Annotated in this window: 56 protein-coding genes, 1 tRNA gene, 3 rRNA genes and 1 pseudogene (1 of these 61 running past the window's edge); 27 read left to right on the top strand and 34 right to left on the bottom strand. The window is 46.2% G+C overall.

What is annotated here, in order from left to right; genetic code table 11:
- Positions 1-23: 23 nt before the first annotated feature.
- The 3 genes from CKQ84_RS09700 to CKQ84_RS09690 all read right to left on the bottom strand — a co-directional run bounded on the left by CKQ84_RS09700 (position 24) and on the right by CKQ84_RS09690 (position 3480).
- Complete coding sequence (locus tag CKQ84_RS09700; protein ID WP_105251078.1) at positions 24-719, bottom strand: MOSC domain-containing protein; 696 nt, start codon at positions 717-719, stop codon at positions 24-26.
- Positions 720-854: 135 nt separating this feature from the next.
- Positions 855-2315, bottom strand: coding sequence for a diguanylate cyclase (locus CKQ84_RS09695; RefSeq protein ID WP_105251077.1), 1461 nt, complete (start codon positions 2313-2315; stop codon positions 855-857).
- 313 nt (positions 2316-2628) lie between these two features.
- Entirely contained in the window at positions 2629-3480 is an 852-nt protein-coding gene (locus CKQ84_RS09690) for a PfkB family carbohydrate kinase (protein WP_105251076.1), read from the bottom strand.
- Positions 3481-3841: 361 nt separating this feature from the next.
- Here CKQ84_RS09690 and CKQ84_RS09685 point away from each other — a divergent pair, with 361 nt between their 5' ends.
- Positions 3842-4024: a hypothetical protein gene (locus CKQ84_RS09685; RefSeq protein ID WP_105251075.1), complete on the top strand. Its 183-nt coding sequence runs from the start codon at positions 3842-3844 to the stop codon at positions 4022-4024.
- Between the two features lie 39 nt (positions 4025-4063).
- Here CKQ84_RS09685 and CKQ84_RS09680 read toward each other — a convergent pair whose 3' ends face one another.
- A complete protein-coding gene (locus CKQ84_RS09680; RefSeq protein ID WP_105251074.1) occupies positions 4064-4459 on the bottom strand; it encodes a hypothetical protein in 396 nt (131 codons plus the stop codon).
- 365 nt (positions 4460-4824) lie between these two features.
- Here CKQ84_RS09680 and ovoA point away from each other — a divergent pair, with 365 nt between their 5' ends.
- Positions 4825-6939, top strand: coding sequence for a 5-histidylcysteine sulfoxide synthase (gene ovoA, locus CKQ84_RS09675; protein WP_105251073.1), 2115 nt, complete (start codon positions 4825-4827; stop codon positions 6937-6939).
- Between the two features lie 141 nt (positions 6940-7080).
- Here the strand turns inward: ovoA and CKQ84_RS09670 are convergent, their stop codons facing one another.
- A complete protein-coding gene (locus CKQ84_RS09670; protein WP_105251072.1) occupies positions 7081-9036 on the bottom strand; it encodes a methyl-accepting chemotaxis protein in 1956 nt (651 codons plus the stop codon).
- Positions 9037-9394: 358 nt separating this feature from the next.
- Between CKQ84_RS09670 and CKQ84_RS09665 the strand changes: the two genes are divergently transcribed.
- The 8 genes and pseudogenes from CKQ84_RS09665 to glnG all read left to right on the top strand — a co-directional run bounded on the left by CKQ84_RS09665 (position 9395) and on the right by glnG (position 16785).
- Positions 9395-9706, top strand: a complete 312-nt coding sequence (locus CKQ84_RS09665) for a pyrimidine/purine nucleoside phosphorylase (RefSeq protein ID WP_063884943.1) — start codon at positions 9395-9397, stop codon at positions 9704-9706.
- Between the two features lie 279 nt (positions 9707-9985).
- Positions 9986-10582: a TetR/AcrR family transcriptional regulator gene (locus tag CKQ84_RS09660; protein ID WP_105251071.1), complete on the top strand. Its 597-nt coding sequence runs from the start codon at positions 9986-9988 to the stop codon at positions 10580-10582.
- Between the two features lie 172 nt (positions 10583-10754).
- Positions 10755-11912: an iron-containing alcohol dehydrogenase gene (locus CKQ84_RS09655; RefSeq protein ID WP_105251070.1), complete on the top strand. Its 1158-nt coding sequence runs from the start codon at positions 10755-10757 to the stop codon at positions 11910-11912.
- A gap of 59 nt (positions 11913-11971) precedes the next feature.
- A pseudogene (locus CKQ84_RS09650) lies at positions 11972-12663 on the top strand (type 1 glutamine amidotransferase domain-containing protein).
- Positions 12664-12796: 133 nt separating this feature from the next.
- Entirely contained in the window at positions 12797-13423 is a 627-nt protein-coding gene (locus CKQ84_RS09645) for a glutathione S-transferase family protein (RefSeq protein WP_105251069.1), read from the top strand.
- A gap of 204 nt (positions 13424-13627) precedes the next feature.
- Complete coding sequence (locus CKQ84_RS09640) at positions 13628-14134, top strand: DUF4124 domain-containing protein (RefSeq protein WP_105251068.1); 507 nt, start codon at positions 13628-13630, stop codon at positions 14132-14134.
- 153 nt (positions 14135-14287) lie between these two features.
- Entirely contained in the window at positions 14288-15334 is a 1047-nt protein-coding gene (gene glnL, locus CKQ84_RS09635) for a nitrogen regulation protein NR(II) (protein WP_105251067.1), read from the top strand.
- Positions 15335-15372: 38 nt separating this feature from the next.
- Positions 15373-16785, top strand: coding sequence for a nitrogen regulation protein NR(I) (gene glnG / locus CKQ84_RS09630; RefSeq protein WP_105251066.1), 1413 nt, complete (start codon positions 15373-15375; stop codon positions 16783-16785).
- Between the two features lie 138 nt (positions 16786-16923).
- Here glnG and CKQ84_RS09625 read toward each other — a convergent pair whose 3' ends face one another.
- The 4 genes from CKQ84_RS09625 to CKQ84_RS09610 all read right to left on the bottom strand — a co-directional run bounded on the left by CKQ84_RS09625 (position 16924) and on the right by CKQ84_RS09610 (position 19607).
- A complete protein-coding gene (locus CKQ84_RS09625; protein WP_105251065.1) occupies positions 16924-17481 on the bottom strand; it encodes a porin family protein in 558 nt (185 codons plus the stop codon).
- A 207-nt stretch (positions 17482-17688) separates the two neighbouring features.
- A complete protein-coding gene (locus CKQ84_RS09620; RefSeq protein ID WP_105251064.1) occupies positions 17689-18141 on the bottom strand; it encodes a hypothetical protein in 453 nt (150 codons plus the stop codon).
- 14 nt (positions 18142-18155) lie between these two features.
- A complete protein-coding gene (locus CKQ84_RS09615) occupies positions 18156-19046 on the bottom strand; it encodes a cation diffusion facilitator family transporter (protein WP_105251063.1) in 891 nt (296 codons plus the stop codon).
- 51 nt (positions 19047-19097) lie between these two features.
- On the bottom strand, positions 19098-19607 hold the full coding sequence (locus CKQ84_RS09610) for a Spy/CpxP family protein refolding chaperone (RefSeq protein WP_105251062.1): 510 nt from the start codon (positions 19605-19607) through the stop codon (positions 19098-19100).
- Between the two features lie 284 nt (positions 19608-19891).
- On the opposite strand from CKQ84_RS09610, the gene CKQ84_RS09605 reads away from it, so the two are divergent.
- Positions 19892-20578 carry a response regulator gene (locus CKQ84_RS09605; RefSeq protein ID WP_105251061.1) on the top strand — a complete coding sequence of 229 codons (687 nt, stop codon included), beginning with the start codon at positions 19892-19894 and terminating at the stop codon, positions 20576-20578.
- 14 nt (positions 20579-20592) lie between these two features.
- Entirely contained in the window at positions 20593-21942 is a 1350-nt protein-coding gene (locus CKQ84_RS09600) for an ATP-binding protein (protein WP_105253044.1), read from the top strand.
- Positions 21943-22039: 97 nt separating this feature from the next.
- Here the strand turns inward: CKQ84_RS09600 and CKQ84_RS09595 are convergent, their stop codons facing one another.
- From CKQ84_RS09595 to CKQ84_RS09580, 4 genes are all read right to left on the bottom strand, one after another.
- Positions 22040-23020, bottom strand: a complete 981-nt coding sequence (locus CKQ84_RS09595) for an MDR family oxidoreductase (RefSeq protein ID WP_105251060.1) — start codon at positions 23018-23020, stop codon at positions 22040-22042.
- Positions 23021-23193: 173 nt separating this feature from the next.
- A complete protein-coding gene (locus CKQ84_RS09590) occupies positions 23194-23712 on the bottom strand; it encodes an ankyrin repeat domain-containing protein (RefSeq protein ID WP_105251059.1) in 519 nt (172 codons plus the stop codon).
- A gap of 177 nt (positions 23713-23889) precedes the next feature.
- Positions 23890-25410 (bottom strand): catalase, encoded by a 1521-nt coding sequence (locus CKQ84_RS09585; RefSeq protein WP_105251058.1) that lies wholly within the window; start codon positions 25408-25410, stop codon positions 23890-23892.
- Between the two features lie 282 nt (positions 25411-25692).
- Positions 25693-27594 (bottom strand): sigma-54-dependent Fis family transcriptional regulator, encoded by a 1902-nt coding sequence (locus tag CKQ84_RS09580; RefSeq protein ID WP_105253043.1) that lies wholly within the window; start codon positions 27592-27594, stop codon positions 25693-25695.
- Positions 27595-27974: 380 nt separating this feature from the next.
- Between CKQ84_RS09580 and CKQ84_RS09575 the strand changes: the two genes are divergently transcribed.
- Positions 27975-29495: an aldehyde dehydrogenase family protein gene (locus CKQ84_RS09575; protein WP_105251057.1), complete on the top strand. Its 1521-nt coding sequence runs from the start codon at positions 27975-27977 to the stop codon at positions 29493-29495.
- A gap of 166 nt (positions 29496-29661) precedes the next feature.
- Here the strand turns inward: CKQ84_RS09575 and CKQ84_RS09570 are convergent, their stop codons facing one another.
- Both CKQ84_RS09570 and CKQ84_RS09565 read right to left on the bottom strand, forming a co-directional pair.
- A complete protein-coding gene (locus CKQ84_RS09570) occupies positions 29662-30165 on the bottom strand; it encodes a hypothetical protein (protein WP_105251056.1) in 504 nt (167 codons plus the stop codon).
- A gap of 83 nt (positions 30166-30248) precedes the next feature.
- Positions 30249-30713, bottom strand: coding sequence for a DUF2809 domain-containing protein (locus CKQ84_RS09565; protein WP_105251055.1), 465 nt, complete (start codon positions 30711-30713; stop codon positions 30249-30251).
- A 216-nt stretch (positions 30714-30929) separates the two neighbouring features.
- Here CKQ84_RS09565 and CKQ84_RS09560 point away from each other — a divergent pair, with 216 nt between their 5' ends.
- The 7 genes from CKQ84_RS09560 to CKQ84_RS09530 all read left to right on the top strand — a co-directional run bounded on the left by CKQ84_RS09560 (position 30930) and on the right by CKQ84_RS09530 (position 35519).
- The gene (locus CKQ84_RS09560; protein ID WP_105251054.1) at positions 30930-31517 is read left to right on the top strand and encodes a cytochrome b/b6 domain-containing protein; all 588 of its coding nucleotides are present in this window, start codon (positions 30930-30932) and stop codon (positions 31515-31517) included.
- Positions 31518-31570: 53 nt separating this feature from the next.
- Positions 31571-32017: a DUF1924 domain-containing protein gene (locus CKQ84_RS09555; protein WP_105251053.1), complete on the top strand. Its 447-nt coding sequence runs from the start codon at positions 31571-31573 to the stop codon at positions 32015-32017.
- A gap of 90 nt (positions 32018-32107) precedes the next feature.
- Positions 32108-32671, top strand: a complete 564-nt coding sequence (locus CKQ84_RS09550; protein ID WP_105251052.1) for a diheme cytochrome c — start codon at positions 32108-32110, stop codon at positions 32669-32671.
- On the top strand, positions 32664-32930 hold the full coding sequence (locus CKQ84_RS09545) for a PepSY domain-containing protein (protein WP_105251051.1): 267 nt from the start codon (positions 32664-32666) through the stop codon (positions 32928-32930). Before CKQ84_RS09550 ends, CKQ84_RS09545 begins: the two co-directional genes overlap by 8 nt.
- On the top strand, positions 32930-33589 hold the full coding sequence (locus CKQ84_RS09540; protein ID WP_012586486.1) for a winged helix-turn-helix domain-containing protein: 660 nt from the start codon (positions 32930-32932) through the stop codon (positions 33587-33589). Before CKQ84_RS09545 ends, CKQ84_RS09540 begins: the two co-directional genes overlap by 1 nt.
- A gap of 4 nt (positions 33590-33593) precedes the next feature.
- Positions 33594-34910: a sensor histidine kinase gene (locus CKQ84_RS09535; protein ID WP_105251050.1), complete on the top strand. Its 1317-nt coding sequence runs from the start codon at positions 33594-33596 to the stop codon at positions 34908-34910.
- 132 nt (positions 34911-35042) lie between these two features.
- Positions 35043-35519, top strand: a complete 477-nt coding sequence (locus tag CKQ84_RS09530; RefSeq protein WP_105251049.1) for a GNAT family N-acetyltransferase — start codon at positions 35043-35045, stop codon at positions 35517-35519.
- Between the two features lie 97 nt (positions 35520-35616).
- On the opposite strand, the gene CKQ84_RS09525 is transcribed toward CKQ84_RS09530, so the two are convergent.
- The 10 genes from CKQ84_RS09525 to CKQ84_RS09480 form a co-directional block, all read right to left on the bottom strand.
- Complete coding sequence (locus tag CKQ84_RS09525; protein WP_105251048.1) at positions 35617-35826, bottom strand: hypothetical protein; 210 nt, start codon at positions 35824-35826, stop codon at positions 35617-35619.
- Positions 35827-36235: 409 nt separating this feature from the next.
- On the bottom strand, positions 36236-36748 hold the full coding sequence (locus tag CKQ84_RS09520) for a DUF1993 family protein (RefSeq protein ID WP_105251047.1): 513 nt from the start codon (positions 36746-36748) through the stop codon (positions 36236-36238).
- Between the two features lie 380 nt (positions 36749-37128).
- Positions 37129-37205 (bottom strand) — tRNA-Asp (locus CKQ84_RS09515).
- Between the two features lie 36 nt (positions 37206-37241).
- Positions 37242-37357 (bottom strand): 5S ribosomal RNA (rrf, locus tag CKQ84_RS09510).
- A gap of 139 nt (positions 37358-37496) precedes the next feature.
- Positions 37497-40399 (bottom strand): 23S ribosomal RNA (locus CKQ84_RS09505).
- Between the two features lie 362 nt (positions 40400-40761).
- A 16S ribosomal RNA gene (locus tag CKQ84_RS09500) occupies positions 40762-42306 on the bottom strand.
- The 16S, 23S and 5S rRNA genes sit together here with 1 tRNA gene alongside, the layout of an rRNA operon.
- A gap of 570 nt (positions 42307-42876) precedes the next feature.
- Positions 42877-43464 (bottom strand): TlpA disulfide reductase family protein, encoded by a 588-nt coding sequence (locus CKQ84_RS09495; RefSeq protein ID WP_105251046.1) that lies wholly within the window; start codon positions 43462-43464, stop codon positions 42877-42879.
- On the bottom strand, positions 43461-43940 hold the full coding sequence (nrfF, locus tag CKQ84_RS09490) for a heme lyase NrfEFG subunit NrfF (protein ID WP_105251045.1): 480 nt from the start codon (positions 43938-43940) through the stop codon (positions 43461-43463). Before nrfF ends, CKQ84_RS09495 begins: the two co-directional genes overlap by 4 nt.
- Positions 43937-44491: a DsbE family thiol:disulfide interchange protein gene (locus CKQ84_RS09485; RefSeq protein ID WP_105251044.1), complete on the bottom strand. Its 555-nt coding sequence runs from the start codon at positions 44489-44491 to the stop codon at positions 43937-43939. The genes nrfF and CKQ84_RS09485 overlap by 4 nt, the downstream gene beginning before the upstream one ends.
- A gap of 11 nt (positions 44492-44502) precedes the next feature.
- The gene (locus tag CKQ84_RS09480) at positions 44503-46482 is read right to left on the bottom strand and encodes a heme lyase CcmF/NrfE family subunit (protein ID WP_105251043.1); all 1980 of its coding nucleotides are present in this window, start codon (positions 46480-46482) and stop codon (positions 44503-44505) included.
- A gap of 400 nt (positions 46483-46882) precedes the next feature.
- On the opposite strand from CKQ84_RS09480, the gene ccmI reads away from it, so the two are divergent.
- On the top strand, positions 46883-48133 hold the full coding sequence (gene ccmI / locus CKQ84_RS09475; RefSeq protein WP_105251042.1) for a c-type cytochrome biogenesis protein CcmI: 1251 nt from the start codon (positions 46883-46885) through the stop codon (positions 48131-48133).
- Between the two features lie 61 nt (positions 48134-48194).
- Here the strand turns inward: ccmI and CKQ84_RS09470 are convergent, their stop codons facing one another.
- The gene (locus tag CKQ84_RS09470) at positions 48195-48494 is read right to left on the bottom strand and encodes a cytochrome c5 family protein (RefSeq protein ID WP_105251041.1); all 300 of its coding nucleotides are present in this window, start codon (positions 48492-48494) and stop codon (positions 48195-48197) included.
- Positions 48495-48812: 318 nt separating this feature from the next.
- Between CKQ84_RS09470 and ccmA the strand changes: the two genes are divergently transcribed.
- From ccmA to CKQ84_RS09440, 6 genes are all read left to right on the top strand, one after another.
- Positions 48813-49463: a cytochrome c biogenesis heme-transporting ATPase CcmA gene (gene ccmA / locus CKQ84_RS09465; protein WP_105251040.1), complete on the top strand. Its 651-nt coding sequence runs from the start codon at positions 48813-48815 to the stop codon at positions 49461-49463.
- Between the two features lie 11 nt (positions 49464-49474).
- Positions 49475-50161: a heme exporter protein CcmB gene (ccmB, locus tag CKQ84_RS09460; RefSeq protein ID WP_006079706.1), complete on the top strand. Its 687-nt coding sequence runs from the start codon at positions 49475-49477 to the stop codon at positions 50159-50161.
- A 1-nt stretch (position 50162) separates the two neighbouring features.
- Positions 50163-50909 carry a heme ABC transporter permease gene (locus tag CKQ84_RS09455; protein WP_105251039.1) on the top strand — a complete coding sequence of 249 codons (747 nt, stop codon included), beginning with the start codon at positions 50163-50165 and terminating at the stop codon, positions 50907-50909.
- A complete protein-coding gene (gene ccmD / locus CKQ84_RS09450; RefSeq protein ID WP_105253042.1) occupies positions 50909-51109 on the top strand; it encodes a heme exporter protein CcmD in 201 nt (66 codons plus the stop codon). The genes CKQ84_RS09455 and ccmD overlap by 1 nt, the downstream gene beginning before the upstream one ends.
- Positions 51106-51594, top strand: a complete 489-nt coding sequence (ccmE, locus tag CKQ84_RS09445; protein ID WP_105251038.1) for a cytochrome c maturation protein CcmE — start codon at positions 51106-51108, stop codon at positions 51592-51594. The genes ccmD and ccmE overlap by 4 nt, the downstream gene beginning before the upstream one ends.
- A gap of 133 nt (positions 51595-51727) precedes the next feature.
- On the top strand, positions 51728-52741 hold the full coding sequence (locus CKQ84_RS09440) for an ABC transporter substrate-binding protein (RefSeq protein ID WP_105251037.1): 1014 nt from the start codon (positions 51728-51730) through the stop codon (positions 52739-52741).
- Positions 52742-52798: 57 nt separating this feature from the next.
- On the opposite strand, the gene rplQ is transcribed toward CKQ84_RS09440, so the two are convergent.
- From rplQ to rplO, 8 genes are all read right to left on the bottom strand, one after another.
- A complete protein-coding gene (gene rplQ / locus CKQ84_RS09435) occupies positions 52799-53194 on the bottom strand; it encodes a 50S ribosomal protein L17 (protein ID WP_006083573.1) in 396 nt (131 codons plus the stop codon).
- A 40-nt stretch (positions 53195-53234) separates the two neighbouring features.
- Positions 53235-54224 carry a DNA-directed RNA polymerase subunit alpha gene (gene rpoA, locus CKQ84_RS09430; RefSeq protein ID WP_006083574.1) on the bottom strand — a complete coding sequence of 330 codons (990 nt, stop codon included), beginning with the start codon at positions 54222-54224 and terminating at the stop codon, positions 53235-53237.
- A 24-nt stretch (positions 54225-54248) separates the two neighbouring features.
- Positions 54249-54869, bottom strand: coding sequence for a 30S ribosomal protein S4 (rpsD, locus tag CKQ84_RS09425; RefSeq protein WP_006083575.1), 621 nt, complete (start codon positions 54867-54869; stop codon positions 54249-54251).
- Between the two features lie 32 nt (positions 54870-54901).
- The gene (gene rpsK / locus CKQ84_RS09420) at positions 54902-55294 is read right to left on the bottom strand and encodes a 30S ribosomal protein S11 (RefSeq protein WP_006083577.1); all 393 of its coding nucleotides are present in this window, start codon (positions 55292-55294) and stop codon (positions 54902-54904) included.
- A 15-nt stretch (positions 55295-55309) separates the two neighbouring features.
- A complete protein-coding gene (rpsM, locus tag CKQ84_RS09415) occupies positions 55310-55666 on the bottom strand; it encodes a 30S ribosomal protein S13 (protein ID WP_011787581.1) in 357 nt (118 codons plus the stop codon).
- Between the two features lie 117 nt (positions 55667-55783).
- Positions 55784-55897: a 50S ribosomal protein L36 gene (gene rpmJ / locus CKQ84_RS09410; RefSeq protein ID WP_006083579.1), complete on the bottom strand. Its 114-nt coding sequence runs from the start codon at positions 55895-55897 to the stop codon at positions 55784-55786.
- 21 nt (positions 55898-55918) lie between these two features.
- Positions 55919-57259 (bottom strand): preprotein translocase subunit SecY, encoded by a 1341-nt coding sequence (gene secY / locus CKQ84_RS09405; RefSeq protein WP_007644459.1) that lies wholly within the window; start codon positions 57257-57259, stop codon positions 55919-55921.
- 7 nt (positions 57260-57266) lie between these two features.
- On the bottom strand, positions 57267-57671 hold the 3' portion of the coding sequence (gene rplO, locus CKQ84_RS09400) for a 50S ribosomal protein L15 (protein ID WP_006083581.1). 30 nt of this gene lie beyond the right edge of the window; 405 of the gene's 435 nt are visible here — the last part of the coding sequence; its start codon lies off the right edge, out of view; the stop codon is at positions 57267-57269.

Raw genomic sequence — 57671 nt, 5'->3', positions numbered from 1 at the left:
TTTATCATTTTGAATATAAAGCCTTATTTTCCACTCGGCCCATATAAACGCATTTGCCAATCTTCTACTGTCTGTAATGCTAAGCGGCGTTGTAGGCTATTAACCCAACTCAGCGCTAATCCCTCGCAGGAAGCTAAACGATCATAGGCACTGGCATTAAACGTTGGCGAGAAATAGAGTGACATGGCCTCGGCAACACTGATATCAGTACGACGCTCAACTAATTCAATCCTATCGTTTAACTGAATAATCCCTGGGGTTAAGATTCTATAAAACCAACCACATAATTGGCTTTGCTGCATGGCGAGGGCAAATTCTCTGTGACCAAATTGCAGATTCAATTTAAAACAAGGTGAACGCGGCTGAGTCACTTGCACTTTTACTGCACCAATTTGCAAGATATCGCCAATATTGACTTGAGTTTCGTTCAGTCCAACTGTGCTAATGTTCTCTCCCATGCTGGGCACATCTTCGAGCAGGGTGATTAAGTCCCAACGACGATATTGGCCGTAGTGTTCGCGGGGGAAATGATGTAGCACGCGATCAAGGCCGCCATGGTGTTTTGGATCGGCCTGCGCGTCCCCTTCAACATGGTCGATATGCACTAACAGTTGTTGAGCCGCTTGCTTACCATCAATCCCCGTAGCAACACCGAACATTTCTTGAAGATGAGTTCCTAAGTACAATCCAGACAACTTATTAATCAACAACTTTGACATCTGCAACTCCAAATCAATGACCTATCGCGCATTACTGTCAGAGTGTAAACCGCGATACGCCAATAATACAATCAACCCGCGCCATAACCCACAAAGGTAGGCTAAACATTGCTGCCAAGAAGAACCGAGTAGAGTCTATGAATGATTTAACACCACTTGATTTCGGCCCGCTTCTTTTGCCTGATACAAGGCCAGATCGGCACGTTTAATAAGATCCTCCGCGGGCTCTTGCACTTGATGCTCAGCAACACCAATACTGGCAGTAATAGAAATGTGCAATCCATTCACTTTAATTTCCCGCTGGGAAATGAGGTCACGGATCTGTTCTGCCAGTTCTGCCGCTCGGGATAAATCCATCTCAGGGAGTAAAATTAAAAACTCCTCACCGCCCCAGCGACATAAAATATCCTGTTGTTGTAGTAAACCACGCAGCATATTCGTCATGGTTTTTAATACTAAGTCACCAATCCCATGCCCATAACTGTCGTTCACTTTTTTAAAGTGGTCGATATCCAACAAGAGTATTGAAATCGGCGATTGTGTCAGCTTAGCTTTATCTAACGCCTGCCTAAAGTACTCATCAAACACCTGACGGTTAGCGGCGCCAGTGAGCTTATCGGTAGAAGCCATAATTTCTAGTTTGCGCTGATAACGACCTAAGGTCATGTTTGAGATGAATAAAATACCTAGAGTCACCATTAGGCTTAACGCCAAATTACCCCAAAACGTATTTAACAGTTCCCGCTCTTGTGGCGCATCCTCCTGCTCAACAATCAAATACCACTTAAACTCAGGAACTAAGCGACTATTGAGATAAACCGTTTTCCCGTTTTTCTGATAGCTGAAGGCGGCACTTGGGCTGGTTAAAATACGCGTAGCCAAATTATCAAGCCCTACGTTCGTTTGCAGCGAATCCGTACCGTCATATTGATCGCCATGCAAAGTGACATTACCTTGCCGATCGGTAAAGAACACTCGGCGGTTATAACGCTTTTGATATAACTCAATTAAGGCTTTAACCTTTTCAACCGCCAACCCCACACCGGTAACACCAATAAATTTTCCTTCAAAATCAAAAACTTTATAATTCACAAATACGGTTGTTTTACTGCGGTCCGCCGTATCAGCATCAATATTGACCTCATAATGCTCAGATTCGGGTAAAGAGCGCACTCGAAAATACCAAGCATCGTCAGGCTCTACATCTTGGATTTGTTTTAAAATGCCCGTGGAATGGTAATAATTTCGACTTTTCTCAGACACAAAAAAGCTAGTGACTGTACCGTATTTTTCTTGGATTTCCTTAAGGTAACGAATGAGTTTTTCGGGCTCTTGCTCATGACTTAAGGTCCAATCCCTAACAAAGGTATCCTGCGCCATCAAGGATGAAATAAAGATGGGTCGTAACAAATCCTGTTGAATTTCTGAATAAATATTGTCACTTGTGAGCGGTAAGGTATTGCTCTCTATTTGTTGGCTCAGTGAATCATGGGCCACTTTGTAACTGATACCGCTGGTCACTAAAAAGGCGACCAAAAGCAAAACAGACAGAAGCCAAATAAATTTATTTTTATCATTCCAAGCGTTATTGCCCATTCTCAACTCCAAAGACTACAGAACACCTTGAGTGGCTTATTATTTTAATTTAACGATAACTATTTTAGTTGAATAAATGTTAACGCAATTGCGCCATGGCCGCACAAGATTTCTGTCGTATTGGCGTTCTACGATGGAATAACTTTATTTTGAGCAAAAAAATGCCTCGTTGGGGAAACGAGGCAAAAACATACTAACCAATAAATGGGAGAAAAGTACAAGAAAACGTTAAGGGACAAGCTATGCGCCACAAGACATACTCTAGCAAGGACGTATGACAGAAAGATGACTCAAACTGCTCGCCCGCAGATTTTCATGCGATTTGCTTCGCCTCTAAATACTGTTTTAGTGCCTCACCCGGAATAGAACTATCAGTTGCCACCGCAAATGCCGCCCAAATCGCCCCTTCTGCCATGGCCTCAGTAATCGACTGGCCGATGCAGAGACTGTGGATCAACCCTGCCGCATAGGCATCACCCGCGCCAGTGGTATCAACAACTGTGGCAGGGATAGCTGCAACATGCTGCACTTGATCATGCGTGTAAACCTTAGCCCCATTGATACCATCGGTGACAATAAAGTAACGCAGACAATCGCCGCCAATGCTTTTGCCATATTCCCAAGATGCGCCATCACAACGCCCCTGAATATCACTCATGGAGGCCAATAAAATATGACAAGGTCTCTGTCTGTCGTCCTTGGCTAATTGCGCGACCACAAGACAATGTTCTAAAGCTGTTTTTGCCCAGCTGACAGAGCCTTCAGCGGAAGTATTAAAATACAACGCGTCCCATTGCTGCCATTTCGGCGGTACAGATAATTCAAATATGGGTCTTTGTGGCCGAATAATGGTGCGCTCGCCATCTGGCGTCATTACAAGCAGCATTTCGCATGTATTGCCGGCGCGGCGCTGCACTAAACGACAATCTAGCCCTTGAGTACTGGCTTCTGCAATGAGCCAATCCCCCATGTCATCACGGCCCACTTGACTCACCAGCGCGACACTATGCCCTGCCCAGACTAAACCTAATCCGGTATTTGCTCCACCGCCGCCGAGCCTTTGGCCGCCATCTTGATAATGGAAACGTCCACCCGTTTTTAAAGGTTTATCAAGCAGTAAGATCCGATCACAGTTGAGATTGGCAACTAACAGAATATTAGCCATTACACGGCTCCAAAGGGCAAAAAAGCATCAAGGCCAGAAGATAAAAACAAAGAAATATCAATCTAGAGCAAAATGCTCACAGGCACAATCCAATCATCAAGATAGAAACACTATAAGGATATGGCAGCGCCTTGATGTAAGCATTTGTCCCGAAGAAGACGAGGAAAACAGTTATACATCCATACGGTATAACACAGCTGTTAACTCTAACACTTTGTTTAAAATCGATTTATAGAAAAGATAACGTCTCAGGACAAAATGAAGCGTAACCATTTTGAAGCCGACTCGATTAATTATCAGTAGACATAGTTAAAATGCATGCTGGATACATATATTAAATTTATGAATGGAATCAAACGCTATGCTAATGGAAATATGGGATACCGCCGAAGAAAAATCTGAGCAGCTACGCCGTTATCAGCTCTGTATAGAAGAATTTAATGAATTGAATTTTCACGATGTTTATATTGCAGAAATCAAACAAGAATACCAACAACTTGCTGAACAAGTAAAAGTGCAGTCAACCTCGGATCCCGAGCGCTAACTGCACTTTGCCATCTAGTTACTCACGATAAACCTTCAATTACTTTATTGGCGTCAATGGTGATAAAGACGCAAATTGTACTGCTAATGTCCAATCTGTAATGACCATATCTGAAGGCTGCCAACTGTCATCAACCCACTCATAAACCAAGCCAGGGTTTTCCTCTGCGTTGACTAACAAACGCCGTCCATCTTGCAACACAAGCGTATAATCGAGCCCCTGCGCATCGACACTTTCAATGTCCCCCAAGACATTGTGCTTAATGGCCGAAATAGTTCCGGTTGCCTTAACGGCATCGTTTTCCTTTGCACCGCTGTAAAACTTTAACGCCTCGTTTGCGGCAGTCTTGTGAAAAACAAACTCCTCAGTCACACCCACTACGATCGACGGATCAAGCTCATACCAGGCGGGTATCCATAATGCGTTAATTGTCATCCCGTTATATCCTGCATAATAATTTTACGGACGGGATCATTCTGCCTTAACCCCGACAGAGAAAATACTCTTCAGGGATAAAATAATTTTAATCCCTGTAAGGGATAGCATCACTAAATTGAGCGCATCACTTTCTTTGTAAGATAATTCCAAACCAAAGGGTCATACCTGAGATGCTTTAAGCTCCAGCACTGATGTTGGACTCAATTGGTCTTTCTGTTAGTTTGTAAAACACTTTGCCTGAAACCGACACATTAAGCTGACAAAGTGATCCTGAGCTCAGTAATCGCGTATAGAGTCACACACGATAGATTAATCTTCCCATGCTTGCACCGCAGGCCGATAAATACGGAGTTTACTTGTCTATGGATAAGCCCATAACGCAACCCCCTCAACCCCTTAAGCTCATTGGTGAAACTGAGGCCGGAAAGCGTCAAGAGCTTAAGCAATACTTTAATCAGACATGGGCTTTATACGAGTCTCTGTATGATTTGATCCAAGAAGATAGCGCCTATTACCTCAAAGCCGAGCCGCTGCGCCATCCGTTAATCTTTTACTTTGGCCATACGGCCACTTTCTATATCAACAAACTCAAACTTGGTAAATTTCTCGATGAACGAGTAAACGACAACTTCGAATCCATGTTCGCCATTGGTGTCGATGAGATGTCTTGGGATGATTTGAACGAACAACATTATCCGTGGCCGGATGTAGCAGAGGTGCGAAGCTATCGCCAACAAGTTAATGCTGTCATCAATCGTGTTATCGATGAAATGCCTCTAGCGTTACCTATCACTCAAAATAGTCCAGCTTGGATCATTTTGATGGGCATTGAACATGAGCGTATTCATTTAGAAACCTCATCGGTGATCATACGCCAACTGCCGCTGGAGTATGTCGCGCCCAACCACCTCTGGCCTGCGTGCCAAGACACCGCCCCTGCCGAGACCAACAGTTTATTGGCTGTAAAAGGGCAAAAAGTGACCTTAGGCAAAACAGAACAAGACCAAACCTACGGCTGGGACAATGAGTACGGCCATAAAATATTTAACGTTAACGACTTTAAGGCGGCTAAATTCTTAGTCTCGAATCAAGAGTATCTCGCATTCGTCGAAGCTGGCGGCTATCGCTCACCCCAATTTTGGAATGAAGAAGGCCAAGCTTGGCTTGCCTATACCCAAGCACAAATGCCGCGTTTTTGGCGCTTAAGACAAGATAAATGGTGGCAACGTAACTTAGTGGAAGAAATTCCGCTGCCATTAAACTGGCCTGTTGAAGTGAATCAGCTCGAAGCTAAGGCCTTCTGTAATTGGAAAGCCGAACAAAAGCAAAGCAATATACGTCTATTAACTGAAGCTGAGTGGTACATCTTACGCGAGAATGTGCCCGCCGATGCGCCCGATTGGCATGAAGTGCCGGGCAATATTGCTTTGGCTTATTACGCCTCTTCTTGCCCAGTGAATCGCTTCGAACATAATGGCTTTTTCGATATTGTCGGTAATGTTTGGCAATGGACAGAAACCGCAATCGACGGTTTTGACGGCTTCGCCGTACACCCACTTTACGATGATTTCTCCACCCCAACCTTCGATGGCAAACATAATCTCATCAAAGGCGGCTCGTGGATCTCTACGGGTAATGAGGCAATAGCTTCATCACGCTATTCGTTTCGTCGACATTTTTATCAACACGCGGGCTTTCGCTATGTGGAATCCACCCAAAATCCAGCTCAAATGGAAGAGGTCAATGTGTACGAAACGGATGAACTGATTTCCCAATACCTTGAATTTCACTATGGCGCCGAATATTTCGGGGTTGCTAACTTCTGCGTCAATGGTGTGCAGCAAGCGCTGAGTGAAATTCAATTGACTCATACAGCTAAAGCCCTCGATATCGGCTGCTCCGTTGGTCGCGCGAGTTTCGAACTGGCAAAAGTGTTTGATCATGTTGATGGTATCGACTTCTCGGCGCGCTTTATTCAACAGGCCTATGCGTTGACAGAACAAGGTGAAAAACGTTACACCATACGCACCGAAGGCGACTTACAAGAATTTAAGAGTGCGAGTCTCGCAAAACTGGGATATGAGCTTGAGGCGAAAAAGGTCAACTTTATGCAAGGTGATGCCTGTAATTTAAAGCCCATCTACACAGGTTATGATTTGGTTTATGCCTCAAATCTTATCGACAGGTTGAACGAGCCTAAACACTTTTTAACCAGTATTGCCCAGCGAATTAATCAAGGTGGATACCTTGTGATTGCCTCGCCATACACTTGGCTTGAAGATTATACGCCCAAGGATAAATGGTTAGGTGGCGTTAAAGTCAAAGGAGAGAACTTCACCACCTTAGATGGTTTGACCGAAACCTTGATCGGCCAATTTGAGCTGGTCGCAGTGAAGGAAATTCCCTTCGTGATCCGCGAGACTAAACGTAAATTCCAACATTCCATCTCAGAAATGACAATTTGGCGTAAACGTTAATGCTCACTCATGGGATAACCAACTGAAGTCCTGATAAAAATATCCGCCAGAAATCCATTTCTGGCGGATGTGTAACATCCCGCTCAGTCACATTTACAGCACCAACTAAGGTGAGAACACTGTAAATGCAGCGAAAAATATCTACACCTTAAACTGTGCCGTTGTTAAACCAAGCTGATTTGCTAACCCCAACAGACTCCGCGTACTCGCTGCTACTTGGCTGATAGCCGCACTATTTTCCTCCGCCGCCACGCTTAAGCCAGCAATCCCCTGCGCAATCGTCGCCGAAACCGTTGTTTGTTCTTCCGCAGCGGTTGCGGTTTGAATCATTAATGCCTTTAAGGTTTCTAAGCGCAAAGCAATATCATCCACCGCGGTCTGCATTCCATCCGCATCTTCTGCGGTTTTAGAGGCTTCAGTGGAACAAGTCACACTATGCAACGCCAGCACACCTGACTGTTGCTGAATACCTTTTAACACTTGCCCAATATCCTGAGTTGCTAATTGAACCTTCACCGCTAACTGACGCACCTCATCGGCAACCACAGCAAATCCACGACCATGCTCGCCAGCTCTCGCTGCTTCAATCGCCGCATTAAGAGACAAGAGATTAGTTTGTTCCGCAATCGCATTTATCACAGCTAATACTGAGCCGATTTTCTGACTATCCGCCTCAAGACTGCCCACCTGTTGATGAATAGTTGCAAAACTGCTCAAGGTCACTTTTAAGCTTTTACGAGTACTAGCCAAGTTTTGCGAAAGAATTTCACTCGAATGGGTACAGGCGGACACTTCATCGGAGGATCTCATCGTATTCGTGCTGATTTCAGCTGCGGCATAACTCATTTCTTCAACTGCAGTGGCCAACATATCAGTTTCTTTAGCCTGCATCTGAATACTGCAATCGGCTTGTGTCATAGCGGCAGAGTTTTGTTCGGCGGCAGATTCAAGTTCATGCCCAACGCCCACCAGCTGACTGATGATTTCTTTGAGCTTAGTTTGCATCCGCGCCAACCAACTCATCAGGTGATTATCCGTTTGAACATGCGGTAAATTATGAGTTAAATCGCCAGAGGCGATCATACTGGTCAAGTTACACATGTCCTCAGGCTCACCGCCGAGCGGCTTTAATACAAACCCTGTAACTAACTTAGCGGCAGCGAACGCCAACACTAAGGCTGCTGCACAAACAGATAAACCGATAAACATCATACGGTAGGCGGGAGCAGCAATTTCACTCACATCAATTTCAGCCATCAAACCCCAACGTAAACCGAGCTCAACGACAGGAGAATAAGCGGATAAAACGGGATTATTGTTATAGTCATTCACTTGCATCACCCCCGATTTACCAGCCAGCGCCTCCTTTACCGCCAGCGTATCAACACCATTCTGAGCTACCGTTCCCGCAAACGAAGCCGTAACAGTACGATTAATGGGGTCGAGAAAAGAATCAGAACGCATACGATTATTTGGGCCAATGAGATAAGTTTCACCACTTTGCCCCATACCCTCACGAATTTGCATAACTCTGTTGATGCGATCGATTGATACTTGAGCCGCCACCACCAATCTTTGTTGATTAAACTGAATCGACTGGCCAATAAATGCCGCCGGTTGACCGTTTGAAGGCGCGTATGCGGAGAAATCTTGTAGTAATACTGTGCCCGCCGATCCCAATGCCTTATTGAATAACTGTGCTAATCCCGAATCATGGAAGGGTCCAGTACGCAAATTGGTGCCGAAATCAGACTCCTTCGCCACTGTATATAAAACGGTGCCGTCGTCACTAATAATAAATAGGTCATAAAAACCGAGGGATTTATTTAATGACTGCAAGGTTTGATCTATGTCAGTAAGAGTATCGAGGCTTTTTTGGCTGGCAATTACGGCGCTGACGGCCTGCAGGTTATCGGAAAAGTCCTGAAACATGCCAACAATCTGCCGTTGCTTGATCTCACGCACAGCCACTAAACGAGACTGGGCCTCGGCAAACAATTCATCCCGAGCAATGTAAGTCACTATTGCGGTGGCAAATATGAGGGGTAATAGGACAATCAATAAACTGATAAGCTGAATTTTACGAGTAAAACCCATGGTGAGACTCCTTGTCGCGCGTCGAATTCCATTCCTTCAATCTTTGCAGAATCAAACCTGCCTTAAAACTATAGGAGAAGAATCTCAGCTAAACAAAGCGGTGCCGACTATTTTCATCAAAAGTTCACTAAAATTCTGACAACTCATTATTTTTAAGTAGAAAAATGATTAATAACTTTAAATGACAGCCAAGCCATACCGATCATTTCAAACAAAATGATATAGTGGGAAATAAGCGATAAACCGAACGTTAGCATCAACTGATATTGAATGCGCACATCCATGCGACAAATGATGCATTGAAATTTATTAAATATGCATATAAATTCATCTCAAGCCAATTTATAGAGGATTAATAATGAGTTTACTCGAGCAAGTGTCAGTATCTAAAAAAGCCAACATCTACTTTGATGGCAAAGTGGCTAGCCGTAGCGTATTTTTTGCCGATGGCAGCAAGCAAACCTTAGGTGTTGTATTACCAGGGGAATATGAGTTCTCAACCTCCCAAGGCGAAATCATGGAAGTGACTAGCGGCCGTTTTGAGGTGTTACTTCCAGAAACAACGACTTGGCAAGAATTTAGCGAAGGAACTCAGTTTGAGCTGGCTGCAAATGTTAGCTTTAAAATTCGTAACACAGCCATTGCCGAATATTGCTGTAGCTACCTCTAATCATCTCGATTGAGTGGCAGTACGATTAATATTTCACATCAATCGTGAATCGAATGCTCACAGTGACGGTTTATCTCAGCACTGTGAGTATGTTGTCCACCCGACCATTTCACCATCAGAATGCCTTATCCATCTGACATTTATCAATTTGGCAATTTTATTAACCTGACTCAAGGCAGCGTAAAACTTACAATGCAAAGCATACTAAATCGAATGCGTTGATATCGCCGACAAAAACAACACTAGACGACCGGTCTAATTTGATTTATCCTAACCCCCATGAAAATTGAAACTCAATCCACTCGCCAGCATATTCTCGACATCGGCTACAAGCTGATCGTACGCAAAGGCTTCTCCAGCGTCGGCTTATCCCTACTGCTGCAGGCGGCCGAAGTGCCTAAAGGCTCGTTTTATCACTACTTCAAATCCAAAGAACAGTTTGGTGAAGCGCTTATTACTGATTATTTTGAAAAATATCAATTAGATTTAGACGCATTATTCAATGACTCAACACTGACAGGCCATCAACGCTTGATGCAATACTGGCAACAATGGTTGCACGTACAAGCCGATGGCTGCGTAGATCAAAAGTGTCTGGTCGTTAAGCTCAGCGCCGAAGTGGCCGATTTATCCGAAGCCATGCGTGTTGCCTTACTTAAAGGCTCCGCCGGCATCATAGAGAGGTTAACGACTTGTGTTCAAGTGGGCATAACTGATAGATCAATCGCCCAGCAAGATCCGCAATCAACCGCAGAAATGTTGTATCACATGTGGTTAGGCGCCAGCTTAATGAACAAGTTGGGCCACAGCCCTGCGGCACTCGAACGTGCACTCGTAACGACTGAATCCATTTTAACGCCTAAAACGGCCCTTTAACCTAATACCGACTCAAAACTAATATTTGCTGATATCGATCAGCCCAGATTTTTAAAGAATACTTTTTCACGCCCCAAAATTAGACGACTGGTCTACTAATTTGACGGGCGATTAATTAATGCAGCTCAATTAACGCTGCTCATTTAAAGTAATAATAGGAATAACATCATCCATGCTAAATTTTAACTATTACAACCCGACCCGCATCCGTTTTGGTAAAGACACTATCGCCGAAATTGATTCTCTAGTACCGAGCGATGCTAAAGTGATGATCCTCTTTGGCGGCAGCAGTGCTAGAAAAACAGGCACGTTAGACGAAGTTAAACAATCATTGGGTAATCGTTTCGTTATCGAGTTCGATGGCATTGAGCCAAACCCAACCTATGAAACCTTAATGAAAGCCGTCGCCCAAGTACGTGAGCAGAATATCGACTTCCTCCTCGCGGTTGGCGGTGGTTCGGTTATCGATGGCACTAAATTTGTTGCCGCTGCAGCGGTATTCGAAGGTGAACCTTGGGACATTCTCACTAGCTGGGGCGCCAATGTGACTCAAGCTATGCCTTTTGGCTCAGTCTTAACCTTACCTGCGACGGGTTCCGAAATGAACAACGCCAGCGTAGTGACCCGTAAATCACTACAGGCTAAACTGCCATTCCGTAATGATTTGGTTTATCCACAATTCTCAATACTCGATCCGACCAAAACCTTCACCCTGCCAGAGCGCCAAGTGGCCAACGGTGTTGTCGATGCTTTTGTACATATCACAGAGCAATACCTCACTTACCCAGTTAACGCCGCCGTGCAGGACAGATTTGCCGAAGGTCTTTTACAAACCTTGATTGAGCTTGGTCCACAAGTGCTAGTTCAACCCGAAGATTACGACATTCGCGCTAACTTAATGTGGGTTGCCACTATGGCACTCAACGGCACGATTGGCGTCGGCGTTCCGCACGATTGGGCAACCCACATGATAGGCCATGAACTGACTGCGCTTTACGACATCGACCATGCGCGTACATTGGCAATCGTATTGCCTGCTCTGCTGCAATGTACCAAAGAGGCTAAGCGCGAAAAGTTACTCCAGTACGCCGACCGTGTGTGGCACATCAACACAGGTACAGATGACGAGCGTATCGACGCCGCTATCGCAAAAACCAAGGCTTTCTTCGAAGCCATGGGCATACCGACACATTTATCTGCCTATGATCTCGATGCCAGCCACGTTGATCACGTAGTGAAACAGCTTGAACTGCATGGCATGGTGGCACTCGGCGAACATGGCAATATTGACCCAGCCATGAGCCGTAGCATTTTGACCTTAGCCCTATAACGTCAAATGAACTAAACCCAAAGCTCACACATATTGATGTGAGCAACTAAGGTAAAGGTATGAAAATGAATATATTAATGGTACTCACGTCGCACGATAAACTCGGTGATACCGGTTTAAAAACCGGCTTTTGGCTAGAAGAATTCGCCTCACCTTTTTATGTTTTTAAAATAAAGGTTTTGACATTACCTTAGCCTCACCACTGGGCGGTCAACCACCACTCGATCCAAAAAGTGATGAGCCAGACTTTCAGACCGAAGCTACTGCGCGCTTTAGCAAAGATCCTGAGGCGCAAGCACTGCTAGCGAATACCACTCGCTTAAGTGAAATCAATGCAGCCGATTATGATGCGGTTTTCTATCCGGGCGGTCACGGCCCACTGTGGGATCTTGCCGAAGATAAACATTCTATCGTCTTGATTGAACAGTTTTATCAAGCCAATAAACCCCTAGGGCTCGTCTGTCATGCGCCTGCTGCATTGCTGCACCCTAAAACCAGTGATGGCAAGCCATTGGTCGGCGGCAAGCGTGTTACCGGTTTCAGCAACTCTGAAGAAGAAGCCGTGCAACTCACTCATGTCGTGCCATTTTTGGTTGAAGACATGCTGAAGAAAAATGGTGGCAATTATGTCAAAGGTGATGACTGGACAAGCTTTGTCGTCACAGATGGCCATTTGATCACAGGCCAAAATCCGGGATCATCCGAAGCCGTAGCCGAAACCATAGTTGCGCAATTGAACGCGAGAGGCTAAGCGATAAATACGCGACGCTCAGCTTGAAATGAACAAAGACAGGCGCACAAGTGTGCTAAATACGTTAAAAAGAGCTGTCGCACCATAATAGTGCGACAGCCAAAATGTACTCTCACTGTCCAAAGGAAAGCCCATGATCACCTTGCACCATCTCAATAAATCACGCTCTAAACGTATCATCTGGTTGCTAGAGGAGCTCGGTCAACCCTATGAAATTAAGAGTTATCAACGTGATAGCCAGACTTTTCTCGCGCCACCCGAACTTAAGCAAATTCATCCGTTAGGCAAATCACCCGTTATCGAAATGGACGGTCAAGTGATAGCAGAATCGGGGGCGATCACCGAATATCTGATTGAAAAATATGCGGCGGATACCTTTGCCCCCGCCAGAGACAGCGCAGACTATGTCAGTTATCTGCAATGGCTACACTTTGCCGAAAGCTCAGCCATGCTGCCTTTGTTACTGCGTATGTTCGTGCAAAAGGACGGTTGTAAAACCAATTTCCTTGAAGGTTATGCGGCGATAGAAGTCAGTAAGATAAGCCATTACTTCAATGATATGTTGGCCGATAAAACCTATCTTGTTGCAGACAAGCTCACGGGTGCGGATATCATGATGTCCTTCGTCGTAGAGCTACTGGCGAACAGTGGCGATCTCGCGAAATTTGAACACATTGAACGCTATGCCACTCAATTATCCCAACATGCCGCTTGGGTCAAAGCGAGTGAGATCGAGAAACAACTCGATGCAAGCCTGTAATTGATGGATCGAATTCGGGCACATGTTAGTGCCCGATCTTAACCCACTTTAACTAACCCTTGTTTCTGCCGCCCCATTTTCTGTCGACTTTATACCTTCTCTGTGGTGACATCCTTAACCACTTAGCGCAACAAACACCATGATTTTTGATGTAAAAGAGACTAATCTTGATTAACTCTATCTCAAGGCTACAGGGACTTTAGCATGCGTTCACTCACACTCATCGGCTTAGTGCTATTTAGCATGTTAGCGCAAGCGACTGTTTATAAATGGGTCGATAAAGATGGCAAAGTCCATTACTCCGATGAGCCGCAGCCAAATGCCCAAGTCGTTGAGCTAAAAGATAAGACCTTAAATCAAATTGCCCTTCCTCTGCCCAAAACAGACTTAAACAGCTCAAATCAAGCAATTGAATCTATTCAATATCAAGTCAATATTACCTCTCCGACCGAAGAGGAAACCGTCAGAGATAACAATGGCGATTTCGACGTCGTTGCGACTATCACCCCAGAGCTAAAAAGTCAGTATTTGATGACCCTCAAGCTCGATGGCAACCCCGTCGGTCAGCCGCAAATTGGCGGTACCTTCAAACTCAAAAACATCGACAGAGGTGAACATACCTTAGTCGTTGACGCTTTGACTCAAAACGGCAAAGTCTTTGCATCAAGTTCACCAAGAAAGATATTTCTTCATCAAGCAGCTAAGCGTTAATGTCACTATTTGTATAGTAAAAGTTAGTATAAAAACTTTAAATACATGAAGTTAGATTAACTCCTCCTGACTAAACCGTTTGATGAAGACAAGTTGCAGCTTGCACCAGATTGGTGCACCATAGTGGTGCAACCCTATTTCTAGGAACGGTCGATGGATAAAGAGACACTGCTCAATCATTTAGTTACCGCTGTACTTGTCATAGATAAGGATCTCAAGCCTTGTTATGCCAACGCAGCAGCAGAGCAATTATTAGGTGTTGGTAGCCATAGACTCGTAGAACAAACTTTGCCTGAGCACTATCAAATCCTCGGTGTCGACGCCAAGCTATTAATGGATGCAGTAACAGCCGGCCAAGGCTTAACGGTCAATACGGCAGCACTAGTCACGCTCGATGGCCAACATCATACCGTTGATTTAACCCTTATTCCCCTCGATGACGAGGCAGAGCTCAGCCTGCTCGAACTGCGCCAAGTTGACCAACAAAGACGCATTCATCAGCAACTGAGTCAAGATGCACAGCAACAAGCGGCGCAGTTTTTGGTGCGCAACTTAGCCCATGAAATCAAGAATCCTTTAGGCGGCCTTCGCGGTGCGGCGCAGTTGTTATCGCGGGAGCTGGATGATCCGGCGCTGAAGGAATTCACTACGCTCATCATAGAGCAGGCCGATCGGCTGCGTAATTTAGTGGACCGTCTGCTCGGCCCCCAAAGGCCGACACAGCACAGTCTGCACAACATCCATCAAGTGGTGCAAAAGGTCTATAAGTTAGTTGAAATGGCGCTGCCCGCTAACATCCAGCTCAAACGGGATTACGATCCATCCATTCCCGATATCGAGATGGATCCTGACCAAATGCAGCAAGCTGTGCTGAACATTTTACAAAATGCGGTGCAAGCACTTGAGCATACGGGGGGCGAGATTTTGATCCGCACTCGCACTCAACACCAAGTCACTATAGGTTCACAGCGCCACAAGCTAGTGTTAACCCTATCGATTATCGACAACGGCCCCGGTATACCACCTGAGCTAATGGACACATTATTTTATCCAATGGTGACAAGCCGTGAGCAAGGTTCAGGTTTAGGCCTCTCAATTGCCCATAATATTGCCCGTTTACACTCGGGAAGAATCGATTGCCTCTCCAGCGCTGGGCACACAGAATTTATCATTTCATTACCGATTTTAAGCGCTAAATAATTTCGACAGTACCTACCCATACCGTATGAGGAAGCAAGATGCGAATTAGTGAACAAGTGTGGATCCTCGACGATGACAGCTCGATACGCTGGGTACTCGAAAAGGCACTGCAAGGTGCTAAGCTCAGCACCGCCAGCTTTGCCGCCGCCGAATCCCTGTGGCAGGCATTAGAAATATCGCAACCGCACGTGATAGTGTCGGACATCCGTATGCCCGGCACGGACGGTTTAAGCCTGCTCGAACGATTGCAGGTGCATTATCCCCATATTCCCGTGATCATTATGACAGCGCACTCAGACTTAGACAGTGCAGTGAGTGCCTATCAAGCGGGCGCATTTGAGTATCTGCCTAAACCCTTCGACATCGATGAGGCTATCTCTCTGGTTGAGCGCGCACTTACCCATGCCACTGAACAGAGCCCAGCACCCGCGCAGGAAGCCCAAGTCAAAACACCCGAAATCATAGGTGAAGCGCCAGCGATGCAGGAAGTGTTTCGCGCCATAGGCAGGCTTTCACGCTCATCGATCAGCGTGCTGATCAATGGTCAATCGGGAACGGGTAAAGAGTTAGTGGCTGGCGCGTTACACAAGCACAGCCCACGTAAAGAGAAGCCGTTTATCGCGCTGAACATGGCTGCGATCCCTAAGGATTTGATCGAATCAGAGCTATTCGGCCACGAAAAAGGTGCCTTCACCGGCGCAGCCAATGTCCGCCAAGGTCGCTTCGAACAAGCAAACGGTGGCACGCTCTTTTTAGATGAAATCGGCGATATGCCGTTAGACGTACAAACACGGTTACTAAGAGTGCTCGCCGATGGCCAGTTCTACCGCGTCGGTGGTCATAATGCGGTGCAAGTCGATGTGCGTATCATAGCGGCGACCCACCAAGATCTTGAATTATTAGTGCAAAAAGGTGGCTTTAGAGAGGACTTGTTCCATCGCCTCAACGTGATCCGCGTGCACTTGCCGCCACTGTCACAAAGACGGGAAGACATTCCCCAGCTCGCTACCCATTTCCTCGCCTCGGCAGCAAAGGAAATTGGCGTAGAAACTAAAATAATGACCAAGGAAACCGCGGTAAAACTCTCCCAATTGCCTTGGCCCGGTAATGTCAGACAACTCGAAAACACCTGTCGTTGGTTAACCGTAATGGCATCGGGGCAAGAAATTTTACCCCAAGATTTACCGCCAGAATTACTGAAAGACCCTGTGAGTGTCACCCACACGGCGAAAGGCAGCCAAGATTGGCAATCGGCACTTACTGAGTGGATAGACCAAAAACTCTCAGAAGGAAACAGCGATCTGTTAACTGAGGTGCAGCCCGCATTCGAGCGCATACTGCTAGAAACTGCGCTGCGCCATACTCAAGGCCATAAACAGGAAGCGGCGAAACGTTTAGGCTGGGGACGAAATACCTTAACGCGGAAATTAAAAGAACTGTCGATGGATTGAGTAGATAAAATAACGTTACTACTCGTTATATCAATACAAGCTTATTCATATCAAACAATAAAAAGGGATATCTTCACATCCCTTTCTATTTGAAATTAATTTTCATTGGCATGAATTAAATATGCCAAATCTAATAAATTAGAATTGATAATGCATACCTATAGCGAATTGCTTAATATCAGTGTCAATATCTTTTAATCCTAAATAGCTACGGTCGGCATCTAAATCACCTGTAGTGACATCATAGCTTACACGGATATTTAAGTGCTCTGTTACGGCGGCATTAACACCTACACCATAAGTCCAACCAAAACCAGTAAAGTCTTCATCGTAACCATAGCCATCAACATTCGCCGCCATAGATGCGATACCCGCTTTGGCATAGGCAGAAAAAATATCATTAATTTGTGCAGTAAATTTAGGTGTGAAGCTTAATGCACCAGCACTAATATCAACATTCTTATCGCCTAAGTCACCAGTGGCAAACAGGTTAGCTTCTAAACCAAACCATTCATTGAAGTTATAGCCACCGTATACGCCTACACCAGTACCGGTTTCTGAACCATCAAAAGCATCTGCTGTGACTCTATTTAATGCACCACCCACATAAAATCCAGTAGTGTCGGTTGCTGCAGAGACTTGAGTGGCCGCTAATGCTGATAGTAAAGAGATAGCAACAATTGATAATTTATTCATCATAATTCCCTAATGATTTAACGAAAGTATTAGACGGCGCGGATATTACAATAAGCAATTCAGAAGTGTCATGGTTTAAATTATCAAAATACAAATCATACAGCATTGATTCAGCTTGAGTCGGAAAATGGAAGTTATTGTTATTCGTTATGTGGCTAAATAATATTTACTGTAAGTATTATTTTTAAATTGAAACTATTAATAACTTTAACTTAACACCCGCAACAGCCCTATAAAACTCGCATATAGCCAACGGATGAGGGAACGACGCCTTCTCACATCCAAACATTCGGATACGACAACTCTGCCAGACGCCACACAAGTAATACGTGTACGCCAAAGAAATAATGGCCAGACATGGACTCGATAAGCTTGGTTAGCAATGTCGAGATCAATTTTCTGCGGTAAGTAATAAAGATGTTTACGCAGGACTAACTGACTCCAAGCCCCCGCTATCACAGGAGATACGGTACTATCTGCTTGATTTACTATCGAAGGTTTCTGTTCCATTAGGAGCGTGATTTCTGCATTCATAGGAATGCTAACGTCAGAAACCACAGATTCGGCTATCAACTCAAAGCGAGTCGATAGCCTATGATAGCGGCATATCAATCGAGTGGAATGATCCCATCTGTGACTTTGCTTCTGCATCCATGCCATAGCTTGCCCTTCATTTATGTTTCGTTTATATCAGGTTTAACCGGATCTTGGTGAATAATCACCTCAGCATCTTCGAAGGCGGCTTTGACTCTTATCCCTGTTGTATCGGCAATACTGTGGGCTTCATTCAAACTCAAATTGCCATCGAGTTCTAAATGAAATTGAATAAAAACAGTTTTGCCTGCTTGACGAGTGCGCAAATCATGCAATCCTTGCACCCGTGGATCTTCCATCGCGATTTGCGTGATTTGCTGGCGAGTCTCTTCGTCTAGCTCTCTGTCTAACAAGGCTTGAATTGAGCGATAACCTAAGCCAAAGGCTTGATGACCAATATAAAATGCAATCATTACCGCAAATAAACCGTCAGCCCACCACCAACCGTATTGCGCTAATACTAATGCCAACAATACCGCACCATTAAGGAATAAATCTGATTTATAGTGCAGCGAATCAGCTTCAACCACAGTACTTTTTGTCGCCGCTAATGCGCGTTTCTGCAACATGACTAAAGCTAACGTCATCACAATCGCTATGATAGAAACAACTACACCTATGGTGGCATTTTCAACCGGAACAGGTGTTAATAGACGCTCGCCACCATAGAACAGTAATAAAAATGCGGAGCCCATAATAAAGGCGGATTGCGCTAGAGATGCTAACGGCTCAGCCTTACCATGACCATATCTGTGGTCATGATCCGGCGGCACAAGCGCGTAACGAATGGCAATAAAATTGATAATAGAAGCGAGAGCATCGGCAAAGGAATCCGTCAAAGATGCCAACATACTGGCAGAGCCGGAATAAAGCCAAGCGAACATCTTGATAAGAATAAGGATCAAAGCGGTAGCCACGGAAGCGCGGCTAGCCAGTTTGACCCAAAAATCGTATTGGGAAGTTTGAGTCATAAGGGATCTATCTTGGGAAGCTATGACCCTATTGTATATCAGCTAAGACGCTTAACCGCGAGGTTCTTTACCAGCTTGTGCTTCAAATCGCGCTTTAAACTTAGCTTGCTGCTCTGGTGTCAGCAGATTAAATATTTGATTATGCAGCTTCATACGTTCAATGGCTTGAGTTTGACGCTGCTCTTGCTGCGCACTCATCAGTGCCTTTGCTTGTGTTTCATCAAAACTAGGCGCGGTAATTAAGGCCTGCATCTCAGTGCGATGTGCCAAGCGTTCCTCTTTCGTTGGACGATTATCAGCACGCGTGGCTTTCTGATCGGCAAACAACTTTTTGACGTCAGCTTTCTGGGCATCCGTTAAATCGAGCCCTTCAAACATACGATGCATGCCACCGTGGCCCATATGTCGGCCACCATGTTCCATGCGGTCGCCTTTGTGGAATTCAGATTTAGAGAAGTCGCAGCCAGCATCCTTAGGTGCTGCATTAACTGCCGTCGCGAAAACCGCAGAACTCGCTAGAATGGCAAACAGGCTCGCTTTCAAAGGTGATAATGTTTTCATAGTGTTAACCTCGATGGTTCAACTTTAATATGGCAAGTAATAAGACACAGTGACGACCCTTTTAAGCCGAGTCACTTTCGACCCTTCCAGTCTAAACCCCTATATGTAAGTGAGGGCGTTGCCTGAGTAAATCACTGTAAAGTTGCGGCAATAACTCTATTCTTTACTTTGGCTTACATTGCTACACAGCAATTGACATCAAAACAGGTATACTCAGCCAAAGCGCTAAAAGTGCCTATGATAAACAGGCACATGAGGCCACATTACAGAGATTAAGGAATAGTATGAGTCGGATATTATTAATCGATGACGATCTGGGTTTATCTGAGCTACTAGGGCAACTGCTCGAGTTAGAAGGGTTTCAATTAACCTTGGCCTACGACGGTAAACAAGGTTTAGATCTGGCATTGACCGCAGATTACGATCTGATCCTACTCGATGTCATGCTGCCTAAATTAAACGGTTTTGAAGTGCTACGCGCACTGCGCCAACATAAACAAACCCCAGTATTAATGCTGACCGCTCGCGGCGATGAAATCGATCGCGTAGTTGGGCTTGAAATCGGCGCCGATGATTATCTGCCAAAGCCGTTTAATGACAGAGAGTTAATCGCCCGTATCCGCGCCATTATTCGTCGTTCGAACTTAACAACCCAAGAAATCCATGCCGCGCCCGCCCAAGAGTTTGGCGATCTACGCTTAGATCCATCGCGCCAAGAAGCTTACTGTAATGAGCAATTAATCATACTCACAGGCACTGAATTCACTCTGCTGCACACCCTAGCACTGCACGCTGGAGAGTTGATGAACAAGGAAGAGTTAAACGAGAAAGTGCTCGGCAAAAAACTCATGCCCTTCGATCGCAGCTTAGACATGCATTTATCGAATCTACGTAAAAAACTCCCCGAGCGTAGCGATGGTCGGCCAAGGGTGAAAACCATCCGTGGCAAAGGTTATATTTGGCTCCCATAACGGCGGTATCGACTGTGCCTAATCGTTTATTTATCAAATTATTGCTCGGATTTTGGCTGTGCAGCTCGCTAATCATTGCCTTAGTGGGTCTGTTACCATTGCTGCAACAAAATCACGACCGTGCGCCACTGCCACCTCACCTTGAAAAAGTCCTATCGACGATAGCTAAGCGCATTCAAGAAAACCCCGCCTTACTGGAATCCGATTTTCTTCGGCGCTGGGAAAGACACAGAGACATGGAAGGTAAACCTCTACGGGTCTATCTTGTCAACAGCCAAGGCCAAGTTATCAACACCCACAGGGTGAGTCGCGGTGTGCGCAGCTTTATGCTGATGGCAGATGAAGAAAAACAACCGATTAGCCATCAGTTTAAAGATGAGCTGGTGTTTGGTCCCTATCAATTTAATCTGGGCGCTGAAACCTATTCACTTTATGGCCGCCTACCGGATAACCATCCACGGCCTTGGTTCTTCTTCTTCGCCGAAAATAAGTTATTAACCTTAAGCCTAGCGATTTTCCTTTCGGGATTATTATGTGGCTTGCTCGCGTGGCATTTAGGTAAAGCATTAAATTCACTCAAAAAAAGTGCGAATGCCCTCGCCGAAGGTGACTTAAGTCACCGTGTCGATAAGTCCACCACACAGCGTAAAGATGAAATAGGCCAATTAGCCAAGGCCTTCAATAGCATGGCCGACTCCATCGAAGCTATGGTGAATAATCAGCAGCGGCTCATGGGGGATATTTCCCATGAACTACGCACCCCATTGACGCGGCTACAGTTATCCCTTGCCCTCGCTCGTAAAAAAGGTCAGCAGACCACCGAAACGGAACGCATAGGTTATGAAGCTGAGCAACTCGAAAAGCTTATCAGTGAATTGTTAGAGCTCTCGCGGGTCAAGCTCAGTACTAACGAAACCAAAGTACATTTAGGCTTGGCCGAATCCCTGAGCCAAGTTTTAGACGATGCGGAATTTGAAGCAGAACAGCAAGGTAAAAGCATTACTATCGATATCGATGAAGAAATTGAGTTAGCGCATTTTCCTAAATCACTTTCCCGCGCGATTGAAAATCTGCTGCGTAACGCGATCCGTTATGCCGCAAGCGATATTCACCTGCAGGCGAGTGCGACGGCTGATCAAGTACAAATTACCATAAAAGACGATGGTCCAGGCATAGATGCCGCCGAACTCGATGCCATTTTTAAACCTTTCTACCGCCCAGACTCGGCAAGACAAAGAGAAAGTGGAGGCTGGGGACTTGGGCTGGCAATCACTGAAGCGGCGATCACCGCCCACAAAGGTAAGATTAAAGCCGAGAACCGTATACCAACAGGCCTTAAAGTGACGATTACACTGCCGAAATAGCCGATATGAAGAACAAGTACAGGAGGCTCAACTAATGGTTTAGTCGTAATTGGCAACACCTCAGTGTTGCCATCGTGTTAAAACGTAGGAAACGGGATTACAGCTTAACTAATACACGTCCTGTGACTTGACCTTGGATAATTTTATTTGCGAAATCAGGCACCTCAGCCAATGATATCTGCTGACAAGCTTGCTGATAAAAATGTTCGGGTAGTGCTTTAATCACAGCTTCCCACGCCGCTTTTCGTTTCTCAAATGGACAAGAAACAGAGTCGATTCCCAGTAAACTCACACCCCGTAAAATAAACGGCATAACGGTTGTTGGTAATGCAAAACCGCCCGCTAAACCACAGATAGCGGCTGCACCACCGTATTGCATTTGCGCTAATGCTTTGGCGAGGATCTTGTTGCCAACGGTATCGACCACACCCGCCCAGCGCTGCGCCTCAAGCGGCTTAGCATCTTGTTCAAGCTCACTGCGATCAATCACTTCTGCAGCACCAAGCTCCTTCAATAAAGGCGCATTCTGTTCAACCCGACCACTGCAGGCAACCACACGATAGCCAGCATTGGCGAGCAAAGTCACCGCCACAGAACCCACACCACCACTGGCACCTGTGACAAGAATATCCCCACTTTGCGGTGTTACCCCAGCCTGCTGCAGCGCTTGCACGCACAACATCGCCGTAAGCCCAGCAGTGCCTATCATCATGGATTTAGCGGCATCACAACCTTGCGGCATGGGCACCAGCCAGTCGGCTTTAACTCGCGCTTTTTGCGCCATACCACCCCAGTGGTTTTCGCCTACGCCCCAGCCCGTCAAAATCACCTGATCGCCAACTTGGTATCTCGCATCAGTCGATTCGCGCACCACGCCCGCAAAATCGATGCCTGGTACCATAGGAAACTGGCGAATGATTTTGCCCGCACCGGTCACAGCTAAACCATCTTTATAATTCAGCGAGGAATAGGCGACATCAACCAAGACTTCCCCTTCTGGTAAATCAGCTTCTGTGATCTGTGAAACCTGAGCAAACGTACGTTTATCTTCTTGCGTCAGTAGTAAGGCATCAAACATAAATCGCTCTCCGAAGGCCAAACCGTATTAAACGATATTCAAAAAGTTACCATAAAAGGCATAGACATCATTAACAAGCAGACTTATTGCTAATAGTAAATGCTGAGATCTAAACAGATTAAAGATAATGACCCAGAGTGATCGAGCGCAAGAGATGGCAAGATCTAGCGTCTTTATTGCTTTAAACTCGCCTGCTGTAAAGCGCCGCTTTGACCCCAGTAGCGGGCAAACTCAGTCAAGGTCATTCCGGCATTATTCGTTAGGTTCGCATCGCATTCTTTCGCGTATAGCCGCTTTACGATAGTGAATTCGGCCTTAATCACTGCGCCCATCATTGCCGTATTACCACGCTTATCTTGCAAACAAGCATTAGCACCATGCTCAAGCAATAAATCCGTTGCAGCCTCTTGGCCGTTATAGGCCGCCACCATTAGCGCGGTATAGGTTTGACTATTTCTCTGGTCAATAGGGAAGCCCGCATCGAGAAAATGCTCAAGCACTGTGATATCGCCGGTACGCGCTGCAGCAAAAAAGTAGTCCACCAGCAATTGTACTTGTGCGGTATCGGGCTCGTCCGTTTGACTGACAGTTGCGGGTGTAACCAATGGCGCTTGAAGCGAACCCGCCCCCATTGCCACCGACATACTCAGGGCCACAATAATCAATAATAAGATAGCAATAGTGTGTTTCATCAATGGCTCCCAGCACAGCTAAAATAGAGATTTAAACAATGAGACGTGACGAAATGCCCGCAAGACGCTCTCTTAAACTGGGCAGAAAAGAGCTTGTTTACGTCTTGCGGGACTTACTGGATTCGGACAGTTAACGCGCAAATCTCTGCGACCAAAACAGTCCTAAAAATAACGACATCAGATTGAACGCTGTTTAACCTCGGCCAGATCACCCTTTACGGCCTTGGTTAAACGCTCACCAAACTCAGGGTCTGCACGATAAAAGTGACTGAGCATCTGATGTTTCACATTGGTATCGTTCACTTTGCCTAAGTCACCGGCCAAGTTAGTGATCAGATCTGCTCTATCTTGCTTGCTCAAGCTGCGATAAAAGACGCCCGCTTGGCTAAAGTTATCCTGCTTGCTAATAGCCGTTTGTTGCACAGTCCCCGTCAGCGCAGTTGTTACCGCACGATAACGATTATCTTCGGCCAAGGCTAAATGTACGCTCGGTTGATAGTTCACATCGGACTGGGTATGCCCCATATTGCCCGCACCTTCTTGGTTGTGGTTTGCCACCGCCACTAAGGGTTTATTAATCGGCAATTGCGACAAATTCGCGCCGAGTCGATACAGCTGAGTATCGGCGTAGGAGAACATGCGGCCTTGCAGTAATCTGTCTTCCGAAGGCTCAATCCCAGGGATCAAATTCGATGGCGCAAATGCCGCTTGCTCAGTCTCTTGGAAGAAGTTTGCAGGCATGCGGTTCAGCGTCATAGTGCCCACTTTTTGTTCTGGCACATCTAGCCACACCTTAGTGGCGTCTAACGGGTTGTAATCAAACTTATTAAGCTCAGTCGGGTCGAGTAATTGAACGTACAGATCCCACTTAGGATAGTTACCCTTGTTGATCTCACTATAAAGATCATCGGTTAAATGGTTAAAGTTTTGTCCTTGGACTTTAACCACTTCATCGGGACGTAAGCCTTTAACACCTTGCAGACTCTTCCAGTTAAATTTCACGTATTTAACTTGGTTATCTCGATTCACAAATTTGTACGCATGCACACCGAAACCGTCCATTTCACGATAACTGGCAGGTACACCTAAGTTACTGTAAACCTGAGTCAACATATGAGTTGAACCCGCTTCGTGACTGAAAAAATCGAAGAAACGATTCGGATCTTGCATATTGGTCACTGGCGATGGTTTGAGTGAATGCACCATGTCAGGAAACTTGATCGCATCGCGAATGAAGAATACGGGTAAGTTATTACCTACTAAGTCCCAGTTACCTTGGTCCGTATAAAATTTGGTCGCAAACCCTCGGGGATCACGCAGCGTTTCTGGCGAACCTTTCGAGTGGATCACGGTAGAAAAGCGCACAAATACGGGCGTCACTTTACCTTTTTGTGCAAAGGGTGCCGCTTGGGTTAGGTTACTAAAATCGCCACTCGATACAAATTCACCATGCACACCTGTGCCTCTGGCGTGGACGACACGCTCAGGAATACGTTCACGGGCAAAGCGTTGTAGCTTCTGGATAAGCTGCACATCTTGCAATAACACGCTGCCATTACTGCCCGCTGTGGTCGAGTTTTGGTTATCACCCACAGGTGCACCATTGTCACGTGTCAGGGTATTTGTTGGTAAAGTTTGAGCCTGTACATTCAATGTCAGACCCATAGAAATAATTAAAAGGCTTTTAGTAAGATGCATAACAGTTCCTCTTCTATGCATAACGCCAAGCTCTTTTCTGCCTGCCCGCAGTATAGTTCTGAATTTGTAATTAGAAGAAACGATCTTTATCGATTATACGAATCAATAAAACCTATTAGACATAAATTGGCAACAACAAAAAGTCACATTGTCAGATACTGAAGCTAGAGATTGTGGACTAAAACCTCTCGGTTTTAGTCTATTGCGAAGTGGATAAACGTGGGGTGATTAAGAGATATTTAGCGATTGATTGAGCTTCACAACAAGAGCCGTAAGCTAGCATTAATCCTTAAGCCCCATCTGTTTTAATCGCCGGTACAAGGCATTACGGCTGATCCCTAAACGCTTAGCGCATTGGCTCACATTGCCATTACAGGCCTGAAATGCCTGCAGCACATTGCTATAAATCGCCTCATTTAGGGAATCCGATTGAACCTTTGTGACATTCGGCTCCACAGCGAACTTACCACTTTGCAGCTGTGATGCTGAATGTTGACGGCTTACCTCCTTAAATTCTTCAAATAAGGGGGCTGCTTGTAACAGGCCTACTTTTAACGGCTCGCATGTGAGTTTGGCCGCCAGATAATCAGGTAAATGCTGCCAAGTTAAAGTGTCATCGCCTTCAGCCATCAAGCAAGCGACTTGCATGAGGTTATCCAGCTCACGCAAATTCCCCGGCCAGTCGTATTGCATCATTTGCCCTAACAGTTCTGGGCAGATATCCTGCGCGGCGATACGATGTTTACGATGCAATTTATGGATAATACGCTCGATATCCTGCCGCTCACGCAGCGCAGGTAAACGTACTTGCAGACCATTCAATCGATAGAATAAATCCTGCCGAAACAGCCCTTGAGTCACCTGTTGTTCTAAATCCATATGGGTTGCGGCAATGATTTGGATATCGACTTTAAAGCTTTGATTACTGCCAACGGGTACCACTTCGCGCTCTTGCAATACTCTGAGTAAACGACTCTGGGCCGCCAGCGGCATTTCACCAATCTCATCTAAAAACAAAAAGCCGCCGTGGGCTTGGCGAATTTTACCGATAAATCCAGTGCGGTTTGCCCCAGTAAAAGCGCCAGCCTGATAACCAAAAAGTTCAGATTCGACTAATTCAGCGGGCAATGCGGCGCAGTTCACTGTCACTAAGGGCCCGGTGCGACGCGCACTTTGGGCGTGGAGTTTTTTAACAAACTGCTCTTTACCGACGCCAGTTTCACCAAGCACTAACAGCGGAATTTGCTTGGTGATCACCTTATTGGCATGTTGCCATGCGCGCTCAAGTTGAGGATCGCGAAACCGCACCCCCAATTGATTGAGCGATTTATTGCTAATCGCAACTCGACCCTTAGCGCTGGGAATATTTAAGGATTGAGTCTGTAGATGCAAGGCTAAATGCTGATTAAAACCACCCGCACGGCTCCAATTATCGCCTAAGTACTGCTCGACGGTATCGCCCACCTTAGCATGATTAAGCAATTGTTTCGCCATGGGATTGCACCCCACAATGCGACCATCGCTATCGGCAATCACTATACCCTGCCAACCCGAATTCAACAGGTTTGGCTGCGCAGCTAAATCGATTCGATAATGACTATCGGGCAGATGGCACAAAAGCGCGGTCTCGACCTGTTGCGCCAAACTGGACACTAACATCAGCGTCTGCTGGGTGTGCCTTTGCTGCTCGCTGGTGATATCAATCACCCCGAGCATCTCACCTTGGGGGGAAAATATCGGGCAAGCAGTGCAACTCATAAAACGGTTCTGGCGAATAAAATGCTGCTCACCCACCACGGATACCGCTTGTTTGGCCGTAAGCGCCGTCCCTATCGCATTAGTGCCCTTATGCTGCTCAAGCCAATTCACCCCAATATCCAGAGCCACATCCGCCAGTTTTGTGGAGTAATGGCTCACGCCCCAATGCCTAAGTACATAACCCTCGGCATCGGAGAGCAAGAGTCGGCTATTAGAATGCGCCATCAACTGATTGAACAAAGGCAAGGCATGGGATTGCACTAATGCGATGAGCATTTGATATTGCTCATGTTTCTGCTTTAGTTCACTAGCATCGAGCCTGAGTTCCTGGGGTAACTGAAATTCTGACAAGCCAGCGCCAATGCTGCGCTGCCACGAATCGGCCAACCACGCCTGTGTCAATGGTAAATGCGGTTTAACTGTCATAGCCGTGCCCCCCGAGCTGTGTTCCGTTTCGGCACAATTGCTGTGTGCCACTCAATGACAAAGTAACCACAGGACACACTTCTCTCCCTGAGTGCCCATACTTATTCAAATCTGCAAAATTAGCTTTTCATCATACTGTTAGCACAACAAGTGTACAACTCCTGCCAGTTTGGCACTCTCCTTGCGATGCTCACTTGGTATGCAAGCCTAAGGTGTTGCATAAGAGAACACTAAGCCAATCAATAGGATTGGCTTAAAGCAAAACGAAAAATATTTAAAAAGGCATCCAGCAGAGATGCATCAACAAGACTCCCTTGCTGAAGCCAAGAGCGTAAAAATCGCCAACGCCCAGCATGCCATCCACAAGAAGGAATGATTCTATGATTTATGCTCAACCCGGAACCGCAGGCGCAATCGTTAACTTCAAAGAAAAATACGCCAACTTTATCGGCGGAAAATGGGTCGCCCCAGTCAATGGCAAATACTTCGACAATCGCTCACCCGTGAATGGCCAAAATTTTTGCCAAATCCCACGCTCCGACGCTCAAGATATTGAATTAGCATTAGATGCTGCCCACGCAGCCAAAGACGCTTGGGGTAAAACCTCAATCACCGAGCGCTCAAACCTGTTACTGCGCATTGCCGATCGCGTCGAGCAAAATCTCGAATACTTAGCCGTTGCCGAAACCTGGGAAAACGGTAAAGCGGTGCGTGAAACCTTAAATGCCGACTTGCCCTTATTCGTCGACCACTTCCGCTACTTTGCAGGTTGTATCCGCGCACAGGAAGGCAGCGCCGCCGATATCGATGGCAACACAGTCAGTTATCACTTCCCAGAGCCTTTAGGCGTGGTCGGCCAGATCATTCCTTGGAACTTTCCGCTCTTAATGGCGGCATGGAAAATCGCCCCTGCGCTGGCGGCGGGTAACTGTGTGGTACTCAAACCTGCGGAGCAGACGCCGGTATCGATTCTGGTCTTGCTCGAACTGATTGAAGACCTATTACCCGCGGGTATTCTTAACGTAGTCAACGGCTTTGGCGCCGAAGCAGGACAAGCTTTGGCCACCAGCAAACGCATCGCTAAATTGGCCTTTACGGGCTCCACCGAAATTGGCTATCACATTTTAAAATGCGCCGCCGAATCCTTAATTCCATCGACCGTTGAGCTTGGCGGTAAGTCGCCTAACGTGTTTTTTGCCGATGTGATGGACCATGAGGACGAATATTTAAATAAAGCCGTCGAAGGTATGTTGTTGGCCTTCTTTAACCAAGGTGAAGTCTGTACCTGCCCATCTCGGGTGCTAGTCCAAGAATCGATTTTCGATCGCTTTATCGAGAAAGTGCTCGCCCGTGCGCAAACCATTAAGCAAGGCGATCCCTTAGATACCGACACTCAAGTTGGCGCTCAAGCCTCTAAAGAACAGTTCGATAAAATCTTAAGCTACTTAGCCATAGGTAAGGCTGAAGGTGCAGAAGTGCTACTGGGCGGCACACTTTGCCAACTCGATGGCGGACAAAGCGAAGGCTATTACATCAGCCCGACGATTATGAAAGGCCACAATAAGATGCGTATCTTCCAAGAGGAGATCTTCGGCCCCGTCATTTCGGTCACCACTTTTAAAGATGAAGCCGAAGCCTTAGCGATCGCGAACGATACTGAGTACGGCCTAGGTGCTGGTGTGTGGACGCGTGATATGAACACGGCTCAACGTATGGGACGTGGCATTCAAGCGGGCCGCGTTTGGATTAACTGTTACCATGCCTATCCTGCCCATGCCGCCTTTGGTGGTTACAAAAAATCCGGCATCGGCCGCGAAACCCATAAGATGATGCTCAACCACTATCAAAATACCAAGAATCTCTTGGTGAGTTACGATGTTAATCCTTTAGGTTTCTTCTAAGTTTTTTGGGGCTCAAACAAGCTGATGTGAGGAAGCTTTTATTAGGTTTTTAAACGTCTTTGCAAGCAAGCTTATAAAACTTTCCGCATGAGTAATAGATACAAATGATAAACATGAAAGGGCGAATAGCCCTTTCTTTTTTAACTGAATTTAATTCAAACCTCACTCAGTTTATATTATCAATCCGCGCTAAACGCTGAGCTAATTCAGCAAGAGAGGAGGCTGTTTGTGGATCGCTTTGGGGATCGACAACTTCAACCAGTTTAAGTTTTGGCTGAAAAGGTAACCAAGAACTGCCCGTTGTCATCACTAAATCCAGCACAAACTGACCGTAATAGTGCAACCTCAGTCGGTTATCCGCCATGGGCCAATGGGCATAAAGCAGAAAAGAATCGTACATTTGCGCCAAAGAGGTTGTCGCAATGATCTTAAACCCTTCATCAAGCAGACTAAACTCGGTCGATTCTTCGAAGGGACAATCGAAAGAAGTGATGACCAAATACCCCAAGGTTTTATTGGATAAAACGCAGCGATATTGGCCTTCAATCACTAAGCCAGCAATAAAGGTATGAGTAGGTTGGCCATTGAAATACAGAGGCATTTTCAGTGGGTTAGGCTCAAACCCATCGGCATGCTCTGTTAGCAGTGAAAACCCCGTTATCGGCTGCATCCCTTACCCCACTTATCTCGCCTACCTATCTCGCCTACTTATCCGCGAAAACACACGTCACGCGGCTCTTGCGGATTAAAACACTAGGACTGACGGCTTTTCCAATAACAGCCCAGTAAGATCAAATAGCCAACAAAATACGCCACGAGATCGAGTGGATCAAAATGGCTACCTATCACTATCCGCGCCAATCGATTTCCGCCCAAGCCCAGCTTATCGACTAAGCCCCAATATTGGCCAAACTCGATGGCAAAGGCAAACAGCAATACCGCCAACGCCAGCCAAGGAGTTTGAAATAAGCGTTTAATACCCTCGCCTGTGTTTTGTGCTAGGGGCTGTTCTACTGGGCTAGCAACCGGAACGACAGCCCGCACCATGCAAAACAGTAAGATCACCACCAATACATCGCCCATAAAACCACGGATAAAACCCGCAGGTGCATACAAAGCAATTAAGACTTCAGTCAAAAATAATAAAACGGCATAAATACAAAAGGATTTACGACTCGGATTACGGCTGATAAAAGCGCGAATAACGGCGGTAGACATAAATAAGTTAATCCCTTCACTCGGTTGAGATGGCAGAATTTACCTTAATACCAATAGGTTAACAAGGACACTTGAGTTGACATTTAACACTCGCCACCCGAGCAAGCGCACCACTCACCCCCATCAATTAGATAAATGTTCGCGACTCAAAATTTAAGCGAGGTTTAAGTTTGGGTTAAGTAGCCTACACCTAAACCCACTTAGGAGCGTCACACCATGTCATCAAACACACTGCAAACCATCAAAGTCTGGGACCTGTTGATCCGCATATTCCATTGGTCACTCGTCGGCTTTTTTGCCTTAGCCTACCTCACTGAAGGCGAAGACGAGTGGATGACCATCCACAGTTACGCAGGTTATAGCATCTTAATTTTACTGGTGTTTCGCCTGCTGTGGGGCGTGATGGGTACCCACAATGCGCGCTTTAGCAACTTTATCACTCGCCCTAAAGAAGTGCTGGTGTACCTCAAAGGGCTCATCACGGGCAAAGCCAAAGACTACATAGGCCATAACCCCGCTGGGGCAATGATGATAGTGGCCTTGATTGCCAGCATAGCCATCACGGGATTCTCGGGTATGGCGCTGTACGCTTCCGACGGGCACGGCCCATTAGCCACGAGCTTTTTCGCCACTTGGCCTGAAGGCGCCATAAAAGAAGTCCATGAATTCTTTGCCAACTTCACCGTGTTCCTTGTGGTCATCCATGTTGGCGGCGTCATCGTCAGCAGCCTGTTACACAAAGAAAACTTAGTCAGAGCCATGGTCACGGGCAAGAAACAACGCCCTGTGGAACAAAAAGATTAATCCATTAGCCATTTTGCTTAACAATAAGATATCCAGCCCAAAAGGAATGCCCTATGAACAGATTAACCAGACACACGAATAAAAGTCGCCTTGCTATCGTCGCAATTTCCACCTTGCTGCTGACTAGCCTTGGCGTTAGCGCCGTCAACAGTAAAGTGCAAAGCCTGCCACTTAGCGCCGAGCGCATCGGCACTCAACTGCAACGCTATCAAGCCCAAGGCGCAGGACCCTTTAGCGCCGCCGCAGGACAAAAGCTTTGGCTACAGGACATGGACGGTCGCAGCTGCGCCAGTTGCCATACCGCCAAAGTCACCGACATGGGCATGCACCAAAATACCCGTAAACCCATTGACCCTATGGCGCCGTCGATTACCGCAGATCGGTTAACCGACTCAGCCAAGATTGAGAAATGGTTTAGCCGTAACTGTAACTGGACTTTTAAACGCGACTGCACGCCGCAGGAAAAAGGCGATGCCTTACTCTGGTTAAGCCTGCAATAACCGCCAAATGTCGACCTTATAACTCATTTAATTAGATCAATTAATTTCAATACCTTCCACAGAAGGTAACGGCACAAAAAGGAAGATGTCATGACTCAACAAGCACACCCTATTAGCTGGCTCCTCGGCTCATCACTCACAGCCGCGGCATTAGCCATTGGCGTTATCGGCATCAGCCTAACCTTAACTGGCACAGGCTATGCGGACGATGGCCGCGAGCTCAGCCGCGCCATTCCACAGAATGCGGAATACACGGCGGAATGTGGTAGCTGCCACATGGCTTATCCCGCAAACTTACTCCCCGCCGACAAGTGGCGCGCCATTACCGAAAATCTTGAGAATCACTTTGGTGACAACGCCAGCGTAGAGCCTCAAGCCACTGCCAGAATTGAGGAATATCTGGTTCAACATGCAGCGCAAAATGGTAAGGTGATGAAAAACAGCACGCCGCTGCTCGTAGGTTCTGGGCCGCAGAAGATCACAGAACAGGCATTTTTTATTCGCAAACACGATGAGATCCCAAGACGTATGGTGCAAGATAACCCCAAAGTCGGCTCATTCAGTCAATGCAGCAATTGTCACAACCTCGCAGAAAAGGGCATATTCGATGAAGATACCGTTAATATTCCTGGCTTTGGCCGTTGGGATGATTAGCAGCCCCAGCTGCAATGCCCACGACGATGACCTTTCCAGCAAGGTGGTCGAGTGGGTTAAGGAGGGCAAAGTTTTGCCCTTCGACACCATAATGCAACGCTATGAATCACGGCTAAAGGGACGGTTGCTCGATCTCGAAGTCGAGCAAAAACATGGAAGGATCATCTACGAGCTCGAAATCCTTCGTGACGATGGCATAGTGTATGAAATCAAGATTGACGCCAAAACCGGCGAGTGGCTAAAGGAAAAGGTCGACTGATGCGCTTGCTATTGATTGAAGATGATACCGATCTGGTCGCGCGCCTCATTCCCGCCCTTAACAAGGCGGGTTATACTGTCGAGCACGCCGATAACGGTATTGATGGCGCCTTTTTAGGCGAAGAAGAAAACTTCGAAGCCGTGATCCTCGATCTCGGTTTACCCGGCAAACCCGGTTTACACGTCCTCGGCCAATGGCGACAAAAAGGCTTAGCCATGCCAGTGCTGATCCTCACCGCCCGCGATGCTTGGCACGAGCGAGTCGATGGCCTCAAGGCGGGTGCCGATGATTACCTCGGCAAGCCTTTTCACATCGAAGAACTACTCGCAAGGCTCGAAGTGTTGATCCGCCGCCACTTTGGCCGCGCCGACAATGTGTTGCAGCATGCAGGCGTCTCCCTCGATGTCGACAAACAAGCCGTCACCAATGTCGACGGTGAAGTAATAGAGCTGACTAAGATTGAATATCGCCTACTGCATTATTTAATGGTCAATCCCAGCAAGATCGTCTCTAAGTCAGAGCTCAGTGAACGCATTTACGAAGAAGATCAAATCAAAGACAGCAATGTCATCGAAGTGTACGTCAACCGCCTGCGCCAGCGCTTAGGCAAGGATTATATCGAAACCCGCCGCGGCCAAGGTTATCGACTCAAGGAGTAAAGGCGTGTATTCTCTCAAGGGTTATCTGACGCGCAATCTGCTGATCACGCTCACCTTTGCCATGGTGCTGTTATTATATTTTCTATACCAAGGCATCCAAATATTAACCCAAGACTTTGTCGCTTCGCGTCTACAACACGATGCCGACAGCCTGATCTCAGCCCTGAATCATAATCCCGATGGCACATGGGCGCTCACCACCGACCGTTTACCCAATGTGTACCACAGGGTTAATTCTGGGCATTATTTTGCGATTCAAATCGGCGAGCAAACTCTGCGCTCACGCTCCCTATTCGACCATAACGTGAACATGCCAAAACTGACCGCTGGTGAGCAACACCAAGCCACTGAGTTTATCGGCAAAGAACATTGGCTGATGTTCAGTCAGGCCGTTATCAAAGATGACCAATTAGTTACTTTGTGGGTGACAGAAGACATCAGCGGGCTCGAACAAACCCAAGTGCAATTTTTAGCCTTTGCCAGCGCAGCCGTGTTGCTCACGATTGTTATTCTATTAATGGCGCAGTATCAGCTACTGAAACGCGGCTTTAAACCCTTAGAGCAGATGCCAGAAGCTATACGGCAAATGCGCACCCAAGGGCAAGAAATCAATCCTGACCAAGTGCCAAGCGAGATAGTCCCACTGATCGAAGAGATAGATCGTTTAGTCAATCAATTGGGCCAGCGAGTACAACGCTCCCGTAATGCCTTGGGTAACTTAGCCCACGAAATGAAACGTCCGTTACAAGGGCTACAGTCCTACCTAGAAAGCCTTCCACCAGAACAGCGGAGTGAGGGCAGCAAGGTGCTCGCAAACCTGCACCACATCATCGAGAGAGAGCTTAAGCGCACTAAGATTGTCGGCCTGTCCACTCCAGGGCGTTATACCGTGCTCGATGACGATCTTGCGCCGCTAATCAAAGTAATGCAGCGTATTTACCCAGACCGCATTATTCATAGCCATTACGCGAGCGGCTTAGTGATGCCGTTTGATCGGGATGACTTACTCGAACTCTTAGGCAACTTGCTGGATAATGCCTGCAAGCATAGCCGCAAGAACATTGAGATCCGTATAGTGCATCAAACGGCTCCCACCGCAGGTTATGGGATCATAGTCAGCGATGATGGCGAAGGCGTCTCCGATGCCGCGCTGTCCGTTATCATTGAGCGCGGCATTCGGCTAGATGAAAGCATCCAGGGCCATGGTTTAGGATTATCTATCTGCAAAGATATCGTCGACAGTTATCAAGGCGAACTCGGTTTTAGCCATGCGAAACAAGGCGGACTTAAAGCCAGCATATTTCTGCCGCTCCCGAGTTAAGCGGTATACTCAGCCAAACCGTGCTTAATTAATCCTGCCGCCAAATCATTCAGACCAGCGAACGGACTTAATTATTCGTGCCACTATGTCGCACCATTAAGCCCTTTGCATAACACAAGTCCAGAGATTTATATGAAAGTTATCGACCTAAAATCTGCCCCGCAACACATTCCACAATTGGCGGAGTGGCATCATCAAGCATGGGCACATTTGAGTTCTGCGGATACATCAGTCACCACGCTGATTGAGGAAATGCACGATTATTTAACTGACGCAGCTATTCCTAAGATGTTTATCTGCGAACAGGCAAATCAAGTAATGGGATCATCGTCATTAATCGCCGCCGATATGGACAGCCGAACCGACTTAAGTCCTTGGCTCGCCAATGTGTATGTGAATGTAAACCATCGAAATAAAGGATTAGGTAAGTTGCTAGTCAATGCCGTCATTGAGCATGCTAGAGCGATTCGTTTACAGAAAATCTATTTATTTACTGCAGATAAAGCCGATTTTTATCGAGCGCTGGGTTGGTCAATGATTTCACATGAAGATTATAAAGGCGAGATGGTCACGATTATGGAGTATGAATTGAGTCAGCAAAGTTGCTAAGTTAAGAGAGCAAGCTCCACGACGGACGTCGTGAAGCTGTACATGCGGGCTAAATATCTAAATGTGATATCCAATACTTAGCGACAAGCCAATGGCTTTAGTCAATTTCAATATCCACACCGAAACGATTGGATAGTTGGCGTTGCTCGTGCAGAATTTCAATTCGGCGGCGAGTATCTTGGGTCAACTTGTCTTTGAGGCGCAAACCACTGGTAATGGCGGCTTTTTTGGCTTTCTTGCTCTTCATCGGTAAATCAGTTGTCGTTGCATCCGTAGGACTCTCGACGGCTTGAGATTCGATAGACATAGCTAACTCCTTTAATTAGAACCTTAAATAGGCTCTTCCAGTAAATCCCTGCTCTAGACGAAAAAACAGGTCATCTATAATGAGTCAATTCGCCATTCACTATTTAAGTAACAGATAATTTGGCGACTCATAAACTTACGGTCCATATCATTCACCTAAGCCAACAAGATTAAATACATGCTGATAGGATGAAGACGATCGAGACATAAGGTCGAAATGAAAAACTGAGTATTGATTGACTTCATCGACGCAACAGAACCCTAACGAGTCCTAAATTTTCCGGCGACAAAGCGGCATAACATAGGTAGAGAAAGAACAGGTAGTAATGCAGAAAGGTTGGTAAGCTCGAGCGGCAAAGCGCTGCTGCGCAACAATTAGGCTACGCAACAGTACTACATCTAGCCTAGATTTACGACTTATATGGCATAGCGCCGAGGTAATCTTTCTTGCCAATTTCAACACCGTTGTGGCGCAAAATCGCGTATGCTGTTGTTACATGGAAGTAAATGTTCGGAATAGCATGCTCAATGGCAAACTCATAACCTGTAAGATATTTTCCTTCCCATCGTGGTTGTGAGACATGGATCGTGGCCGCATTAGCAAAATCATCCGCTTTAAACGTCGCTAAATAATCCAAAACCGAGCTAATACGCGCTTGCAACTCAGCCAGCGTCGTCTCGCTATCATCATGCTTTGGTACTGTATCTAAGTTATCAGTCAAACGTGCTACGCCAATTTTGGCAGTATCGCAGGCAATTTGAACTTGGCGAATAAGATTGAATTGATCCGGCGCTAAACGTGAGTTTAATAGAACCGACATATCAACTTTCTTGAGGTTTGCGAAGCATTCGCCTTTTTCAAGAATAACGCTTAAATTTTTCAGCATCTTGCTAAATTGTACAACCGTTAAATCATAAAGCATGGCATGGACCTCATTGATGGACGCTACAAAACTGCAGCACTTAAGACGATCTTGGGGCAAATTACTCAATTTCAATCATTCTTGGAATTTAAGTATCTGCTTAATAATAAATACTTCAATATAAACGATATTAAGTCAATTAGGACAAGAAAAAGATAGACGTTACCTGTAGGGATAGAGCGTCAGCTACAAGCTAAGAGATTAAAATTATCTCGGACTGATCCGAATAACAATAACGTACACTCGTAGGAATTGGGATGGCCGGCTATGACGATAACCACATGCTTCGAGCCCGAAGCATTAGCGTCACTGACACGAAAATATCAGCAACGTCATAACGAAAAAAGCCTCATCTTTCGATGAGGCTTATCTCTTAATGTTGGCGGAGCGGACGGGACTCGAACCCGCGACCCCCGGCGTGACAGGCCGGTATTCTAACCAACTGAACTACCGCTCCTTTAGCTTAACGTCTACACGTTAACCTAAATTAGGCGCTTGGCGATGACCTACTCTCACATGGGGAGACCCCACACTACCATCGGCGCGTTTGCGTTTCACTTCTGAGTTCGGGATGGGATCAGGTGGTTCCACAAGGCTATTGTCACCAAGCAAATTCTGTTTATTACCGTGTCCATCTCTGGCTCACGTTAATAATAATTCGGAAAGCTGATTTTCTTTGTTTGAGTTCAAACTTTATCAAGTATCTGTATTCTGTCTAAGGCTTCTTTGTAAAACCCATCTGGGTTGTATGGTTAAGCCTCTCGAGTCATTAGTACATGTTAGCTCAACGCCTCACAACGCTTACACACCATGCCTATCAACGTCCTAGTCTCGAACGGCTCTTTAGAGGAATTAAATTCCTAGGGATGACTCATCTTAGGGCTCGCTTCCCGCTTAGATGCTTTCAGCGGTTATCGATTCCGAACGTAGCTACCGGGCAATGCCATTGGCATGACAACCCGAACACCAGCGGTTCGTCCACTCCGGTCCTCTCGTACTAGGAGCAGCTCCCTTCAATCATCCAACGCCCACGGCAGATAGGGACCGAACTGTCTCACGACGTTCTGAACCCAGCTCGCGTACCACTTTAAATGGCGAACAGCCATACCCTTGGGACCGACTTCAGCCCCAGGATGTGATGAGCCGACATCGAGGTGCCAAACACCGCCGTCGATATGAACTCTTGGGCGGTATCAGCCTGTTATCCCCGGAGTACCTTTTATCCGTTGAGCGATGGCCCTTCCATTCAGAACCACCGGATCACTATGACCTACTTTCGTACCTGCTCGACGTGTATGTCTCGCAGTTAAGCTGGCTTATGCCATTGCACTAACCGTACGATGTCCGACCGTACTTAGCCAACCTTCGTGCTCCTCCGTTACTCTTTGGGAGGAGACCGCCCCAGTCAAACTACCCACCAGGCACTGTCCCTAATCCCGATAAGGGACCTAGGTTAGAACATCAAAACTACAAGGGTGGTATTTCAAGGACGACTCCATCATGACTAGCGTCACAACTTCAAAGTCTCCCACCTATCCTACACATGTAGGTTCAATGTTCAGTGCCAAGCTATAGTAAAGGTTCACGGGGTCTTTCCGTCTAGCCGCGGGTATACGGCATCTTCACCGCAATTTCAACTTCACTGAGTCTCGGCTGGAGACAGCGTGGCCATCATTACGCCATTCGTGCAGGTCGGAACTTACCCGACAAGGAATTTCGCTACCTTAGGACCGTTATAGTTACGGCCGCCGTTTACCGGGGCTTCGATCATGAGCTTCTCTTGCGATAACCCAATCAATTAACCTTCCGGCACCGGGCAGGCGTCACACCGTATACTTCCTCTTGCGAGTTTGCACAGTGCTGTGTTTTTGATAAACAGTTGCAGCCACCTGGTATCTGCGACTCCCGTCAGCTTAGAGAGCAAGTCTCATCACCAACAGGAGCGTACCTTCTCCCGAAGTTACGGTACCATTTTGCCTAGTTCCTTCAGCCGAGTTCTCTCAAGCGCCTTGGTATTCTCTACCCGACCACCTGTGTCGGTTTGGGGTACGATTCCCACTAACCTGAAGCTTAGAAGATTTTCCTGGAAGCATGGCATCAACTACTTCAGTCCCTTAGGACCTCGTCATCAGCTCTCAGTGTGTACATTAAAGTACGTGTCCCCGGATTTGCCTAAGAACACCACCTACCACCTTAAACGCGGACTACCAACGCCGCGCTAGCCTAGCCTTCTCCGTCTCTCCATCGCAGTTAGCGGAAGTACAGAAATATTAATCTGTTTCCCATCGATTACGCCTTTCGGCCTCACCTTAGGGGTCGACTCACCCTGCCCCGATTAACGTTGGACAGGAACCCTTGGTCTTTCGGCGAGGGGGTTTTTCACCCCCTTTATCGTTACTCATGTCAGCATTCGCACTTCTGATACCTCCAGCGTGGGTTACCCCTTCACCTTCAACGGCTTACAGAACGCTCCTCTACCGCGCACAGTAAACTGTGCACCCGTAGCTTCGGTGACTAGCTTAGCCCCGTTACATCTTCCGCGCAGGCCGACTCGACTAGTGAGCTATTACGCTTTCTTTAAATGATGGCTGCTTCTAAGCCAACATCCTAGCTGTCTAAGCCTTCCCACATCGTTTCCCACTTAGCTAGTACTTTGGGACCTTAGCTGACGGTCTGGGTTGTTTCCCTTTTGACGACGGACGTTAGCACCCGCCGTCTGTCTCCCGAGTAGTACTCATTGGTATTCGGAGTTTGCAAAGGGTTGGTAAGTCGGGATGACCCCCTAGCCTTAACAGTGCTCTACCCCCAATGGTATTCGCTCGAGGCGCTACCTAAATAGCTTTCGAGGAGAACCAGATATCTCCCGGTTTGATTGGCCTTTCACCCCCAGCCACAAGTCATCCGCTAATTTTTCAACATTAGTCGGTTCGGTCCTCCAGTTGATGTTACTCAACCTTCAACCTGCCCATGGCTAGATCACCGGGTTTCGGGTCTACACCTTGCAACTAAACGCGCAGTTAACACTCGGTTTCCCTACGGCTCCGCTATTCGCTTAACCTCGCTACAAAATGTAAGTCGCTGACCCATTATACAAAAGGTACGCAGTCACGGTCTCAAGAACCGCTCCCACTGCTTGTACGTATACGGTTTCAGGTTCTATTTCACTCCCCTCACAGGGGTTCTTTTCGCCTTTCCCTCACGGTACTGGTTCACTATCGGTCAGTCAGGAGTATTTAGCCTTGGAGGATGGTCCCCCCATATTCAAACAGGATGTCACGTGTCCCGCCTTACTCGTTTTCATCAATGGTTAGTTTTCATGTACGGGGCTATCACCCTGTGCCGCTGCGCTTTCCAACGCATTCCACTAACACCCCACTGACTTAAGGGCTAATCCCCGTTCGCTCGCCGCTACTAGGGGAATCTCGGTTGATTTCTTTTCCTAAGGGTACTTAGATGTTTCAGTTCCCCTCGTTCGCCTCGCAACACTATGTATTCATGTTGCGATAACAGCTTATGCTGCTGGGTTCCCCCATTCGGACATCGTTAGCTCAAATGCTTGTTACTAGCTCGCCAACGCTTTTCGCAAGTTACTACGTCCTTCATCGCCTCTGACTGCCAAGGCATCCACCGTATACGCTTAGTCGCTTAACCATACAACCCAAATGAGTTTCACTCACCTGAGTCGCATTGCGACCAGCTTGGTTTTACTTGTCTCACTTCTGACCAAAGAAGTGGACGCGCCTTAGACGTAAACTATTCAGCAAAGAATAATTTACTATTGAATATTCAAGACACTTAATAAAGTGTTTGAGAACTCATGTTCAATGCTTTCGCATTAAACGTTTTGTAATTAATCACATGACAGACTCATGTAATTAAATACTATCAGCTTTCCAAATTGTTAAAGAACAACATCTACCTGCAAGAGGGATGTTTCGCTCTGACTTCTCCTGAGAGAAGCTAAACAAGCAATCTGTGTGAACACTCAACAAACATTAAGTTAGTCGTATAGGTAAGGAGGTGATCCAGCCCCAGGTTCCCCTAGGGCTACCTTGTTACGACTTCACCCCAGTCATGAACCACAAAGTGGTGAGCGCCCCCCCGAAGGTTAAGCTACCCACTTCTTTTGCAGCCCACTCCCATGGTGTGACGGGCGGTGTGTACAAGGCCCGGGAACGTATTCACCGTGGCATTCTGATCCACGATTACTAGCGATTCCGACTTCATGGAGTCGAGTTGCAGACTCCAATCCGGACTACGACGAGCTTTGTGAGATTAGCTCCACCTCGCGGCTTTGCAACCCTCTGTACTCGCCATTGTAGCACGTGTGTAGCCCTACTCGTAAGGGCCATGATGACTTGACGTCGTCCCCACCTTCCTCCGGTTTATCACCGGCAGTCTCCCTAGAGTTCCCACCATTACGTGCTGGCAAATAAGGATAGGGGTTGCGCTCGTTGCGGGACTTAACCCAACATTTCACAACACGAGCTGACGACAGCCATGCAGCACCTGTCTCACGGTTCCCGAAGGCACTAAGCTATCTCTAGCGAATTCCGTGGATGTCAAGAGTAGGTAAGGTTCTTCGCGTTGCATCGAATTAAACCACATGCTCCACCGCTTGTGCGGGCCCCCGTCAATTCATTTGAGTTTTAACCTTGCGGCCGTACTCCCCAGGCGGTCTACTTAATGCGTTAGCTTGAGAGCCCAGTGTTCAAGACACCAAACTCCGAGTAGACATCGTTTACGGCGTGGACTACCAGGGTATCTAATCCTGTTTGCTCCCCACGCTTTCGTGCATGAGCGTCAGTCTTTGTCCAGGGGGCCGCCTTCGCCACCGGTATTCCTCCAGATCTCTACGCATTTCACCGCTACACCTGGAATTCTACCCCCCTCTACAAGACTCTAGTTCGCCAGTTCGAAATGCTATTCCTAGGTTGAGCCCAGGGCTTTCACATCTCGCTTAACAAACCGCCTGCGCACGCTTTACGCCCAGTAATTCCGATTAACGCTCGGACCCTCCGTATTACCGCGGCTGCTGGCACGGAGTTAGCCGGTCCTTCTTCTGTAGGTAACGTCACAGATATAACGTATTAAGTTACACCCTTTCCTCCCTACTGAAAGTGCTTTACAACCCGAAGGCCTTCTTCACACACGCGGCATGGCTGCATCAGGGTTTCCCCCATTGTGCAATATTCCCCACTGCTGCCTCCCGTAGGAGTCTGGGCCGTGTCTCAGTCCCAGTGTGGCTGATCATCCTCTCAGAACAGCTAGGGATCGTCGCCTTGGTGAGCCATTACCTCACCAACTAGCTAATCCCACCTAGGTTCATCCAATCGCGGAAGGCCCGAAGGTCCCCTCCTTTCCCCCGTAGGGCGTATGCGGTATTAGCAGTCGTTTCCAACTGTTATCCCCCTCGACTGGGCAGATCCCTAGGCATTACTCACCCGTCCGCCGCTCGCCGGCAAAGATAGCAAGCTATCTTCCCGCTGCCGCTCGACTTGCATGTGTTAGGCCTGCCGCCAGCGTTCAATCTGAGCCATGATCAAACTCTTCAATTAAAGTTTTTTGTTTGACTGACGTCAAACGGCTCAATGAATTCTACTGTTTTGATTCGCTTTGCTCACTAAGAAGCATTGCGTTTCAATTCATACATTACTGTATGTATGTACATATTACTATGAACACTCAATCACGCTTCTCGTTGAGGAGAATGACTTGAAAACATTGATTTAAATTTTTGACTGCCAACCCGAAGGCTAAGCAGTTTCGATTAACTCAACACCTGTGAGTGTCCACACAGATTTCTTGTTTTATCTTGTTAAAGAGCAACTCAATATTCGTAAGAGAACTTGAGTACCACACTGAGCGTCTAACGCTTCCAGTTGGCTAGGGCTGCGTATTCCACGCATTTCCCGTTTCGCGTCAAGGAGTTTTGCAAACTTTCTCAACACTCATCAATCAGTAAACTCATCAATGAACTGTTACACCAGGCGGCTTAACGCTGTCTGCCGTGTCAGTGGATGGACATTATAGGCAGTGAAACTTTTTGTGCAAGGGCTTTTTAAATGAAAAAAGATCGCATGGCGATCTTTTAAACAACGGCGATTATTTTACATGCAAAGTGCCCATTAATTGGGCTTTTTGCTGCCTTTATCGATAAAACCTTGGATTAGCGAGACGGCTTTTACGTCATCCCAATCAACATAGGATCGAACAAAGGCAATTAATTGGCCCTGTTGATCAAGAATAAAGGTCGCAGGAATCGTGTCGAGCGGAAAAACGTTCCCAAGACTTTGTGGTTGATCGTAGTAAGAGTTGAAATTCTCCATACCCAATGAACTTAAGAACGGCTGAACCTGCTGCTTACCTTCTGCATCAATAGATATAGGCAGCACGACAAAATCTTCAGTCTTGAACTTAGTTGCTAACCTTTCGATTGCAGGCAACTCTCTGACACATGGCGGACACCAAGTCGCCCACATGTTAACCATAATGATCTTGCCTTTAAATTGGCTAAAGTCGATAGCTTTACCATCGACATCATTAAAGGCAACAGGCTCAATAGGAAAAGTCTTTGGCAGTACATTGATCAAATCAACCGTTGATTCCATCGGTTTAGCCGTTTGCTGCATACCAGGGTACGCATGCGCGACCCCAGCAACAAATACCGAAAGAATGGATGACAACATGAATGCCGTTATGACTTTATGCTTCATTTTGTATTGCGCTTTAGCAAGGTATCTAACTCGCGCTGATCTTCTGCGCTAATTTCGTTCGGCACATTACCGCCAATACGTTGCTTACGAATGAAGATGAATCCAATCACTAGACCCAGAAGTAATAAACCAATAGGACCTAACCAGAGAATGTAGGTCTTGGTTTCCATCTTAGGTTTATAGAGAACAAACTCACCGTAACGACTAGTCATAAACTCGATGATCTCATCATCCCCTTTTCCTTCGTCAACCATCTTGAATACCTCAAGACGCAGATCTCGAGCAACGGGTGAATTGGAGTCGATCAAATTTTGGTTTTGACACTGTGGACAACGTAGTTCATGGGCCAAAGACAAACCACGCTTTTGATTTTCAGGTGACTTGAATTCGTAAGTATCAACTGGTGTTGCCATGACGGCGGTCGTCATGCTGAACATCAGCACTAGACCACCTATGATTTTTATCAGCGTTCTCATGCTGCGCCATCCTTCGCTGCTTCAGCTTGTAATTGTTGGATCATAGGGTAAAGGGTTTCACTCCATACGCGTTGGTCTATTGGACCTGCATAACGGAAACGGATAATACCGTTATGATCAACAATAAAACTCTCTGGTGCACCATAAACGCCAAGATCTAATCCTAAACGCCCATCTTTATCATAGATATTAACGTTGTAGGGATCGCCCTGACGTTTTAACTCTTCTAACGCAGGAACACGCTCATCACGATAGTTGATCCCGTAAATTGGCAGAAGATTTTTACGTTTTAGCATCACTAAGAAAGGATGCTCATATTTACAAGATGGACACCACGTCGCCCATACGTTAAGTAATGATACCTTACCTTTTAATTGCTCATTCGTTATGATCTCAGCCGGTGTTTCTAGGCGTTCCAGTTGGAAAGCCGGAATAGGCTTCCCTTCCAGTGCTGAATCCAATTGCTGCGGATTCAGAAATAACCCTTTATATAGAAACACCCCCATGGCGAGAAATATGACCAATGGGATAAACAGAACCAACTTCTTCATACATTCCCCAATTATTGAGCCGTTGCCAATTTTGCCTTTTCGGCCAAAGGCGCGACGGCTGCAGTGACTTTCGCACGGTAACGTTTATCCGATGCTGCGAAGAATCCACCTATCATCATGAAAATTGCCCCAAACCATAACCAACGCACGAACGGCTTATAGTTTAAACGAACCGCAAATTCAGTGCTGGTAATAGGGTCACCCATAGTTACGTACAAGTCACGGAATAGACCCCAGTCAATACCTGCTTCTGTCATATCCATAGTTCGCACATTATATTGACGACGATCGGGTTTTAGTAATGTCAGTAGCTCATCGCCCTTGTAGATCTCTATCTGTCCCTGCTGTGCAGTGTAGTTAGGACCCACTACGTTTTTGGTCTCGAGATACTTAAAAGTATAACCGGCGAGCTCTTGGCTTACACCAGGTCCCATACGAACGCTTTTCTCAATCGAGTAATTTGACACCATAGTGGCACCAATCACAGAAACGGCAATACCGAGATGCGCGAAGATCATACCAAGCTGACTACGGCCCATGCGGCTGATGCTGATATCACCTTCTTTCGACTTGACCATGTTATAGGCCGCTCTTGCGGTAGCCAGAATAATCCAAGCTGCGGCAGCAATACCAAAGGTAACCCAAATATTGAATACACCATCGACGATAAATGGCGTCACAATACCGATAGCAGCAGCAATCATTGCTGGGATCAATAGCTGACGCTTAAGCTCGCCCGCTTTCGATTTTTTCCAGCGAATAATTGGACCAATACCCATAAAGCCAAATAGCACTAATACGATAGGCACGAACACCGCATTAAAGTATGGGGGTCCAACAGAGATTTTACCCATACCAAGCGCGTCGATGAGCAATGGATATAATGTACCCAATAGTACCGTACCTGCGGCAACCGTCAGTAGCACGTTACATACTAAGAGCATTGTTTCTTTAGACTTGAGCTCGAAACGGGCAGGACTACTCATTTCACTGGCACGTAAAGCAAACAGTGTTAATGAACCGCCAACCGCTAAACCAAGTAACAACAGGATGAACATACCGCGGCTTGGATCGGCTGCGAATGAATGCACTGAGGTTAATACACCTGAGCGAACAATAAAGGTACCAAGCAAACTTAAAGAGAAAGCAAAAATAGACAGTAATACAGTCCAGTTACGGAAGGCGCCGCGTTTCTCAGTCACAATCAAAGAGTGAACAAGCGCAGTACCCACTAACCAAGGCATAAAAGAGGCGTTCTCAACAGGATCCCAGAACCACCAACCGCCCCAGCCTAATTCATAATAAGCCCACCAAGATCCTAGTGCGATACCGCCCGTAAGGAAGGTCCAAGCAGCTAATGTCCATGGACGAGTCCAACGAGCCCATGCAGAATCGAGACGACCGCTCATCAGCGCAGCAATCGCAAATGCAAAGCTTACAGAGAAGCCCACATAACCCAAGTACAACATAGGAGGATGGAAGATTAATCCCACGTCCTGAAGCATTGGATTTAAGTCACGACCTTCGGCAGGGATCGGGAATAAACGTTCAAATGGGCTAGATGTGAGTAGCATAAACAAACTAAAGCCAATCACAATAAGAGCCAATACTGCCAGCACACGGGCAGTAAACACTTCTTCTAAACCTTTGCTAAACAAGGCAACCGCAGCCGCCCAAGTTGATAAAGCAAACACCCAAAATAACAGTGACCCTTCATGACCGCCCCATACGGCCGAGATCTTAAAGAAGATAGGTAACTGAGAATTTGAATGATGTGCCACATAGGCGACCGAGAAATCATCGACGGCAAAACTATAAGCCAGCACGACAACAGATAAGGTAATAAAAAAGAACATTCCGTACGTTAATGGCCAAGCGTACCTAACAAGGTATTGGTCTTTTCTGGCAACACCTATTAGGGGGACGCTGATTAATAAGAAGGCAAAAGCCACCCCTATTATCAACGCAAAGTGTCCAAGTTCTGGGATCATGGGTTTTCCTCAGTCTTCAATAATATGTTGATTTAGAAAGACTCTATCTCAACGCACAACATGCTATTCACGCAAATGCACGAAATTTTGCTCATTTTAGTATTTGCTATTGTTCCTGTCTGCCTCTTTCGTACAAAACTGGGTTACTTGTCTCATTCTCAATTTTAGAGGTCGATGAAAGTCACGGAAGAGGCTCAGTTCTGCATGTGACCGACAAATGACACTTAAGTTTCATACAAAATTTACAAGAAGAATCAATTTGTGAACCAGTGCCCAACTATAAGCTTTCAGCACTGGGATTACCTTATATTACTGTTCAATGAACAATCTTTACGTATAATCTTGCTTCCAAGCCTAGCGGTTACTCCGCTTTCTGCAAACTAAAGTGAATATAGAAACAATGACGACATTTTGGATTTTTATTGCGCTTGTTATGTTAGTCGGCCTGATGCTGATTTGGATCCCGCACTTCAGACAGCAAAAATTGCTGAAAACGGAAGAAGCTGGAGTTCGTAAACAAACGAACCTTGAATTGTTCAATGAGCGCTTAGGCGTTCTTGAAAAAGAATTAAGTGAAGAGCTACTCGATCAAGCCGAATTTGATGCATTGAAGAAAGAACTGGAAATCAGTCTACTCCAAGACATCAAACAAGCGAACGACGATTCACTGGTCAACCAAATAAAGCCAAAGACGATTCTGTGGCCGTCGATCATGTCAGTTTGTTTGATTGTCATCTCAGGCTATCTCTATCAACACTTAGGTGCCTTCGAGAATATTGATAGTGCTCAACAACCTGCAAATCCACATGCGGGAATGGATACGGCTCAAATCATGATGCAACGCGTGCAGATGATGGAAGCTCAAGTTAAAGCCGAGCCAGAAAACAGCCAACTGTGGTTCAGCTTAGGTCATGCTTATGTATCGGCAAACCAATACGATAAAGCGATTGCGGCTTTCGATAAAGTAATCGAATTAGTCGGAAAGCATGCAGAATTGCTCGGTCCAAAAGCAACGGCGATGTATTACAAAGCGGGTCAACAAATGACACCGCAAATCCAAGCTCTTATCAATGAGTCTTTAGCAATGGATGCACAAGATCCTTCAACGCTACTGCTCGTGGGTATGGATGCTTTCTTTACTGCTGACTACAAGAAAGCCATCACCTCTTGGCAAACGATTTTAGATAGCGGTCGTGCCGACGTTGATCGTGCTGCTCTTATGAATGCAATCGAAACCGCCAACTTACGCATGCAGTCGGAAACCGCTGGCATGCCAAATGATGATGCACATAAGCAAGTCAAAGCGAGTGCTAAATCGGTCAATGTCACTATATCTATCTCTGCAGAACTTGCGGTTAAAGCCAGTCCAGAAGACACCATTTTCATCTTTGCCCGTGCAACTGAAGGACCTAAAGTCCCATTAGCTGCAACCAAAGTCAGCGCTAAGTCTTTCCCGATTACAGTGACATTAGATGACAGCAGCGGTATGGGTGGTGATGTGAAGTTAAGCGATGCAGCCAATGTGGAAGTGATTGCTGTGCTGTCTAAACAAGGTAATATCAAACCGCAAACGGGTGATATTCAAGGCAAGATCAGTAAAGTCGCCGTAGGCGATACAGCGAACCTAGTACTTGATACTCAAGTGCAATAAATCGCAGTTAATTGCAGATATAAAAAAACCGGCTTTCGCCGGTTTTTTTATATCTGAAAAATTACTTAGCTGTAGACATAAATTTGATAGCAGCTTTGTAATCATCATCAGTACAATCAGTACACATACCGCCTGGTGGCATAGCATTCAGACCAGTTTTCACACTCTTCACTAGAGCGTCAACACCCTTAGCTAAGCGTGGTTCCCATTCTGCAGCGTTGTGCACTTTTGGAGCACCAGCAACACCCATGCTGTGGCATACGGTACATGCCTTATTATAAATAGCCTCAGCATCTTGAGCTGAAGCGTTAACTGACATAGTCAAAGCAGCGACAGCAGTCATTGCTAACAGTTTTTTCATGTTCAATGTTCCTAATGCAAATACGTACAAAGCTCGGCGCCGCCCTTACTTAGGCAGACTCATTATAGCCGACTAAGATTACTACAAACTTCAAGAAATCTCATCTTTTTGTGATTAGAATCTCAACACAAAATGAATCAGGCGACAAGGATGACAAATTCGTTAATATATTAGCAAGTCGTAAAAAAGTTCGATAAATATTGCGGTTATTGGAACCACATCATATTGCTGACATCTAGTGCAAACCAAGAGTAAACCCCCAATAACGTTTGTGTTAGAATGACTTGTGTTTCCTTCCGGCTTGAGATAGAGGGTTCAGTGACAAATATAACTAAAGAAACCACATTAGTGTCAGCCAGCAAGCTGACCTGTATCCGCGAAGAACGTATCCTTTTTGATGAGTTAAGTTTTGATATAAATGCCGGTGACATTGTTCAGATTGAAGGCCCTAACGGCGCAGGCAAGACCAGTTTATTACGCATATTGGCGGGCCTTTCTCGCCCCTATGCCGGACAAACTTTTTACATTAATGAAGACATAAACCGTTGCCGCGATGAATACAATGAAGACCTCTTGTATTTAGGCCATTTAGCTGGCGTGAAATGCGAGCTGACTGCCGAAGAAAACCTTAATTTCAATTTAAGAATCAGTGGTTATGATGACTTTGATACGTCAGCCATTTTAGCCAAAGTCAATTTAACGGGCTTTGAAGAAGCTCTCGCGGGGCATTTATCCGCAGGCCAGCATCGCAGAACAGCGCTATCAAGATTGTGGCATAGCAACTGTAAAATTTGGATCCTTGACGAACCTTTTACTGCAATCGATAAAAAAGGTGTCGAAGAACTGGAGCAGTTATTTATTCAGCATGCGGATAATGGTGGCTGTGTGATCCTCACAACTCACCAAGATATGGGCATTATCACAGATGATAGGCTTCGTAAAATTCGTCTCGATTATCGCTTCATATAAGGTCAGGCTCAATGAAAAGAGGCATCAGTTTTACCCAAGCATTTTTCACCTTGCTGCAGCGAGATCTTAAAATTGCTATTCGCCACCGCGGCGACATTTTTAACCCACTACTATTTTTTATTATGGTTGTTACCTTGTTTCCGCTGGGGATTGGACCAGAACCGCAAATGTTAGCACGTGTGGCACCAGGGATAATTTGGGTCGCCGCATTATTAGCATCAATGTTGTCACTTGAAAGGCTTTTCAAAGCCGACTTTAGTGATGGTAGCTTAGAACAAATGCTGTTAAGTCCGCAGCCATTAGCCATTCTCGTATTAGCTAAAGTGTTAGCCCACTGGATTTTAACTGGTGTGCCACTGATTATTATCGCACCACTGTTAGCGGTATTACTCAATCTAGATGGCAACAGCTACGGTGCGTTAATTTCGACGCTTGCGCTAGGCACGCCAGTATTGTCGCTGTTAGGTGCTATTGGTGTGGCATTAACCGTCGGTCTAAGGAAAGGCGGCGTGTTACTCAGCTTACTTATTTTGCCCCTATATATCCCAGTACTCATTTTTGCAACGAGTGCCATAGACGCGGCAGGAATGAATTTACCCTATGATGGTCAGCTCGCTATAATAGGCGCTATGCTGGTCGGATCGTTAACCTTAGCACCTTTTGCAATTGGTGCATCTCTGCGAGTGAGTACTAACTAAAATGTGGAAATGGTTACACCCTTACGCGGATCCTGAACGCGCATATAAATTATCAGGAACGTTATTTCCATGGTTTGCGATCTTAGCCGGTCTATTGATTGCTGTTGGCACTACATGGGGACTCGTCTTCGCGCCGACGGATTACCAGCAGGGTGATAGCTACCGTATTATCTTTATCCATGTTCCTGCCGCGTCTATGTCAATGGCGGCTTATATGGGTATGGCAACCGCGGCCTTTATCGGTCTAGTTTGGCAGATAAAACTTGCCGACTGGGCTGCAGCATCTATTGCTCCCATTGGTGCAGTAATCACCTTTATCGCACTCTTTACCGGAGCAGCATGGGGCAAACCTATGTGGGGTGCTTGGTGGGTATGGGATGCACGCTTAACTTCTGAGCTGGTATTACTATTCCTATATCTAGGTGTGATCTCGCTCTATGCCTCATTTGAGGATAAAGTGCTCGCAGCTCGTGCAGCAGGGATCTTAGCGATCGTCGGTGTGATCAATATTCCTATCATCAAATACTCAGTTGAATGGTGGAGCTCATTACATCAACCGTCGACAATACGCATTACCGAGAAATCGACAATGTCGACGGAAATGCTCTATCCACTGTTAATTAACATACTGGGCTTCGGTCTTATGATTGGCGCCATCACTATTGTTCGTTTTAGAGCAGAAATTTTAGCAAGAAATGGCATGCGCCCTTGGGTCCGTGAACTAGCTAAAGCGGAGGAGGTCAAATGATGCAATTCGATTCAATCAGTGATTTTTTTAATATGGGCGGCTATGCATTCTATGTATGGCTATCCTACGGAGTGACCTTCTTCTGCCTCTCTACGCTCATCATTACCAGCGCACGCCAAAAGCGTAAGGTGTTAATTGATATAGCGAAAAAGATGGATAGAGAAGAACGCCTAAAAGAAACCAGGAGTACTAAATCGTGAACCCAAGACGCAAAAAAAGACTGACATTAGCTGTAGCATTAATCGGTGGCGTTGCCGCGATTACTTCGCTTTTGCTCTATGCGCTGAACTCCAACTTGAACTTATTCTATACTCCGTCTGAAATTGTCCACGGCAAGACAGACACTGGCGTAAAACCTGAAATTGGCCAACGTATTCGTGTCGGCGGAATGGTGACGGTAGGTTCTATGGTGCGAGATCCCAAAAGCTTGCATGTCGAATTTGCAGTGCATGACTCCCTCGGCGGCGAAGTACTGGTCACTTATGACGACCTATTGCCCGATCTTTTCCGTGAAGGACAAGGCATTGTTGCTCAGGGTGTACTGGGTGCTGATGGCAAACTAGAAGCAACTGAAGTACTCGCTAAGCATGATGAAAACTACATGCCACCAGAAGTCGCTGAAGCCATGGGCCAAAAGCACGAAAAGTTAGATTATAGCCAGCAAAAGGCACCTGATACTAAGTAGGTTATTGATGGATCAGCAATAGCGTACAAACTAAGCCTCCTAGCTTAATAACTAGTGAGGCTTTTTTATTATCTCAATATGCACAATTAAAGGTGGACTATACTCTAGGCAGCGCCAATACCTAAGACTGTATATGATTCAAATAAGACAACTAAACTCTAGTTTGCAACACATTCTAAGCTTCCTAATTATCTGCTTGGTAGGCCTCTCTCAGGAAGCCAATGCTGCTAAAGTTGTTGTTATCGAAAGCTACCATCATAGCTATCAATGGGACCAAGAATACTATCAAGCGATTTATGACACGCTCAGCCCTCACCACGATGTTAGTTATTTCGAGATGGATACCAAACGCTTACCCCAAGAGCAATTTACTGAACGAGCTGACTTAGCATGGAAATACATTCAACAACAAGCACCTCAATTGGTTATTCTCGCCGATGATAATGCGGTTAATCTCTTACACCAGCGCCTAAATGACAGCCTAATCCCAGTAGTCTATTTAGGGGTGAACATGAATCCTAGAGAATATCATCTCAATGAACACAAACGCTTCACAGGCGTCATTGAGAGACCACTATTACGACGTTCACTACTGCTCATTCAACGTTTACTACCGCAAACTGTGCACAGAAAAATCTTAGTTCTATTCGACCAAGGAGTCACCTCTGACTCAGCGGCTGAATACATCAGTAAACAACACTCAAGCATGTTAGGCGATATCGAAGTTAATTTAGTGCAATTGTCACAGCTAACGGATTGGCAGCGGAATGTATTGACCGCGAAGGAACAGGGTTATAACGCTATAGTCGTGGCGCTATACCACACAGTTAGAGATGCAGATAATCGCTCAGTAGATGCAGATCAGCTCCTAAAATGGATATCTGAACATACTCCGGTACCGAATTTTGGGTTTTGGGGATTTAGTGTCTCTGCTGAAGGCAATATTGGTGGCTATGTTCTCGATGGCTATCATCATGGCAAGATTGCAGCGAATATGGCGACAAAAATACTCGGCGGCGAGAAACCCGAAAATATTTTCCCAGTAACAGATGATCTTGGAAAATACATGTTTAGCCAGAAAGGCTTAGCTAAATGGAATATCGTCCTCCCAAAAGAAATTGAGAAAACCACACTTTGGGTAAAATAGTAAAAAAGGCATAAAAAAGCCGGGCTAATGCCCGGCTTTTTAAAAGTGTAACCTTAATTACTCAGCAGCTTCAACATCAACAGCTTGAGCAGCTTCTGGGCGACCGACTAGCTCGATGTAAGCCATAGGGGCTTTATCACCAGCACGTAAACCGCACTTAAGGATACGGGTATAGCCACCAGGACGTTCCTGGTAACGTGGACCCAACTCAGTAAATAACTTACCAACGACTTCAGCGTCGCGAGTACGTGCAAACGCTAAACGACGGTTTGCAACGCTGTCACTCTTAGCAAGTGTTATCAGAGGCTCAACTACGCGACGCAGTTCTTTCGCTTTAGCCACAGTTGTCTTGATGATCTCATGACGAACTAGTGAACCGGCCATGTTGCGAAACATGGCTTGGCGATGACTGCTGTTACGGTTTAGTTGACGACCACTCTTACGATGGCGCATGACCTAATCCTTATAACCTAAATCTGTACAAACCTGAGACTTATAGGTCGTCTGCTAAACTAGCTGGAGGCCAGTTTTCCAAACGCATACCTAACGACAGTCCGCGAGAAGCTAAAACATCCTTAATTTCAGTAAGAGATTTCTTACCTAAGTTCGGGGTTTTCAGCAACTCAACTTCAGTGCGCTGTACCAGATCTCCGATGTAATGAATCGCTTCGGCTTTCAAGCAGTTAGCCGAACGTACAGTTAGCTCTAAATCGTCGACAGGACGCAGCAGAATCGGATCGAATTCCGGTTTCTCTTCTTTCAGCTCTGGCTCAGTCACGTCACGTAACTCTACAAACGCATCTAGCTGTTCAGCCAGAATAGTTGCAGAACGACGGATAGCTTCCTCAGGATCGATAGTACCGTTTGTGGTCATATCGATAACGAGTTTATCTAAGTCAGTACGCTGTTCTACACGTGCTGCTTCTACATTGTAGGCAATACGTGCAACTGGCGAGAAAGAAGCATCAACCAGCAAGCGGCCGATTGGGCGATCATCGTCTTCGGTCTGTGCACGAGCAGATGCTGGTACATAACCACGACCACGCTCAACGCGAATACGCATGCTGATATCATTGTTACCTGTCAGATGACAGATAATATGATCAGGATTCACGATAGTGACATCACCATCATGCGTGATATCTGCTGCGATGACAGGGCCTGCGCCGGACTTGCTCAACGTAAGCATAGCCTCGTCTTTACCCTCGATGGTCACTGCTAACCCTTTCAGGTTTAACAAGATCTCAAGGATATCTTCTTGAACGCCTTCCTTACTGCTGTATTCGTGCAGTACACCGTCAATCTCGACTTCGGTAACCGCGCAGCCGGGCATAGACGACAATAGGATGCGACGCAACGCGTTACCTAAAGTGTGGCCGAAACCACGCTCAAGTGGTTCCAATGTAACCTTGGCACGTGTTGAGTTAACCTGCTCGATATCAACGAGACGCGGTTTAAGAAATTCTGTAACAGAACCCTGCATTGTGTCCTCTCTTGTTTGTTAGCCTTACTTAGAGTAAAGCTCGACGATCAGCTGTTCGTTAATTTCCGCAGACAAATCGCTACGTTCTGGAACGCGCTTGAAAGCACCTTCCATTTTCGCGTTGTCGACTTCAACCCATGTAGGCTTCTCGCGTTGAGCTGCCACTTCTAAAGCCGCTTTAATACGAGCTTGAGTACGTGACTTCTCGCGGATGCTCACAACATCATTCGCAGACACTTTGAATGATGGAATGTTAACAACACGACCGTTAACCATAATAGATTTATGGCTTACTAGCTGACGTGATTCTGCACGAGTTGCACCGAAGCCCATACGATAAACAACGTTATCAAGACGGGTTTCTAAAAGCTGAAGCAGGTTTTCACCTGTGTTGCCTTTAGTACGTGCAGCATCTTTGTAATAGTTACGGAATTGTTTTTCTAACACACCGTAAATACGACGAACTTTTTGTTTTTCGCGTAACTGAGTACCATACTCTGACAAACGTGGCTTACGAGCGCCATGTTGTCCAGGTGCAGTTTCCAGTTTACACTTTGAATCGATTGCTCTCACACCGCTTTTTAAGAAAAGGTCTGTACCTTCTCGGCGGCTGAGCTTGAGCTTGGGACCCAAGTATCTTGCCATGATCTTTCTCCAACTATCCTAATGAAACGGCGTTATACACGACGCTTTTTAGGAGGACGACAACCATTATGAGGGATCGGCGTCACATCGGTAATGTTGGTAATTTTATAACCAACAGCGTTCAGCGCACGAATGGCTGACTCACGACCTGGACCTGGACCCTTCACAAACACTTCAAGGTTTTTTAAACCGTAGTCTTGAGCAGCAGCACCTGCACGCTCAGCAGCCACCTGTGCAGCAAATGGAGTAGATTTACGTGAACCACGGAAACCTGAACCACCTGAAGTAGCCCATGACAACGCATTACCTTGACGATCTGTAATGGTGACAATAGTGTTGTTGAAAGAAGCATGGATATGAGCCATGCCATCTGCAACCTGTTTACGTACGCGCTTACGCGGAGAACGTGACGGAACTTTAGCCATTGCTTTACCTTCCCGTTACTTTCTAATAGGTTTACGTGGACCTTTACGCGTACGCGCATTGGTCTTAGTACGTTGCCCACGGAGAGGCAGGCTACGGCGATGGCGGAGACCACGATAACAACCAAGATCCATAAGACGCTTGATGTTCATTGAAATCTCACGACGTAAGTCACCTTCTACTAGGTATTTGGCGACTTCTTCGCGTAGTGTGTCTATTTGAGCTTCGCTCAATTCCTTGATCTTAGCAGTTTCAGCGATTGCTGTAGCCGCGCAGATTGCTCTAGCGCGAGTACGGCCGATGCCGAAAATTGCAGTCAATGCGATGACTGTATGCTTTTGATCAGGAATGTTAATGCCAGCGATACGGGCCACTATGCACTCCTTAAAGTTAAAGGCCAACTGCGAAAAGCCCGAAAGGATACTCGACAGTCGACAGATTTGCAAACAAAATTTTGTTCAGCCCAATTCATGGGCTGAACAAATTACTTTTTAGCCTTGACGCTGTTTGTGTTTTGGTTCAACACAGATAACGCGTACAACGCCACTACGCTTGACGATCTTGCAGTTACGGCAGATCTTCTTCACGGAAGCTCGAACTTTCATTTCATCACTCCGTAAAGCTACTTAGCGACCAAAGCGATCTAAATTCGCTTTGTTAACTAGGTTAGCTTTCTTCATCACAGACTCATACTGATGAGACATCATATGCGTCTGAACCTGAGCCATGAAGTCCATGATTACGACTACCATAATTAGTAGTGAAGTACCGCCGAAATAGAACTGTACTTTCCACGCAATTAACATGAACTCCGGAATTAAGCAGATAAAGGTTATGTATAACGCGCCTGCCAATGTCAAACGGGTCATAACTTTATCAATGTAACGCGAAGTCTGTTCTCCAGGACGGATCCCAGGGATGAATGCACCACTCTTCTTCAAGTTATCTGCTGTTTCACGTGGGTTAAACACCAACGCAGTATAGAAGAAACAGAAAAAGATAATCGCTGTTGCATATAATAATGAGTAAAGCGGTTGTCCAGGTGACACAGCCAGTGAAAAATCACTTAACCATGACATGGACTCATTCTGACCGAACCACTGAGCCAGTGTTCCAGGAAACAAAATGATGCTTGACGCAAAAATTGGCGGAATAACACCTGCCATGTTTATTTTCAGCGGTAGATGGGTACTTTGCGCAGCGAACACCTTACGGCCTTGCTGACGCTTAGCATAGTTAACGACTATACGACGCTGACCACGTTCCACAAACACTACAAAATAAGTCACTGCAAACACAATTACCGCGAGCAACAACAATACTAACACATTCAAGTCACCTTGACGCGCCTGCTCAGCCGTTTGGCCGATAGCGGAAGGTAATCCAGCAACAATACCTGCGAAAATCAAAATCGAGATACCATTACCTATACCACGTTCGGTAATTTGCTCACCTAGCCACATAAGGAACATAGTTCCTGTCACTAAGCTCACAACCGCAACAAAGTAGAATCCAAATCCAATGTTGACCACAAGGCCTGGCACTAAGTTTGGTAACCCGGTTGCAATACCGACCGACTGGAATGTACCCAGCACTAAGGTACCCCATCTGGTATATTGACTGATTTTCTTACGTCCTGATTCGCCTTCTTTTTTCAATTCAGCGAGTGCAGGATGTACGACAGTCAACAGTTGCATGATAATCGATGCCGAAATGTACGGCATAATACCTAATGCAAAGATAGAGGCACGCTCAAGGGCACCACCCGAGAACATGTTAAACATGCCAAGGATGGTTCCACTTTGCTGAGCAAACAGCTCTGCTAATACAGCTGCGTCAATACCAGGAATTGGCACAAACGAACCGGCTCTAAAGACGATAATCGCACCAATCACGAACAGGAGGCGAGCTTTCAATTCTGAAAGTCCACCTTTCGCGCTTTTTAAATCAAGTCCTGGTTTTGCCATCGACGTATTATTCCTCGATCTTACCGCCGGCAGCTTCAATAGCTGCACGTGCACCTTTGGTTACCTTCAGACCTTTAACAGTCACAGGGCGCTCAATGGTACCTGAAAGAACAATTTTCGCAAACTGGATGTTGCGAGTTATTACGTTCGCATCTTTCAGAGCGTTTAAGTCGATAACATCACCGTTAACTTTTGCCAGTTCGAGTACACGAACTTCAGCTGTTACCATAGCGCGACGCGAGGTAAAACCAAATTTAGGTAAACGGATTTTAAGTGGCATTTGACCACCTTCGAATCCTGGGCGTACACCGCCACCAGAGCGAGACTTTTGGCCTTTATGACCACGACCCGCTGTTTTACCTAGACCTGAGCCCATACCACGGCCTACACGCTTTGGTGCATGCTTAGAGCC

The organism is Shewanella sp. WE21, from assembly GCF_002966515.1.
GTDB classification, from domain to species: domain Bacteria; phylum Pseudomonadota; class Gammaproteobacteria; order Enterobacterales; family Shewanellaceae; genus Shewanella; species Shewanella oncorhynchi.
Note: the sequence above shows the minus strand (reverse complement) of the source record. Positions and strands in the feature narration are given on the sequence as shown.

Bases quoted from the DNA above. Each gene is read 5' to 3' on its own strand.
- CKQ84_RS09700 (WP_105251078.1), bottom strand. From the start codon at position 719: ATGTCAAAGTTGTTGATTAATAAGTTGTCTGGATTGTACTTAGGAACT.
- CKQ84_RS09695 (WP_105251077.1), bottom strand. From the start codon at position 2,315: ATGGGCAATAACGCTTGGAATGATAAAAATAAATTTATTTGGCTTCTG.
- CKQ84_RS09690 (WP_105251076.1), bottom strand. From the start codon at position 3,480: ATGGCTAATATTCTGTTAGTTGCCAATCTCAACTGTGATCGGATCTTA.
- CKQ84_RS09685 (WP_105251075.1), top strand. From the start codon at position 3,842: ATGCTAATGGAAATATGGGATACCGCCGAAGAAAAATCTGAGCAGCTA.
- CKQ84_RS09680 (WP_105251074.1), bottom strand. From the start codon at position 4,459: ATGACAATTAACGCATTATGGATACCCGCCTGGTATGAGCTTGATCCG.
- ovoA (WP_105251073.1), top strand. From the start codon at position 4,825: ATGGATAAGCCCATAACGCAACCCCCTCAACCCCTTAAGCTCATTGGT.
- CKQ84_RS09670 (WP_105251072.1), bottom strand. From the start codon at position 9,036: ATGGGTTTTACTCGTAAAATTCAGCTTATCAGTTTATTGATTGTCCTA.
- CKQ84_RS09665 (WP_063884943.1), top strand. From the start codon at position 9,395: ATGAGTTTACTCGAGCAAGTGTCAGTATCTAAAAAAGCCAACATCTAC.
- CKQ84_RS09660 (WP_105251071.1), top strand. From the start codon at position 9,986: ATGAAAATTGAAACTCAATCCACTCGCCAGCATATTCTCGACATCGGC.
- CKQ84_RS09655 (WP_105251070.1), top strand. From the start codon at position 10,755: ATGCTAAATTTTAACTATTACAACCCGACCCGCATCCGTTTTGGTAAA.
- CKQ84_RS09645 (WP_105251069.1), top strand. From the start codon at position 12,797: ATGATCACCTTGCACCATCTCAATAAATCACGCTCTAAACGTATCATC.
- CKQ84_RS09640 (WP_105251068.1), top strand. From the start codon at position 13,628: ATGCGTTCACTCACACTCATCGGCTTAGTGCTATTTAGCATGTTAGCG.
- glnL (WP_105251067.1), top strand. From the start codon at position 14,288: ATGGATAAAGAGACACTGCTCAATCATTTAGTTACCGCTGTACTTGTC.
- glnG (WP_105251066.1), top strand. From the start codon at position 15,373: ATGCGAATTAGTGAACAAGTGTGGATCCTCGACGATGACAGCTCGATA.
- CKQ84_RS09625 (WP_105251065.1), bottom strand. From the start codon at position 17,481: ATGAATAAATTATCAATTGTTGCTATCTCTTTACTATCAGCATTAGCG.
- CKQ84_RS09620 (WP_105251064.1), bottom strand. From the start codon at position 18,141: ATGGCATGGATGCAGAAGCAAAGTCACAGATGGGATCATTCCACTCGA.
- CKQ84_RS09615 (WP_105251063.1), bottom strand. From the start codon at position 19,046: ATGACTCAAACTTCCCAATACGATTTTTGGGTCAAACTGGCTAGCCGC.
- CKQ84_RS09610 (WP_105251062.1), bottom strand. From the start codon at position 19,607: ATGAAAACATTATCACCTTTGAAAGCGAGCCTGTTTGCCATTCTAGCG.
- CKQ84_RS09605 (WP_105251061.1), top strand. From the start codon at position 19,892: ATGAGTCGGATATTATTAATCGATGACGATCTGGGTTTATCTGAGCTA.
- CKQ84_RS09595 (WP_105251060.1), bottom strand. From the start codon at position 23,020: ATGTTTGATGCCTTACTACTGACGCAAGAAGATAAACGTACGTTTGCT.
- CKQ84_RS09590 (WP_105251059.1), bottom strand. From the start codon at position 23,712: ATGAAACACACTATTGCTATCTTATTATTGATTATTGTGGCCCTGAGT.
- CKQ84_RS09585 (WP_105251058.1), bottom strand. From the start codon at position 25,410: ATGCATCTTACTAAAAGCCTTTTAATTATTTCTATGGGTCTGACATTG.
- CKQ84_RS09580 (WP_105253043.1), bottom strand. From the start codon at position 27,594: ATGACAGTTAAACCGCATTTACCATTGACACAGGCGTGGTTGGCCGAT.
- CKQ84_RS09575 (WP_105251057.1), top strand. From the start codon at position 27,975: ATGATTTATGCTCAACCCGGAACCGCAGGCGCAATCGTTAACTTCAAA.
- CKQ84_RS09570 (WP_105251056.1), bottom strand. From the start codon at position 30,165: ATGCAGCCGATAACGGGGTTTTCACTGCTAACAGAGCATGCCGATGGG.
- CKQ84_RS09565 (WP_105251055.1), bottom strand. From the start codon at position 30,713: ATGTCTACCGCCGTTATTCGCGCTTTTATCAGCCGTAATCCGAGTCGT.
- CKQ84_RS09560 (WP_105251054.1), top strand. From the start codon at position 30,930: ATGTCATCAAACACACTGCAAACCATCAAAGTCTGGGACCTGTTGATC.
- CKQ84_RS09555 (WP_105251053.1), top strand. From the start codon at position 31,571: ATGAACAGATTAACCAGACACACGAATAAAAGTCGCCTTGCTATCGTC.
- CKQ84_RS09550 (WP_105251052.1), top strand. From the start codon at position 32,108: ATGACTCAACAAGCACACCCTATTAGCTGGCTCCTCGGCTCATCACTC.
- CKQ84_RS09545 (WP_105251051.1), top strand. From the start codon at position 32,664: ATGATTAGCAGCCCCAGCTGCAATGCCCACGACGATGACCTTTCCAGC.
- CKQ84_RS09540 (WP_012586486.1), top strand. From the start codon at position 32,930: ATGCGCTTGCTATTGATTGAAGATGATACCGATCTGGTCGCGCGCCTC.
- CKQ84_RS09530 (WP_105251049.1), top strand. From the start codon at position 35,043: ATGAAAGTTATCGACCTAAAATCTGCCCCGCAACACATTCCACAATTG.
- CKQ84_RS09525 (WP_105251048.1), bottom strand. From the start codon at position 35,826: ATGTCTATCGAATCTCAAGCCGTCGAGAGTCCTACGGATGCAACGACA.
- CKQ84_RS09520 (WP_105251047.1), bottom strand. From the start codon at position 36,748: ATGCTTTATGATTTAACGGTTGTACAATTTAGCAAGATGCTGAAAAAT.
- CKQ84_RS09495 (WP_105251046.1), bottom strand. From the start codon at position 43,464: ATGAAGCATAAAGTCATAACGGCATTCATGTTGTCATCCATTCTTTCG.
- nrfF (WP_105251045.1), bottom strand. From the start codon at position 43,940: ATGAGAACGCTGATAAAAATCATAGGTGGTCTAGTGCTGATGTTCAGC.
- CKQ84_RS09485 (WP_105251044.1), bottom strand. From the start codon at position 44,491: ATGAAGAAGTTGGTTCTGTTTATCCCATTGGTCATATTTCTCGCCATG.
- CKQ84_RS09480 (WP_105251043.1), bottom strand. From the start codon at position 46,482: ATGATCCCAGAACTTGGACACTTTGCGTTGATAATAGGGGTGGCTTTT.
- ccmI (WP_105251042.1), top strand. From the start codon at position 46,883: ATGACGACATTTTGGATTTTTATTGCGCTTGTTATGTTAGTCGGCCTG.
- CKQ84_RS09470 (WP_105251041.1), bottom strand. From the start codon at position 48,494: ATGAAAAAACTGTTAGCAATGACTGCTGTCGCTGCTTTGACTATGTCA.
- ccmB (WP_006079706.1), top strand. From the start codon at position 49,475: ATGAAAAGAGGCATCAGTTTTACCCAAGCATTTTTCACCTTGCTGCAG.
- CKQ84_RS09455 (WP_105251039.1), top strand. From the start codon at position 50,163: ATGTGGAAATGGTTACACCCTTACGCGGATCCTGAACGCGCATATAAA.
- ccmD (WP_105253042.1), top strand. From the start codon at position 50,909: ATGCAATTCGATTCAATCAGTGATTTTTTTAATATGGGCGGCTATGCA.
- CKQ84_RS09440 (WP_105251037.1), top strand. From the start codon at position 51,728: ATGATTCAAATAAGACAACTAAACTCTAGTTTGCAACACATTCTAAGC.
- rplQ (WP_006083573.1), bottom strand. From the start codon at position 53,194: ATGCGCCATCGTAAGAGTGGTCGTCAACTAAACCGTAACAGCAGTCAT.
- rpoA (WP_006083574.1), bottom strand. From the start codon at position 54,224: ATGCAGGGTTCTGTTACAGAATTTCTTAAACCGCGTCTCGTTGATATC.
- rpsD (WP_006083575.1), bottom strand. From the start codon at position 54,869: ATGGCAAGATACTTGGGTCCCAAGCTCAAGCTCAGCCGCCGAGAAGGT.
- rpsK (WP_006083577.1), bottom strand. From the start codon at position 55,294: ATGGCTAAAGTTCCGTCACGTTCTCCGCGTAAGCGCGTACGTAAACAG.
- rpmJ (WP_006083579.1), bottom strand. From the start codon at position 55,897: ATGAAAGTTCGAGCTTCCGTGAAGAAGATCTGCCGTAACTGCAAGATC.
- secY (WP_007644459.1), bottom strand. From the start codon at position 57,259: ATGGCAAAACCAGGACTTGATTTAAAAAGCGCGAAAGGTGGACTTTCA.